42 protein-coding genes and 1 tRNA gene are annotated in these 44367 nt (G+C 41.5%); 19 read left to right on the plus strand and 24 right to left on the minus strand.

The genetic code is table 11. The features are described from left to right. Positions 1 to 175: 175 nt before the first annotated feature. The 5 genes from IQ264_RS14355 (at position 176) to IQ264_RS14375 (ending at position 7144) form a co-directional block, all read left to right on the plus strand. Complete coding sequence (locus tag IQ264_RS14355) at positions 176 to 1084, plus strand: TIGR02587 family membrane protein (RefSeq protein ID WP_193981472.1); 909 nt, start codon at positions 176 to 178, stop codon at positions 1082 to 1084. Continuing rightward, positions 1081 to 1467: a hypothetical protein gene (locus tag IQ264_RS14360; protein ID WP_193981473.1), complete on the plus strand. Its 387-nt coding sequence runs from the start codon at positions 1081 to 1083 to the stop codon at positions 1465 to 1467. Before IQ264_RS14355 ends, IQ264_RS14360 begins: the two co-directional genes overlap by 4 nt. Before the next feature lie 909 nt (positions 1468 to 2376). Next, complete coding sequence (locus IQ264_RS14365) at positions 2377 to 5235, plus strand: Calx-beta domain-containing protein (RefSeq protein ID WP_193981474.1); 2859 nt, start codon at positions 2377 to 2379, stop codon at positions 5233 to 5235. 130 nt (positions 5236 to 5365) lie between these two features. After that, on the plus strand, positions 5366 to 5965 hold the full coding sequence (locus tag IQ264_RS14370) for a DJ-1/PfpI family protein (RefSeq protein WP_193981475.1): 600 nt from the start codon (positions 5366 to 5368) through the stop codon (positions 5963 to 5965). Positions 5966 to 6103: 138 nt separating this feature from the next. After that, a complete protein-coding gene (locus IQ264_RS14375) occupies positions 6104 to 7144 on the plus strand; it encodes a DUF3616 domain-containing protein (protein WP_193981476.1) in 1041 nt (346 codons plus the stop codon). 7 nt (positions 7145 to 7151) lie between these two features. Here the strand turns inward: IQ264_RS14375 and IQ264_RS14380 are convergent, their stop codons facing one another. Continuing rightward, a complete protein-coding gene (locus tag IQ264_RS14380) occupies positions 7152 to 7556 on the minus strand; it encodes an NIL domain-containing protein (protein ID WP_193981477.1) in 405 nt (134 codons plus the stop codon). A 67-nt stretch (positions 7557 to 7623) separates the two neighbouring features. On the opposite strand from IQ264_RS14380, the gene IQ264_RS14385 reads away from it, so the two are divergent. Then, a complete protein-coding gene (locus IQ264_RS14385) occupies positions 7624 to 8226 on the plus strand; it encodes a thioredoxin family protein (RefSeq protein ID WP_193981478.1) in 603 nt (200 codons plus the stop codon). Between the two features lie 70 nt (positions 8227 to 8296). On the opposite strand, the gene IQ264_RS14390 is transcribed toward IQ264_RS14385, so the two are convergent. The 7 genes from IQ264_RS14390 to murG form a co-directional block, all read right to left on the minus strand. Next, positions 8297 to 12085, minus strand: a complete 3789-nt coding sequence (locus tag IQ264_RS14390; protein WP_193981479.1) for a CHAT domain-containing protein — start codon at positions 12083 to 12085, stop codon at positions 8297 to 8299. 136 nt (positions 12086 to 12221) lie between these two features. Then, entirely contained in the window at positions 12222 to 13430 is a 1209-nt protein-coding gene (locus IQ264_RS14395; RefSeq protein WP_193981480.1) for a tetratricopeptide repeat protein, read from the minus strand. A 73-nt stretch (positions 13431 to 13503) separates the two neighbouring features. After that, positions 13504 to 13701: an HNH endonuclease gene (locus IQ264_RS14400; protein ID WP_228061538.1), complete on the minus strand. Its 198-nt coding sequence runs from the start codon at positions 13699 to 13701 to the stop codon at positions 13504 to 13506. After that, positions 13698 to 13937 carry a hypothetical protein gene (locus tag IQ264_RS14405; RefSeq protein WP_193981481.1) on the minus strand — a complete coding sequence of 80 codons (240 nt, stop codon included), beginning with the start codon at positions 13935 to 13937 and terminating at the stop codon, positions 13698 to 13700. Before IQ264_RS14405 ends, IQ264_RS14400 begins: the two co-directional genes overlap by 4 nt. Positions 13938 to 13939: 2 nt before the next feature. After that, complete coding sequence (locus tag IQ264_RS14410) at positions 13940 to 14527, minus strand: Uma2 family endonuclease (protein ID WP_193981482.1); 588 nt, start codon at positions 14525 to 14527, stop codon at positions 13940 to 13942. A gap of 14 nt (positions 14528 to 14541) precedes the next feature. Continuing rightward, positions 14542 to 15156 (minus strand): Uma2 family endonuclease, encoded by a 615-nt coding sequence (locus IQ264_RS14415; protein WP_193981483.1) that lies wholly within the window; start codon positions 15154 to 15156, stop codon positions 14542 to 14544. Positions 15157 to 15367: 211 nt separating this feature from the next. Continuing rightward, positions 15368 to 16480 carry an undecaprenyldiphospho-muramoylpentapeptide beta-N-acetylglucosaminyltransferase gene (gene murG / locus IQ264_RS14420; protein ID WP_193981484.1) on the minus strand — a complete coding sequence of 371 codons (1113 nt, stop codon included), beginning with the start codon at positions 16478 to 16480 and terminating at the stop codon, positions 15368 to 15370. A 45-nt stretch (positions 16481 to 16525) separates the two neighbouring features. Between murG and IQ264_RS14425 the strand changes: the two genes are divergently transcribed. Both IQ264_RS14425 and IQ264_RS14430 read left to right on the plus strand, forming a co-directional pair. Continuing rightward, positions 16526 to 17392 (plus strand): nuclear transport factor 2 family protein, encoded by an 867-nt coding sequence (locus IQ264_RS14425; protein ID WP_193981485.1) that lies wholly within the window; start codon positions 16526 to 16528, stop codon positions 17390 to 17392. 150 nt (positions 17393 to 17542) lie between these two features. Further along, positions 17543 to 18316: an SDR family oxidoreductase gene (locus IQ264_RS14430; protein ID WP_193981486.1), complete on the plus strand. Its 774-nt coding sequence runs from the start codon at positions 17543 to 17545 to the stop codon at positions 18314 to 18316. 60 nt (positions 18317 to 18376) lie between these two features. Here IQ264_RS14430 and IQ264_RS14435 read toward each other — a convergent pair whose 3' ends face one another. The 4 genes from IQ264_RS14435 to IQ264_RS14450 form a co-directional block, all read right to left on the minus strand. Beyond that, positions 18377 to 18757: a hypothetical protein gene (locus tag IQ264_RS14435; RefSeq protein ID WP_228061541.1), complete on the minus strand. Its 381-nt coding sequence runs from the start codon at positions 18755 to 18757 to the stop codon at positions 18377 to 18379. Positions 18758 to 19221: 464 nt separating this feature from the next. After that, entirely contained in the window at positions 19222 to 20364 is a 1143-nt protein-coding gene (locus IQ264_RS14440; RefSeq protein ID WP_228061539.1) for a glycosyltransferase, read from the minus strand. 210 nt (positions 20365 to 20574) lie between these two features. Then, positions 20575 to 21564, minus strand: coding sequence for a GDP-mannose 4,6-dehydratase (locus IQ264_RS14445; RefSeq protein WP_193981489.1), 990 nt, complete (start codon positions 21562 to 21564; stop codon positions 20575 to 20577). Between the two features lie 122 nt (positions 21565 to 21686). Further along, positions 21687 to 23318 carry a serine/threonine-protein kinase gene (locus IQ264_RS14450; protein WP_193981490.1) on the minus strand — a complete coding sequence of 544 codons (1632 nt, stop codon included), beginning with the start codon at positions 23316 to 23318 and terminating at the stop codon, positions 21687 to 21689. Positions 23319 to 23778: 460 nt separating this feature from the next. On the opposite strand from IQ264_RS14450, the gene IQ264_RS14455 reads away from it, so the two are divergent. The 3 genes from IQ264_RS14455 (at position 23779) to IQ264_RS14465 (ending at position 26885) form a co-directional block, all read left to right on the plus strand. Continuing rightward, positions 23779 to 23934 (plus strand): hypothetical protein, encoded by a 156-nt coding sequence (locus tag IQ264_RS14455; protein WP_193981491.1) that lies wholly within the window; start codon positions 23779 to 23781, stop codon positions 23932 to 23934. Positions 23935 to 24065: 131 nt separating this feature from the next. Continuing rightward, positions 24066 to 26507, plus strand: a complete 2442-nt coding sequence (gene pheT / locus IQ264_RS14460; RefSeq protein ID WP_193981492.1) for a phenylalanine--tRNA ligase subunit beta — start codon at positions 24066 to 24068, stop codon at positions 26505 to 26507. A gap of 108 nt (positions 26508 to 26615) precedes the next feature. Further along, entirely contained in the window at positions 26616 to 26885 is a 270-nt protein-coding gene (locus IQ264_RS14465) for a YciI family protein (RefSeq protein WP_193981493.1), read from the plus strand. A gap of 116 nt (positions 26886 to 27001) precedes the next feature. Here the strand turns inward: IQ264_RS14465 and IQ264_RS14470 are convergent, their stop codons facing one another. Together IQ264_RS14470 and IQ264_RS14475 are read right to left on the minus strand one after the other, a co-directional pair. After that, a complete protein-coding gene (locus IQ264_RS14470; protein WP_193981494.1) occupies positions 27002 to 27556 on the minus strand; it encodes a single-stranded DNA-binding protein in 555 nt (184 codons plus the stop codon). A gap of 125 nt (positions 27557 to 27681) precedes the next feature. Continuing rightward, a complete protein-coding gene (locus tag IQ264_RS14475) occupies positions 27682 to 30246 on the minus strand; it encodes a mannose-1-phosphate guanyltransferase (protein WP_193981495.1) in 2565 nt (854 codons plus the stop codon). A 910-nt stretch (positions 30247 to 31156) separates the two neighbouring features. On the opposite strand from IQ264_RS14475, the gene IQ264_RS14480 reads away from it, so the two are divergent. The 3 genes from IQ264_RS14480 to IQ264_RS14490 are packed head-to-tail and all read left to right on the plus strand — an operon-like array spanning position 31157 to position 32613. Then, on the plus strand, positions 31157 to 31345 hold the full coding sequence (locus IQ264_RS14480; RefSeq protein WP_193981496.1) for a hypothetical protein: 189 nt from the start codon (positions 31157 to 31159) through the stop codon (positions 31343 to 31345). A gap of 14 nt (positions 31346 to 31359) precedes the next feature. Further along, positions 31360 to 32178 carry a cobalt-precorrin-6A reductase gene (locus IQ264_RS14485; protein WP_228061540.1) on the plus strand — a complete coding sequence of 273 codons (819 nt, stop codon included), beginning with the start codon at positions 31360 to 31362 and terminating at the stop codon, positions 32176 to 32178. A gap of 12 nt (positions 32179 to 32190) precedes the next feature. Further along, positions 32191 to 32613 (plus strand): DUF29 family protein, encoded by a 423-nt coding sequence (locus tag IQ264_RS14490; RefSeq protein ID WP_193981497.1) that lies wholly within the window; start codon positions 32191 to 32193, stop codon positions 32611 to 32613. 257 nt (positions 32614 to 32870) lie between these two features. On the opposite strand, the gene IQ264_RS14495 is transcribed toward IQ264_RS14490, so the two are convergent. Together IQ264_RS14495 and IQ264_RS14500 are read right to left on the minus strand one after the other, a co-directional pair. Then, positions 32871 to 34415 (minus strand): gamma-glutamyltransferase family protein, encoded by a 1545-nt coding sequence (locus IQ264_RS14495; protein ID WP_193981498.1) that lies wholly within the window; start codon positions 34413 to 34415, stop codon positions 32871 to 32873. Positions 34416 to 34603: 188 nt separating this feature from the next. Beyond that, a complete protein-coding gene (locus IQ264_RS14500) occupies positions 34604 to 34909 on the minus strand; it encodes a DUF4090 family protein (RefSeq protein WP_193981499.1) in 306 nt (101 codons plus the stop codon). 125 nt (positions 34910 to 35034) lie between these two features. Here IQ264_RS14500 and IQ264_RS14505 point away from each other — a divergent pair, with 125 nt between their 5' ends. The 4 genes from IQ264_RS14505 to uvsE are packed head-to-tail and all read left to right on the plus strand — an operon-like array spanning position 35035 to position 36908. Then, positions 35035 to 35250: a DUF2945 domain-containing protein gene (locus IQ264_RS14505; RefSeq protein ID WP_193981500.1), complete on the plus strand. Its 216-nt coding sequence runs from the start codon at positions 35035 to 35037 to the stop codon at positions 35248 to 35250. A 2-nt stretch (positions 35251 to 35252) separates the two neighbouring features. Continuing rightward, on the plus strand, positions 35253 to 35582 hold the full coding sequence (locus tag IQ264_RS14510) for a DUF3140 domain-containing protein (RefSeq protein WP_193981501.1): 330 nt from the start codon (positions 35253 to 35255) through the stop codon (positions 35580 to 35582). Positions 35583 to 35601: 19 nt separating this feature from the next. Beyond that, positions 35602 to 35988 (plus strand): nuclear transport factor 2 family protein, encoded by a 387-nt coding sequence (locus IQ264_RS14515; RefSeq protein WP_193981502.1) that lies wholly within the window; start codon positions 35602 to 35604, stop codon positions 35986 to 35988. After that, positions 35985 to 36908 carry a UV DNA damage repair endonuclease UvsE gene (uvsE, locus tag IQ264_RS14520; RefSeq protein ID WP_193981503.1) on the plus strand — a complete coding sequence of 308 codons (924 nt, stop codon included), beginning with the start codon at positions 35985 to 35987 and terminating at the stop codon, positions 36906 to 36908. Before IQ264_RS14515 ends, uvsE begins: the two co-directional genes overlap by 4 nt. A gap of 134 nt (positions 36909 to 37042) precedes the next feature. Here uvsE and IQ264_RS14525 read toward each other — a convergent pair whose 3' ends face one another. Both IQ264_RS14525 and IQ264_RS14530 read right to left on the minus strand, forming a co-directional pair. After that, on the minus strand, positions 37043 to 37822 hold the full coding sequence (locus IQ264_RS14525; protein ID WP_193981504.1) for a class II glutamine amidotransferase: 780 nt from the start codon (positions 37820 to 37822) through the stop codon (positions 37043 to 37045). 175 nt (positions 37823 to 37997) lie between these two features. Beyond that, on the minus strand, positions 37998 to 39227 hold the full coding sequence (locus IQ264_RS14530) for an aminotransferase class I/II-fold pyridoxal phosphate-dependent enzyme (RefSeq protein ID WP_193981505.1): 1230 nt from the start codon (positions 39225 to 39227) through the stop codon (positions 37998 to 38000). 80 nt (positions 39228 to 39307) lie between these two features. On the opposite strand from IQ264_RS14530, the gene IQ264_RS14535 reads away from it, so the two are divergent. Continuing rightward, on the plus strand, positions 39308 to 40120 hold the full coding sequence (locus IQ264_RS14535; protein ID WP_193981506.1) for an acyl-CoA desaturase: 813 nt from the start codon (positions 39308 to 39310) through the stop codon (positions 40118 to 40120). Positions 40121 to 40230: 110 nt separating this feature from the next. Here the strand turns inward: IQ264_RS14535 and IQ264_RS14540 are convergent, their stop codons facing one another. The 6 genes from IQ264_RS14540 to psbZ all read right to left on the minus strand — a co-directional run bounded on the left by IQ264_RS14540 (position 40231) and on the right by psbZ (position 44218). After that, positions 40231 to 41502: a glutamate-5-semialdehyde dehydrogenase gene (locus IQ264_RS14540; RefSeq protein ID WP_193981507.1), complete on the minus strand. Its 1272-nt coding sequence runs from the start codon at positions 41500 to 41502 to the stop codon at positions 40231 to 40233. A 4-nt stretch (positions 41503 to 41506) separates the two neighbouring features. After that, complete coding sequence (locus IQ264_RS14545; protein ID WP_193981508.1) at positions 41507 to 41917, minus strand: hypothetical protein; 411 nt, start codon at positions 41915 to 41917, stop codon at positions 41507 to 41509. 296 nt (positions 41918 to 42213) lie between these two features. Then, positions 42214 to 43017 carry a thioesterase II family protein gene (locus IQ264_RS14550; RefSeq protein ID WP_193981509.1) on the minus strand — a complete coding sequence of 268 codons (804 nt, stop codon included), beginning with the start codon at positions 43015 to 43017 and terminating at the stop codon, positions 42214 to 42216. 150 nt (positions 43018 to 43167) lie between these two features. Beyond that, a tRNA-Gly gene (locus tag IQ264_RS14555) sits at positions 43168 to 43239 on the minus strand. Between the two features lie 86 nt (positions 43240 to 43325). Continuing rightward, complete coding sequence (ribH, locus tag IQ264_RS14560; RefSeq protein WP_193981510.1) at positions 43326 to 43916, minus strand: 6,7-dimethyl-8-ribityllumazine synthase; 591 nt, start codon at positions 43914 to 43916, stop codon at positions 43326 to 43328. 113 nt (positions 43917 to 44029) lie between these two features. Then, entirely contained in the window at positions 44030 to 44218 is a 189-nt protein-coding gene (gene psbZ / locus IQ264_RS14565) for a photosystem II reaction center protein PsbZ (RefSeq protein WP_193981511.1), read from the minus strand. Positions 44219 to 44367: the final 149 nt, after the last annotated feature.

Consider the following 44367-nt stretch of genomic DNA (forward strand, 5'->3'; position numbering starts at 1 on the left):
GATGGGGAGGTGGGGGAAAGAGATTTTTTGTAACCAGGTTCTACCTCCCCTGCTGCAAGATCTGAGTTTTAGAAATTGTTGGGATCTTCTCCTAACGTTACTTCGATATGTAGAGGCAAAGTCAAAGCAAAATTAGTTACCATAACTTACTACAATCTACGATTTTACTTAGAGAATGAGTTCGGAAGCCAATAAAAATCGTCACAAAACTCAACAGGAGATGGTGCGATCGCTCACCAAATCTTCTCAACAATACTTCCGGGGCGTAGTAGGTGGCGTAATGTTTAGTTTACCTCTGCTTTACACAATGGAAGTCTGGTGGGCGGGTTTTTCTATCGATCCATTGCGGATGTTTCTTTATGTCCTCGCCACATTTTCCTTATTACTTGGGTATAATCGCTACGCAGGTTTAAGAAGAGATGCCAGCCCATTAGAAGTAGTAATTGATTCTGTGGAAGAAATGGGATTAGGAATCATTGTTGCAGCTGCTTTCTTGTGGTTATTAGGACGCATTACCGCAGAAATGACGTTTAATGAAATTGCTGGAAAAGTAATTGTTGAAGCCATGACGGTTGCGATCGGAGTTGCTGTGGGAACTGCACAACTTGGAGATAACAACAACAGTCAACCTGATACAGGAATGCACGGCGATCAAAACAATCCAGGTATCCCTAGTCCCGCAGAAAAACATATTGATTTTTGGGGACAAGTTGTAATTGCTTTATGCGGTGCAGTGTTATTCGCCGCTAACGTTGCACCCACAGAAGAAGTAATTGTCATCGCCACACAGATTACTTCGGAAAGATTGCTGGCTTTAGCATTAGTCTCAATCATATTTGGGGCTGTAATTCTGTTTTATAGTAACTTCATGGATGCGGAAAAGTTTACTCGTTCTTATAGCTTATTTACTATAGTTTCAGGTACTATTGTTACTTACGCAATAGCCTTAGTTGCTTCCGCATCAATTCTCTGGTTTTTTGGGCGCTTTGATGGACTTTCACCAATTATCAATTTAGCAGAAACAGTAGTTTTGGCATTACCAGCTACATTGGGCGCTTCGGCGGGGAGGATATTACTACAATGAGTAAATTAGAAAAAAATTGGTTAGAATGGGTAATTTTTGCACTGGGTTTACTTTTGGTTGTCAGTATTTTAGGATATTTAATTTATGATGCTACAACTAGCAGTGAAGCGCCGCCGAATATTGAAATTCAACTAGGAAAAATTCAACCCCAAGGACAAAATTTTTTAGTTCCTGTTATAGCGACAAATAAGGGAGAACAAACAGCTGAAACAGTGCAAATAGAAGTTGTATTGGAAAAGGATGGGAAAGAAGAAGAAAGCGCCGAGTTGCAAATTCAATTTTTACCCAGAGGTGCAAAGCGATCGGGTTGGGTTACATTTGAAACAGATCCCCGCACAGTGGAAAAAATTAAAACTCGTGCTGTAGGATTTGAAAAACCGTGATTTCTTGACAGGTGATCCGAAAATTCGGACTAGGGAAATTCTCGATCGCTTGGAACAAGAAGCAAGCGGAGTTGATTCCGGTGCGATCGGCTTTTTAGCATAAAAGTTTTAAGTCCCTTGTCAAAGAGGGAACAAAACTGTATTTTAAGTCCCCCTTTTTAAGGGGGATAATGGGGCATCTCCAAATCAAAGTTGATCCCCCCTAACCCCCCTTACCAAGGGGGGAACAAGACTTGGCAAAAGAGAGAAAAAATCTGAATTTTAAGTCCCCCTTACTAAGGGGGATAATGGGGGATCTCCTCAAGTCACCTAATTTCATTAGCTAAATCATTAGCAAATACGTCACCAAACGACTAGTTGAACAAATTTTTAGATAAACAACCGGAAAATGTAAAAACAACGTCTCTACAGTAAAATTAATTGTTTAGGTGTTTTTACAGATTCGCGACCGCCTAAATCTTCTAATACTGTAATTTTACATAATACCTGATTATTCTTACTAGTAATTACTCGGAAAACAGCAACTCCGCATCCCTGAATTTTACAATTTATTTCGGGGTGCTATAAAAAATCAATGTTGGGGTACTTTTTCCCGCAGATAATTAATAGGAAATTTCTCAGAAAAGTTTCCGGATCAGATATTACCCATAAGAAAAATATGTGTAGATCACATTTATTGATTCTGCACTGGTTTAAGAATTAAAAATTGGACAAAAAATATGAATAGCTAAAAGCACAAATCTAACTCAAAGCTCCACCATCTCCTATTAACTGACTAATTTAGCAGCGACCTATTCATTGCTGAAGAATTACTTTGCAGAAATTACCTGCTTACCATCAAGGACTAAAGAAAAAATCCTTTTGTTCTGAACTCCAATCATTTTACACTCGCTCATCGGAGGAAAATATATGGCTCTTATTAATCTTAATGGCGTACTAGGACAAGCGACTAATTATACCAACGACGCAACAGGTTTAACTGAATTTCAAAACGAATGGTTAACAGCTGCTGATAACCAAGGTATTACAATTAACGGAACTAGTACCGCAACATTTAATAGCACTGGTTCCGCCGATCTTTCATTATTAAATTACTCAACAAATCCAGACCTAAACCTCTCCAATTTAAATTTCGCTATTACTGGTCAAGCAGGTAACGACACTTTTGGTAATATTGCTGGCATTGGTGTTGCCGACTCTTACGATGGTTGGTGGAACGACGCGACTAAAGTTCGAGCCGAAATTAACTATAACCCAAATAACGGCGAATCTCAGGTGCTAACCTTTAAATGGGGGCCCAATCAAAGCGTTACAAGCGCCTTAATTGACCTGAGTTTATTTGCACCTAAATCTGGTGAAAAATATGGCGATGAAGTTGGTTTCCTGCAAGCATTTAAAGATGGGAAACTTGTAGATATCAATGCGACTCGCGTAGGTGGTGGACTGGCATCTTCGATCGACAATTCCGGCATCGGCGTAAAATTTACAGCTGATGATGCCACAAATTACGATTACAAATTTCAAATTTCCAACGCTGACTTTGACGAACTGAGATTCACCGCCAGACCCTACGCCAACCCAACTGGTACTGTACCAGTCGTCAACGGAATCATCACCGACAGTTCCGATTACCTAGTGCAGAAAATCGACTATACAAGCACAGTAAATCAACCTGTTATTCAGTTTAGTGCTCCTCAATTCTCTGTTCGTGAAGATGGCACACCAATCTTAGCAGTGACAGTAGTTCGTAGTGGTGGCTTAGAAGGGCCAGCTTCCGCTACCATTAACCTCACTAATGGAACAGCCGTTGCACCAGGCGACTACAATAATACCCCCATCACCGTTAACTTTGCTGATGGACAAACTTCCCAAGTAATTACTGTTCCTGTAGTTAACGACGGAATACCAGAACCAACAGAAACCGTCAATTTATCCTTAGTTAACCCTTCCCCAGGTGCAGTAATCGGGCCACAAGGTAACGCAGTCCTAAATATTATTGACCCACCGACTCTTCAGTTTAGCAACCCACAATACGTTGTTAACGAAGATGGCACGCCTATTTTAGCCGTTACCGTTGTTCGGAGTGGTGACACTTCCGGGGCAGTTTCCGCCACCGTTAACCTCAGCAATGGTACTGCCACCACCCCAGCAGACTACAACAACACCCCCATCACAGTTAACTTTGCGCCAGGGGTAACTTCACAAGTGGTCAATGTTCCGATTGTTGACGATACCTTAGTAGAACCAACAGAAACCGTCAACTTAGCCTTAGTTAACCCCACAGGCGGCGCAATCGTTGGCACACAAAATACCGCAGTTCTAAACATCTTAGATAACGACGTTCCGCCACCCGCAAAACCAGTCGTTTTCGTTGCCGCCCTTGACCCAACTGCTGGAGAACCTGGTCTTAGCGAAGGAAACGGTACATTTCAGTTTGTTCGTACCGGAGGCGACATCACCCAACCTCTGACTATCCAGTATACCACCACAGGTACAGCAACCCCCGGCGCAGACTATGGGGCTTTAACTGGCACTGTCACCATTGCAGCTGGTCAGTCTGTTTCCGCCCCCGTAACCGTTACTCCTGTTACTGATGGCATTAATGAACCTGGAGAAACGGTGACAGTGAAGATATTAGAAGACCTACCTTACCAAGTAGGTTCAGCTGACACCGCTACAGTCCAGATATTGAACAACGACCCATTGACGGGTACACCTGCAAATAATGGGCGCGTTCTACGGTATAACTCGTCGGGAGTGTTTCAGCAAAGCTACAACACGATTACTGATGCAGTGGTTGGCGCTACTGCCAATGATATCATCGTGCCACAAGCCGGATTTTACGCGGAAATTAACACTATTACGATCGACAAACCTTTAACCATCAGGGGAACGAATGCAGGTGTAAGTCCAGGTACTGGTTCCAGTGTTTCGCAAACTGTACTTTCGACTGCACCCGGTCTTCCTGTTTTCACAGTCCTTCCAGGTGTTAATAACGTCACAATTGAAGGAATGACAATTCAATTGGGTGGTGAAAACGGTATTCGACTGCAAGGTGTAAGTAATAATTTGGTGATTAGACAAAACGTATTCAATGGTTTAGGGCCAGCCAACGGCGGTGTTATTTTCTTGGATACTGGTGTTGGTGGTGGAAGCATGAATGTGATCGATAACTTAATCCGTGACGTATCCACAACTGCTGGTAGTACTACCAGTGGCTTGCAAGCTTTCAGATTCGACACCGCTAGAATCACAGATAACGTAATTGCCAACCTAACTGGCCCAGGTATTGCAGCTGATGCTATCACTAACCCCGCCAGCATCATTACTAACAATAAAGTTACTAATGCCGGAGAACAGGGAATTCAATTCGCGGGTGGTAATGCCACAATTGAAAATAACCAAATTGCTGATACTAATATTAGCCAAGGTATAGATAGGGCTGGTATTCGCTTGCGGGATTCTGGCTTTGGCACAACTCTGCTAGGGACAGTAAATGTCCGTGGCAACCTGATTACTAACTCCTACAATGGTGTGGCAATTCGTAACGGTACAAATATCCCCAATACAGTTACGCTCAATTACAATAACTTAATTGGCAACACCAATGCTGCTTTGTATCATGGCGGGACAGGAAATCTCGATGCCACTAATAACTGGTGGGACGATATTACTGGGCCAGTTGTTGGCGGTACGGGCAGAAATGCCATCATTCTCGCAAGTACTGGTACGGTCACTTCCAGCCCATTCTCTACTACCGTTTTCTAAAAATAGCAAGACTTGTAAATAGTTAATTCCTACTCCCACCACTTAATCAAGTGGTGGGTTTTGTCTATTTATTCTCAAATTTGTTACAAAATAGATTAAGCAAAGAACTAAAAAGATTAGGAACTGAAATATGGCTGCCAAAAAAATTTTAATGCTGGTGGGTGACTACGTGGAAGACTATGAAGTAATGGTACCTTTCCAAGCATTACAAATGGTCGGACATACTGTACACGCTGTTTGTCCAGATAAAACAGCTGGCGAAAAGGTAAGAACTGGAGTGCATGACTTTGAAGGCGACCAAACTTATACAGAAAAACCAGGTCATAATTTTACTTTAAATGCTAATTTTGCCGAAGTAGATCCAACAACTTACGATGCTTTGGTTGTTCCTGGGGGTAGAGCACCGGAATACATTCGGTTAAATCAAAGGGTATTAGAAATTACTCGCCATTTTGCGGAAAAAAATAAACCCATTGCTGCTATTTGTCACGGTTTACAACTTTTAGCAGCTGCGGGAGTTTTAGAAGGAAAAAGTTGTACTGCTTACCCTGCTTGTGGCCCAGATGTTACCTTAGCTGGTGGACTTTATGTGCATATTCCGGTTGATGAAGCAATGGTTGATGCTAATTTGGTAACTGCACCTGCTTGGCCTGCACATCCCCGTTGGTTAGCTGAATTTCTCAAGCTTTTAGGTACTCGAATTGAGCATAAAGAAATGGTCAATGTTTAGTTTTTTTGCTTAATTGGCCATAATATGCCACTGGATATATTGCCAGTGGCTTTTCTATTGTTATTAATAGATTAGGGTGAGCATTTGCTGATAGATTTACTTGCCTTGGAAAATTGCTGAAAATATTGAAGTGTCAAAATGGAAAAGATTTTACTGTGCTTTGAAGCTAAATTAGCTGGATGTCGAAAAGATTTGTCAGCAATGGCAATGACTCCTGGGGAAGTTTTATGGTTAGGATGTGATGAAAATACTAATCTTGAAAGGCTGACTAAAACTGATGACAAAACTTTTGCAGCTCATCAAACATTTAATTTGAAAGATTTTATTGATTTACCAAATAAGTCTGATGAAGAAATAGATATTGAGAGCATGGATTATGCTAACAATTATATATGGTTAGTTGGTTCTCATAGCTTGAAACGTTCTAAGCCGAAGTCGAAGCGATCGGATTTAGAAAATATTCAAAAAATGCAAAATATTAAACGGGAAGAAAACCGTTATTTATTGGCAAGAATACCAGTAAAAGGTAATAATTTATGTAAATCTTATGAACATCCAGACAATCCAGATGTTCAGTTGACAGCAGCTAAATTGGAAAATACTAAAAATGGCAATTTACTGATAGATGCTTTGCTAGACGATCCGCATTTAGCGCCTTTTTTAGCTAGTCAAATTCCTTCTAAAGAAAACGGTTTTGATATTGAAGGTTTAGCAGTTTATCAAGATAAAATTTTTCTGGGGTTACGTGGGCCTGTTTTACGGGGATGGGCGATTATTTTAGAAATTTCTGTGGAGGAAAGCAGCCCCAATACTTTAAAATTAAAAAGCTTGGGAGACAAACTTTATAAAAAACATTTTGTTTATCTTTCTGGGTTGGGAATTCGAGAACTTGCGATCGATGGAGAAGATTTGTTAGTATTAGCGGGGCCAACGATGGATTTAGACGGCCCTGTGAGACTTTATCGCATCGAAAATGGGATAAATTTGCCAGAAGAATCTTTGTTAAAACCTTCTCTAATTTTAGATATTCCATTCGGTGAAGGAGTCGATCATGCCGAAGGATTAGCTTTTTGGCGCAATGAAGGAAATCAAAAGTTGCTGTTAGTAACCTATGATTCTCCGGCGCAGGAAAGACTGCAAGGAGATGATGGAATTTGGGCCGATCTTTTCCCACTTTAAAGGCAATCTATAAGTTAGTAGAAATTGCTTGCACCGGACAAGTAGGAATACATTGTTCGCAAACAATACAACGCGATCGCACAAATGTCAGTTTAAATGTTTCCGGTTCTAATGATAATGCTTCTGAGGGACAAACGCCAGTGCATAAACCACAATTGACGCACACATCTTCGTCAATTAATATTTCTCGACTGGCGAGGGAAATGCCAATATCTTGCGATCGCATCCAGTCTATTGCTGCTTCTAAAGCATCAATATCCCCCGATAATTCTACCACCAATTTACCAATTTGATTCGGCGCAACTTGGGCGCGGATAATATTAGCAGCGACGTTAAAATCTTTTGCCAGCCGATAAGTTACTGGCATTTGTACAGAACGTTTGGGGAAAGTTAGGGTAACTCGTTTTTTCATAAAGGCGATCGGTTTTAGCAACTTCAGTTAAATTAAAGGTAGTGCGTAATCTTTTTTCAACTATCCGATGATTAAAAATTCACCTAAATCTACTGTAGAGTCTCCCGAAAAGTCAGCTTCAACTGTAGGCGCAAGAGTCAGAAATTTATTAATTGTTTTAGCAGCAATTGCCCTTTCAGTTGCGTTGGTTTTAGGGCTGCGAACTGAAACAAGTACTGCTACCTTAACCACCTTAGCAGAAAACTCCATGCCTTTAGACATAGCCATGAGCAATGGAAAACCAACATTAGTAGAGTTTTATGCTAATTGGTGTACAACTTGTCAGGCGATGGCGAGTGATATGAATGAATTAGAACAGCAATATACTGACAAGGTGAATTTTGTCATGCTCAATGTGGATAATAACAAATGGTTGCCCGAAATTGAGCGTTATCGAGTGGATGGTATTCCCCATTTTGTATTTTTTGGAAAAGATGGAGATGCGATCGCGCAAACTATAGGCGAACAACCTAAAACCATTATGGCAGCAAATTTAACAGCTTTAGTTGCAGGTGAATCTTTACCTTACGCTAAAACTACCGGACAAGTTTCCAAATTTACCCCACCTGTCACCACAAACAAGAATAATTCTGATGATCCAAGATTGCATGGTAGCCAAGTAAAAAGTTAAAAGATTATAGCAAAACAATAATGTAGAGACGTTATATATAACGTCTCTACATTATTGTTTTGAATTCCAACTAATTCCATTCACCTTGCACCACAAACGCCGCCCAATAATAAGGAGATTTCCATTGTTCAGACTTGATCATTTCTAATTGTGCTGCCCTCATTGCCGCCACAGGAGTTAACCCTTTTTCTAACATTTGATGATAAAACTTCTTCATCAATTCCGATGTTCCCGCATCCTGAACACTCCACAAACTTACCACCACATCTTTTGCACCAGCATACATAAAACCTCTAGTTAATCCTACCAAACCTTCTCCTTTCATTTCTTTTCCCAGCCCAGTTTGACAAGCACTAAGAACCACAAGTTCAGCCGGAAGATTCAAGTTAAAAATATCATTAAGACGCAAAAAACCATCTTCATCTATGCCCTTATCATTTACCAAAGATAGGACAACACCGGATAATTCTGGATTAATACTATTAATTAAACCGTGAGTGGCGAAGTGAACAATGCGATATTGAGCTAAGTTAGGATTAGTTGCAGTGACGCGAGAAGCGGCGAAGTCAAAAGCAGAAGTGCGGAGATTTTCAGGAACAAGAGTGAGAATAGCTTCAGCTTCTTTGCGAGTGAAAGGGAGACGTTGGAGAGTGACACCCACATCAATTAGAGATCTTGTTAATGCAGTAGAATCTGTAGAGTTGCTTTGCCCAGAAGGAGATTTTTGCAAACGTTCATCATTAATATTAAAAACTGGATCTGCAATTACAGCGAGGGTTTTTGGTGCCGGAGTGCGGTTTTTTAGTTGATTGCGTGAAATGGCTATGGTAGAAGCAGAAGGTAGAGTAACAATTTCGTTTTGAACTATTAACGGCGTGGGAGAACTAGCGGAAACAGGAATCGGTAATGCTGCAAAGGGAATAGATTGCAAAGCACCATCCCCAACAATAATTAATCTTTTATTCCCCAGTTGATTTGCCACAGGCGCGAGTACCATTTGACTCAATTTCATTCCCACTTCTGGGCTACCTATTTCCGAGGATTTCAGTTGTGCATAAAAAGCTTGAGCAGCTGCTTCAATGTCGGCGCGTTTGGGTAGTTCGTAGCTGGTGATTTCTGTTTTGCTGACTAACCAAAGATAGCTGCGTTTTTCGCCTAAAGAGTATTCTAAAAGAATCGTGTTGTCGTCGAGTACCTGTTGTTGAATTTCTGGCAAAGTGAGAGGTTGGGGATATTTTAATGCAGCATATTGAGGACTTTTAACTCGGATTTCCCCTTCTAATTGCTGAAGTTGGGTGATCAGATTTTCGATTTGTTGTTTAAGATTGTCTAATTCTTTATCTGTATATTGACCTTGCAAAAGTTTAACTCGGTTTTGTTCGGCAGCGTTGAGTTGTTGTTGCAAGTTGCGTTCTTGTTCTAGTAATTTAGGGTCTACACCTTGACGAATGTTGGCATTTGCTTCAGTGAGAAGTTCTAACAAAGAGCGTGCTTTTGAGCGTTCGGAAGCGTGCAGTGCTTTAGCATCATAACCTTGGGAAGGGTTGGTTTTGTGCAACCGCATTAATAGGTTGATGTAGAATTCGTAATAATCTTGGACTGTGGCAAAGTAAGAAGCGCGGAGTTGTTGGCTGCCAATTTTGAGGCGGAGTTCTTCGATAATTTTGATGGCAAATTCAATATTAGTAAGAGCTTGGTTGAGATTGCCTTTGTCGCGTTCAAGGACGGCGAAACTATAAAGGATAAGAGCCTCCTGTGCTTTATCTCCCACTTGCCGCGATAGGGGTAAGGATTGGCTGTAGAAATCTAGTGCCTTTTGCTTTTTTCCTAAAAGATGGTAGACAATACCAATCCCATTGAGGGTAGCAGCTTCCTGTGCTTTATCTCCCACTTGTCGGGATAGAGATAAGGATTGGTTGAAGTAATCAAGTGCCTTTTGCTTTTTTCTTAAAGCTAAGTAGAAACCGCCAATGTTGTGGAGGGTAGCAGCTTCTCCTTGTTTATCTCTCACTTGTCGCTTTAGGAGTAAGGATTGGTTGTAGAACTCCAGTGCCTTTTGCTTTTCTCCTAAAGCTGAGTAGACAGCACCAATGTTGTTTAAGGTAGTAGCTTCCCCGGCTTTATCTCCTAATTGTCGCTGTAGGGGTAGGGATTGGTTGTAGAACTCCAGTGCCTTTTGCTTTTCTCCTAAATTTGAGTAGACAGGGCCAATGGTACTGAGGGTAGTAGCTTCCTGTGCTTTATCTCCGACTTGTTGGGATAGGGGTAAGGATTGATTGTAATAATCGAGTGCTTTTTGCTTTTCTCCTAAAGCTGAGTAGACAACGCCAATGTTGTTTAAGGTAGTAGCTTCCCCGGCTTTATCTCCTACTTGTCGCCGTAGGGGTAGGGATTGGTTGAAGTAATCGAGTGCTTTTTGCTTTCCTCCTAAATCTGAGTAGACAACACCAATGTTATTGAGGGTAACAGCTTCCCCATCTTTATCTCCTACTTGTCGCCGTAGGGGTAGGGATTGGTTGAAGTAATCGAGTGCTTTTTGCTTTTCTCCTAAATCATCGTAGACAAGACCAATGTTATTGAGGGTAACAGCTTCTCCTTTTTTATCTCCTACTTGTCGTCTGAGGCACAAGGATTGGTTGAAGTAATCGAGTGCTTTTTGCTTTTCTCCTAAATCATCGTAGACAAGACCAATGTTATTGAAGGTAACAGCTTCTAGAGCTTTATTTTTTAACTGTCGAGATAGTGCTAAGGATTGGTTGAAGTAATCAAGTGCCTTTTGTTTTTCTCCTAAATCATCGTAGACTCTGCCAATAACCAGGAGGGTCGCAGCTTCCCCTAAGTTTTCGCTAACCACCCGAAAGAGTGAAAGTGCTTCTTCAAATTTCGCTATTGCCTGTCTCTTAGATTCTGCTGTTCCTTGCTGAAATAGCTGTAATCCCTCCTGCAAAACTCTTTTGGCAGCAGCCCTACTTCGTTCTTGCTCACTACTTATTGGCTGTTGGGCAGCATTGTAGACAGTCCTAATATTGTCAAGAGTACGAGCTTCCTGTGCTTTATCTCCCACTTGTCGCGATAGAGATAAGGATTGGTTGAAGTATTCTAGTGCTTTTTGCTTTTCTCCTAAAGCTGAGTAGACAAGGCCAATATTGTTGAGGGTACGAGCTTCCCCGGATTTATCTCCCACTTCTCGTCTTAGGGGCAAAGATTGGTTGTAGAACTCCAATGCTCTTTGCTTTTCTCCTAAAGCTGAGTAGACACCACCAATGTTGTTTAGAGTAGTAGCTTCCCCTTTTTTATTCCCTACTTGTCGCATGATGGACAAGGATTGGTTGTAGTATTCCAGTGCCTTTTGCTTTTCTCCTAAAGCTGAGTAGACAAGGCCAATGTTGTTTAGAGTAGTAGCTTCCCCTTTTTTATTCCCTACTTGTCGCATGATGGACAAGGATTGGTTGTAGTATTCCAGTGCCTTTTGCTTTTCTCCCAAAGCTGAGTAGACTTTGCCAATACCCAAAAGGGTAACAGCTTCCCATGCCTTTTCACCCATTGCCCGAAAAAGTGGAAGAGCTTCTTCAAATTTGGTAATTGCCTGTCGCAGAGATTCTAACGTTCCTTGCCGATATAGTCGCAATCCTTGCCGATACGCTCTTCTGGCAGCAGCCTTACTTTTCTGTTCCCCATTCCCTGCTGACTGTTGGGCAATCTGCGATGATTCCCAGCCAAAAAGAAGAGATTGTCTTGGTGCAGCAACAACTGACTCGGACAACAATAAAATACCAATGAATACTGCTAAACTCTGATGCCCTATCCCCAACAAGGGCGATTTCTTTGATATTTTGTCTGTTTGAGTCTGTTTAGCCATCCCTACACCTGAGCTTTGTTAAATTTGTATCCTTATATATCTGGGATAGTCAAGGGTATGCAGTGATGAGGTACAAAGAAACCCGGTTTCTTGAAGAAACCGGGTTTCTGGATTGGTTGAAGTAATCGCTGCCAAATTAAGGTGATAATCGCTTAATGTTGCTGAGGATAGCAGCTACTCTGGGTTTATCGTTTAGTTGTTGAAATAGGGGAAGGGATTGGTTGAAGTAATCAAGTGCTTTCTGCTTTTCTCCTAAATTATCGTAGATGTTGCCAATAACCCAAAGGGTAGCAGCTTCGCCTGGTTTATATCCCGCTTGTTGGAATAAGGGTAAACATTGGTTGAAGTAATCAAGTGCTTTTTGCTTTTCTCCTGAATCATTGTAGACATTGCCAATGCCTAAGAGGGCAGCGCCTTCTCCAACTTTACTTCTCAGCTGTCGCCATAAAGGGAGAGATTGGTTCAAGTAATCGAGTGCTTTTTGCTTTTCTTTCAAGTCTGAGTAGACAAGACCAATGTAACTGAGGGTAGTAGCTTCGTCTGCTTTATTTCCTACTTCTTGGAATAGGGGCAAAGATTGGTTGAAGTAAGCGAGTGCTTTCTGTTTTTCTCCTTGGCGATCGTAGATTCTGCCCATCTCCAAAAGGATAGCAGCTTCTGTAGCTTTTTCACCCGCTGCACGGCTTAAGGGCAAGGATTGATTGTAGTACTCTAGTGCTTGTTGCTGTTCTCCCAAAGTATTGTAAACTCGACCAATAGCCCAGAGGTTGGCAGCTTCAAATGCTTTGTCACCCAGCGCACGGAATAAGGGTAAGGATTGATTGAAGTACTCCAGCGCCTTTTGGTTTTCTCTTAAAGCATAGTAGGTATGACCAAGATTGATCAGGTTCTTAGCTTCCCATTCTTTGTTCTCTACTGTACGGAATAAGGGCAGAGATTGGTTAAAGTACGAGAGTGCTTTCTGCGATTCTCCTAAGTCGAAGTAGGTACGACCAATGCCAAAGAGGATAACACCTTCTCCTGCCTTTTCACCTACTGCGCGATAAAGTGAAAGTGCTTCTTCCCATTTTGCGATCGCTTGTCTCTTAGATTCTACTGTTCCTTGTTTATATAGTTCTAATCCTTCCTGCATGAATCTTACAGCAGCGGCTTTAGTCTTCTCTTGTTCGCTACCTTGGGCAATCTGCGAGGATTTATCCTGAAAATCAGGTGATAATTGTCTCGGTGCGGCAACTACTGATTCCGATAACAATAAAATACAAGTGAATATTGCTAAACTGTGATAGCCTAACCCGAATAAAGGCGATTTCTGGGAGATTTTGTCTGTTTGATTCTGTTTAGCCATCTCTGCACCTACTTTTTGTTCACTTTGTATGCTTATATGTCTGGGATGCAGGAGGTTATGCAGTATTTACTAGCTAGTGTGAAAAATATCCATTACAACGCTGACAGGCTAAGGCTAAATTACTAAATTGGTCTGAACCACCGAGAGACTGAGGTAAGATACGATCGATCGCAAACTGCGCCGCACTTGCTTCTTCTAAAGAATGGCAATATTCGCAGAGATAATTTGCCCTTTCTCGAACTAACTGCCGCGTGTTATTACTAATTGTCATGATTCGGCAATAATTCTGGCATTTATTAAGGTAAAAATCCTGTCTAATTCTAAAATTCCAGTTAATCCAGCTTCTTCTTCTGAATTTAACAATCCATTTTTGTTTTTCTCTGCTAGTTCATCTAAACGAGATTGAAGTTCATCCGTAAACTTAAATAAATTTAGGTTTCTCACTTGACTGATTTTAATCCCCGATTCTACCCAGAAGGAAGGTTGAACCATTAGTTTAGTAATCATTTTCACTTTCCCGCTTGTAATACCTGCTTTGCACTCAAGTTTAATTCGGGAAAACTCCCAGAAATAACCCGTTCTTGACCGCGAAAGAAAACTGCATCATAAAAACCTTCGATTAAAGAACATACTATTACTACTTCATCTATTGGGTCAACAATCCAATATTCGGAAATACCCAATACAGCATATTCAGAACGTTTAGCACGATAATCAGTAGTTTTAGTAGATTCGCTAACTACTTCTACTACTAAAATCGGTGGAGGTTCATCTAATTCAATTACTGCTTCCCGATTAGCAAGTGATTCCCATTGTTCTATAGTTAATACTGTAATATCTGGAATCCGCGAAGTATCCCAACGTCCTCCACGAGGCGATCGCACACCAATCCGCATATCTTTTGAAGTCCAAGGTTTTCCTTCTTTCTTAGCTTCTTCCTTAAAACAGTCGTTGACAAATTCTATAATCGCCCCATGTTTCCCAGTTCCTAAACTCATTGGGATTAACTCTCCATTGACTAATTCATACTTCCTATCAGTGCCATCATTATACTTGACATATTCGGCAAAACTTACTTTTTTTGTGGTTGTAATCATTGCGATCGCTCTCCTTATTCCCCAATTTTAAAAATTTTTTCTGCTGTTAAATTCAACTCTGAAAAAATGGCTGATTGAATGCTATCGTTCCCTCTAAACTGACTAACCATATACTCGCCTTCAACCATTTGGTAAACCGAAATTGTCGGTTGTTTCGGATCTCCAATATAGCGTCTACCACCCAAACCTAAATAATCAACAATCCAATATTCAGGAATACCCAATTTTTCGTATTCTGCTAACTTAACTAAATAATCATCCTGCCAATTAGTGCTAACTACTTCGATAACTAATCGCACTGTTTCACCTTTGGTAATTAGCGATCGCTTTTTCCACATAGGTTCATTTTCCAGCGCCTTCCAATCCAAAACAGCTACATCTGGAATATAACCTGACTTATCAGAATTAATAGGCTTAATTATACATTGTCGAGGAATGAAATACGGAAGTTTTAAGCGACGAATTTCGATCGCTAACTCACTACCAAATTCTCCTGCTACCTGTTCATGTGTTCCAGTTGGTTGCATTTCGACAACTACTCCATCATATAATTCAAAACAACCGTAACCATCTGGATACCAGTCCAAGAATTCCTCCAGATTCATTGTTTTTGATTCTGTTTGCAGCATGGCAATTTTTCCTCGGCAATCCTGACTTAATTTTAGCAAGGTGCGATCGATCCTATCGCTGGTTCGGTAAATTGAGATATGGTTTTTTTGGAACGCAGATGAAAACAGATGTTAGCTTTATCTTTTCTGTTGGGTGCAAAGATAAAAGTAGATAGATATCGTTTTTTAACAGATATCTAAATACTCTTCTCCAGTCCCTAGTCCCCCAAATTTACTCCAAAAATTGCCGCACTAATTTAGCTAATCTTTCTGCACTATCTTTTACTGCTAAACTAAAAGCAACTTCAGACATTTGCTGCAACTTATCCGGTGATTCTAATAAAGTTAAAACTTGGTTTCTTAAAATTTCCGGCGTTAATTCTGATTGCTTAAACACTAAAGCCGCGCCAGCATCAGCAAAAATTTTTGCATTGTATGTTTGATGATCTTCGGCGGCAAAAGGATAGGGAATTAAAATTGCAGGTTTCCCCATTACTGCTAATTCCGTTAAAGAACCCGCACCCGCACGACTAATTACTAAATTCGCTCTTTGTAAGAGTCCTGCCATATTGTTATAAAATGGCAATGGATAATAGTAAGGATGTTGTAAATTTGCCACATCAGGATCGTTTTCCCCGGTTTGATGCACAACCCAAGCGCATTTTTCAAACCAACTTTTTGCACTTTGGCGCACAAGTTTATTGACTGCTACCGCACCTTGACTACCACCAATTACTGCTATTAAAGGTACATCATCGGGAATCGGTAAATCGTGTTTTTCGGGGGCAAGAAATTGCGATCGCACAGGCGTACTAGTATAAACTGTCTTACAACCAGTCAAAAACTTCTCCGCAGGTGCAAACCCCACCGCTACAGTCTGACACCAAGGGCCGAAAAATCTTGTTACTTTACCCGGAATCGCATTTGCTTCATGTAGAATAACAGGTAAACCGAGCGATCGCGCCGCAATAATCGCAGGTGCCGCAATATAACCCCCAGTAGTGAATACCCCGTTAAACTTTCCCCGTTTCAGCAACTCTCGACAACTGCGAATCGCCGTCGCAAACTTACCGACAATTTTCAGTGAACCCAAACCCAAACGCTGTTGAAAACCTTCCACTGCGATCGTATTTAAGCGATACTTAGCTGGAACCAAATCTTTTTCTAGGCGATTTGGGACACCCAGCCACTCAATTTGGTAATCTGGCAATTGTTCCGCCAAAGCTAGCGCCGGAAACAAATGTCCCCCAGTACCACTAGCCGCAATTAACAGTCGTCGTGGTGCTGAAGCATTACCTTCTAGGGAAGCAGCTTGGCGATCGAATTTCTGTTTCTCAGTTAACATCTAAACAAATCTGGTGTTTTAGGCTGATTCTCAAAATATCAAAATATGCCACATCCTCTGAAATTTCGACCCACCACCTTACCCGTAGCTTTCCTGTTAACATTGGGGTTATCCGCAGGGTGGACAACTGCCAAAGCTGCTACTCCTGACTCCGCACCACCGGAATTGAAAAATACTTTAGCGCAAATCGATGCCGCAGCGAATACTCGCAACGTTCCAGCAGTAATGCAATTTTACGGTGCTAATTTTAGCAATAGCGACGGCTTAAATCGCGCAGGTATGGAAAAAACCCTCACCCAACTTTGGCAACTTTATCCTCAGTTGAAATACCGCACAGAATTAAAATCTTGGCAAAATCAAGGAAATGGCATAGTTGCTGAAACAGTCACAAATATCACAGGAACTCAGCCAGTAGATGGCAGAAATTGGGGTTTCAACGCCACCATTCGTTCTAAACAACGCTTTGAAAATCAAAAAATTGTTAACCAAGAGATTTTGAGCGAAAAAACTCAATTAACTTCTGGCGAAAAACCGCCTTCAGTTGATTTTAAATTACCCGAACAAGTCCGCACAGGTCAAGAATTTAATTTCGATGTAGTAGTTAAAGAACCGCTAAAAGATAACTTGTTAGTCGGTACAGCTTTACTCGAACAAATCAGCCCCGATAAATATCTTAATTCACCAAAAGTTCAATTGGAACCACTAAATGCTGGCGGCATTTTTAAAGTTGGTCGTGCCCCAAATGAAGCTGGTAAATATTGGATTTCTGCAATCTTAGTTCGCTCAGATGGTATTACTATTGTCTCCCAAAGATTACCAGTAATTGCTGGTGGGAGAAACAATCCAACACCTAACCGTTCTAGTTCTCCTTCTCCAGCACGTCCCTCTCGTCCTAGCAGAACTTCCGGTTAAGGAACTTGCATTAACCTTGACAGGCAAGATGCCTGTCCTACTCCCTGTCCCAAATCTCGTTCCCAGGTTCAACCTGGGAACTAAAATAGAGGCTCTGCCTTTTTTAATTGCTGAAAAAAAGCTAAATTTACATCTAAAATTGATTAAATTATGATTTCAATCCAAAACGAAATTGTTCTAATTACTGGTGCAAGCAGTGGAATTGGTGCATCCTGCGCTAAAGTATTTGCTCAGGCTGGCGCAAAGCTAATTTTAGCAGCAAGACGTAAAGAAAAACTGCAAGAAATTGCAGATAAACTCAGTAAAGAGTTTGCTACTCCAGTTTATTTGATAGAGTTAGATGTGCGCGATCGCCAAGCCGTAGAAACAGCCTTAAACTCTCTCCCAGAACCTTGGCAAAACATCGACATTTTAATTAACAATGCAGGCTTAAGTCGCGGTTTAAGTAAACTCCACGAAGGCGACTTTCAAGATTGGGAAGAAATGATTGATACCAACGTCAAAGGTTTACTTTATCTTACCCGTTATGTTGTTCCCGGAATGGTCAGTAGAAGTAAAGGTCATGTGGTAAATATTGGCTCGATCGCAGGTCGGCAAACATACCCAAGTGGTAATGTTTATTGTGGTTCCAAAGCAGCAGTTAGAGCAATTTCTGAAGGCTTAAAACAAGACCTTTTAGGAACACCAATTCGTGTTAGTTGCATCGATCCAGGTTTAGTGGAAACCGAATTTAGTCAAGTACGATTTCATGGTGATACTGAACGCGCCGAAAAAGTTTACCAGGGACTCACACCTTTAACTGGAGATGATGTTGCAGATGTGGTTTTTTTCTGCGTCACTCGCCCAAATCACGTTAATATTAGCGAAATTTTACTAGTACCAGTAGACCAAGCAACCACCACCCTCGTTCACCGTCATAATTAAGGTTCGTTGTAGGGACTTCAGTCCTAATCATAACGACTGAAGTCGTTACAACAAACTTAGTTATTCCTCTATTTGTTTAGCCGAAACTTCTACTGCTTGGACATCAATTGTTCCTGGTGGTGTTACTCGTTGAAAATGACCTTGCTCAATCAACAGAGGTTCGCTACAACTAGGACAGCGCATTTGAGTTTGATTCAAACCAGTGAATTCATAACCGCAAACGGGACATTTATCTTCAACCAAATTGCGCTTTAACCACCAGCGAAACACAAAAAATGCGATCGCAGGTAGCGTCACCAAACACACCATTAGAATTAACACAGAATTCGCCAGCCAGCCAAGTCCGATCGTACTTAGCAGCCAAAACGACAAGAAAACAGTGAGGGCGCAGGTTAAACCTGAAAAATTAAATTGAAAATTTTTGATGCTCATTTCCTGCATCTCAATCTTGGTCTGCATCTAGCATAGCGAGTTCAGGGCGAGGATAGGGGACTGGAGACAGGGGATTGGGGGACAAGGGGACAAGGGGAATATTGAACTCAAAGCTTTTTTCTTAACTCAAAACTCTCTCCAGGGCGGGCTTCCGTGAGCGTCAGCCGAACGGTTTTGCGGTTCAATTTACTGTTACGACACAGATATAGCAACCGCCAAGGCGATTAAGGCAAGATGAAAAGTCATAACCCTTGTTTTATAAGGTTTTTCCTTCTGCATAAAAGCCTTCTGCCTTCTGCCTTCTGCTATATCTTACTAAACCCGCCCCTACAACTCAAAACTCGATCGGGATTGACAAGATTTCAGGATGGAGAGAATTTACAGATTGACTAATCCCGTTCATCCTGTAAATCAAATAATCTTGGTCAAACTTTCCCCATCCCCAGTACCTAGTCACCTAGTCCCTTTGTCTCTTATCTTGGTAAAGCAACACGGTCTGTCGCACTTAACAATTCTTGCAGCTTTTGGCGAAAAGCATCTCTACCAAATTGGGCTAAAGACTCTTGTCGTAACCATTTCCCGTCACAACGTTGATCTTCGCCTTGAAGAATTTCCATACAAGCTTTTGTCACCGCTTCTGGGTTACGATGGGGAACTCGCCAACCCAAACGCCCATCTTGTAAAGGGTCAGCTGAACCGTCAGCGTCACCAGACAACACCGGAACACCGCAAGCCATCGCTTCTAAGTAAACAATACCAAATCCTTCTTGAGAAGGCATGATATAAGCATCAGCAAGACGGTAATGTTCGACTAATTGTTCTGTGGGTACAAAACCTGCAAAAACAACTCTGTCAGCAACACCTAAATCTTTTGCTAACTGCGCTAATCTTGGTTGGTCGTCACCACGACCGATGACTAAGTATTTTACATTGGGGAAGGCTTGCGCGATCGCAGGTAGCGCCCGAATCGTCACATCTACACCTTTATAAATATCCCCAGACCACAATCTTGCCACAGTCATCAACACTCTAGCACCCGCCAAATTATACTTTTCCACTAAAGCCGAATTCTTCTCTCCCGGAGTAAACACCTCACCATCTACACAACAAGGAAGAAACTCCACAAACTTAGGATTAATTTGATTAGCTTGACAAAGTTGGTCGCGACTATAACGGCTAATTGTCCAAATTGCCGACGCTTGTTGCAAAGCTTTTTGATCTTTTGGCAGCAACGGTTCCCAAACTTCTTTACCATAAGTCAAAACCGTATAAGGTATTCCCATGCTTTGGCAAAGTGTTTGAATTAAAGGCCCTAAATTAATGTGACCGCAAAAAACATGATGGGGACGATATTGCCAAAGATAAATCGCTAAAGCAGCAATCATCCAAACTCGCCCTAACATTGGATTTACAGTTTTGAAATAATGAAATCTCAGCTTTTCGGTGGCAAAAGGATTGTTCTTTACAGCTGCATCCCGGAGCAAAAATACATCCGCCATCGGTGGTTCGGATAATCCTAAATAAGCTCGCCAAATATCCTTAATATAGGATTGAATCCCACCTTCAACACCAACAATTTCTAAGAAAACAAATAAGTAACGCTTGTCACTGTTCATTTTCATTCTTATCCTTAAATTTATATTTATATAATTCCCAAATCTCAAACTAAAAATTAACTCTTGTACTTGTGGTGGAAAACAAGAGTGCAAGGAGACAAGGAGACAAGGGGACAAGGGGACAAGATGGACAAGGGGAATTAAATTTTAGCTTTCCCCTCTGCCCCTCTGCTCCTCTGCTCCTCTGCTCCTCTGCCCCTGCCCGCCTAACTAAGCTCTAGCACTTGGTACGATTGTGCCATTCTGCAATCGCTCTAAATCTTTGCGTACCATTTTTTCTATCAATTCTTGAAAGTTAACTTGAGGTTGCCATTTCAGTTTTTGTTTTGCTTTTGTGGAGTTAGCTACTAATACAAAACCTTCGTCAGGTTGGACTAAATTGGGATTCACTACCAGATAGCGAGTCCAATCTAATCCCACACATTCAAACGCGGTAGCTACTAATTCCTTGACACTGTGCAGTTTTCCTGTCCCAACTACGTAATCTTCAGGTTGGTTTTGTTGCAACATTCGCCACATTGCTTCGACGTAATCTCCGGCATAACCCCAATCGTATATAGCTTCCAAATTGCCCATTTCTAAGCGATCGCTAATTCCCAATTTAATTGCTGCTGCTGTCAAACACACTTTCCGAGTCACAAACTGTGACGATCTGCGGGGCGATTCATGATTGTATAAAATACCACTGCAAGCAAACAAATCATAACGCTGACGATAATGCGCCATTGTCCAATGAGCGTGTAATTTTGCCGCTGCGTAGGGATTCATTGGTCGAAAAGGCGTATTTTCATCTTGAGGCGAAGAGTCTACTTGCCCAAACATTTCCGAACTGCTAGCTTGATAAAATCGAGTTGCCAAACCTGCTTGACGAACGGCCATTAACAATCGAGTTGCCGTTGCAGCGACTAAATCTAAGGTTTCCAGTGGGTCATTCCAAGAATCGGGAACAAAACTAGGAGCAGCTAAATTATAAATTTCTTGAGGTTTTACTTGTTCGAGCAAACCAGAAATCACTGCACTATCAATCATATCAACAGCATAAATCTCTAGTTTGTTAACTAAAGAACCCAACTTAGCGAGACTACTTTGCCGTTGAGGTAATACCAAGCCCACCACTCGATAACCCTTTTGCAATAGTAATCGACTTAAGTAATAACCGTCTTGACCTGTAACCCCTGTAATTAGTGCTGTCTTAGTCATTAGTCTTTAGTCATTAGTCTTTAGTCATTGGTCATTGGGAAATTTTCGATTTTCGTTCGCGTAGCGTGTGCGTTAGCACGTATTGAATCTTCCCTAGTTCCCTAGTCCTCTAGTCCCCAAACTTACCAAATCCCGCGTTTTCCCGAAGGGCGTACAGTCATCCAGTTAGTTTTAGCCATAGCTAATTGCTCTTCTGTGATTCTGGCACCAGTGAGGTTAGCACCACAGAGATTTGCCCCTCGCAAATTGGCATTCATCAGATGGGCATAACTCAAATCTGCCCCTCGCAAATCCGCACCTTCTAAATCAGCATAACTTAGATATGCTCTACCTAAATTAGCATCCCGGAGAATTGCTTGATTTAAACTGGCTCTGCCAAAATCGGCGTGAAATAGATTTGCGCCTTGAAGATTGGTTCTATTTAATCTAGCTTGATGAAAAATAGCTTCTGATAAGTCAACTTTTTGTAAATTTAGTAAGCTGAGATTTTGTTGGGCAAAATCTCTTCTACCTTTACTGTAGGATGTTTGTACTTCTTGCGCGTCTAATTTGCGCTTAATATTTTTAGCCTTACTTCCGGTAAAATTATCACTACTAGGTACATTTCCGACATTTCTGTTAGTATTAGCTCGATAGCCACTGATTCCTGAATGAATGTCAGTTCCTTCTAGCCTAGTGCGTCTGGCACGAATTGCCATTGCTGCTTTAACTACAGAATTGGAGGATACAGATCCTCCTTTAGAAGCACTTCCAGAATTTAGGGAATTAGGGCCAAACCTGCTAGCTGGTGATGGTGAAGATCCCGGTGGTAGGCCAGCAATCATGCCTTGAGCTAAACTATCCAGGTATGGTTCTAGGTCTAAAGCTCTGAGAACATCGTTGGCGGATTGGAAGCGATCGCGCACTGATACTTCTAACATTTTCCGCAGCACATTGGCAAAATGGTCACTCAAATTGTTGACCATGCGGACGTGCTTTTCCCACAGCATTTCCCCAGTTGAGGGATTGTAATCCAAATCTTTAGGAGATTTGCCACTCAGTAAATAAATACAAGTGACTCCCAAAGCATAAATATCACTAGCATAAACTGGGCGCATTGCCATTTGTTCTGGGGGTGCGAACCCAGGTGTACCAATAGCATAAGCTGTTAAAGCTGTTTGGTCTGAGTTATTTGTTGCTGGGTTAACTTGGTTTTTCACCGCCCCGAAGTCGATTAACACTAGTTTTCGGTCTTGGTTGCGACGAATCAAGTTTGCTGGTTTAATATCTCGGTGAATTACCTTTTGGCTGTGGATATATTGTAGTACTGGCAGCATCTCGCTCAAGAATTGTTTGACACCTTCTTCGCTAAAGGGGCCATTTTGTTTCACCTCTCTTTGTAGAGTATCCCCGGACACATACTCCTGCACCAAATAAAATTGCTGATGGTCTTCAAAGTAGTCCAGCAATAGTGGAATCTGGGGATGATTGCCAATTTGTCCTAATGTTTTTGCCTCGCGTTCAAATAACTCTCGCGCCATTTGAAAAACGTGAGGTGCGGTTGCCGTTGGACGGAGTTGCTTAATGACGCAACAGGGTTCTCCCGGCAATTTTTGGTCTTTAGCTAAAAATGTAGCTCCGAAGCCACCCTGACCCAGAGGTTTGACCACACGAAATTTACCTCGCAGCAAAAGTTGTGAACCACAAGCTTGGCAAATTTCTTCGTGGTCTGGGTTTTCTGGATTAGGACAGGCTGGATTTAAGCAATAGCTCATTCAGCGTCACTCGCGCATAGGATCATTTACTATTCTTTGAGCGCCCTATATTTTATTATCCGGGCTAAAACCAATAATTACAGTACTATGTATGCAATCAATCATTTCACAGAGTTGATTAATCAACCTCTAAATCTGTGAAGTATTCTTCAATTCTTCTACATTCACCCCCGTTTAAATTACATAAAATCTAACCTATCCATAGTTAGATTACCCATTGTCAGTGGGAAACTAACAAATAAATATAGTTAACGATCGATAATAAAGCTAAAAATGATACTTCCATCTTAACTAAAATGGATTAATGCTTGGTATAGCGTTCAATCTGAGCTTATCACATCCAGTGGTAGTATCATGGTGGCAAAGACAGATTAAATCCGAGAAAGTGCTAATGATAAGTATTGCCGATATACTTTTGGTAATTCCTTATCTACTTACGTAGTTCTACGCAATATTTTAGATGAAACCTGAAACGATTATTCTGTTTTTGCGATTCAATGACACTAGTGCAAGAAGGCAGAAGGCAGAAGGCAGAAGGGAAGAAGGTTTTTATATTCAGCTTTTAAGAAGTTTTCAACTGCTCAATCATTTCTGCCGTGCTGCACTAGCAACTTGAGTTAATACCGCAAGGTAGGGGTACACAGGAAATTAAAAGTCTTTAGCCTTCTGCTTTGGAGCCAATATTTCCTTGATTGTTGATACTTTAGGTAAAATAGACAGTCTGACATCGGTAAAGGCATTTTAGCAATGCGTATCTCTCTCAACTGGTTGCGGGAACTGGTAGATTTCACCATTACCCCGGAAGATTTAGCCCATAAGCTGACTATGGCTGGGTTTGAAGTAGAAGAAATTGAAGACCGTCGCACTTGGGCTGATGGTGTGGTCGTGGGTAAGGTGCTGAGTTGTCAACCTCACCCTAACGCCGATAAGCTGAGAGTTTGCGAGGTAGATATTGGCTCCGGCACTCCTTTAAATATTGTCTGTGGAGCGGCTAATGTCAAGGCGGATTTATATGTGCCAGTTGCGACTATTGGTACATACTTGCCGAAAGTTGATTTGAAATTGCGATCGACTAAATTGCGCGGTGTGCGATCGGAAGGGATGATTTGCTCTTTGGCAGAATTAGGGCTAGAAAAGGAATCATCGGGAATTCATAGTTTTGCCCCAGAAAACATCAAATTAGGCAGCGATGTTCGCCCACTTTTAGGTTTAGATGATGTGATTCTGGACTTGACAGCAACGGCTAATCGTGCTGATGCTTTAAGTATGATTGGGATAGCACGAGAAGTGGCGGCTTTAACTGGGGCAACTTTGAAATTACCAGAAGTTCCCGAAGTTAAAATTTCTGGGGGAAACAAAGAGGTTTTAAGTTTAAAAATTGAAGAACCCCAAGCTTGTCCGGCTTATATTGGTACGGTAATTGAAAATATCAAAATTGATTCTTCCCCTGAGTGGTTACAACAAAGATTGCAAGGGGCGGGAATTAGACCGATTAATAATGTGGTAGATATTACCAATTACGTGCTTTTAGAATGGGGACAACCGTTACACGCTTTCGATCGGCAAAGTTTACAGTCAGTCACAGGCAAAGATTCTCTAAGTGTTGGTGTTCGTTTAGCTAAAACTAGCGAATCTCTAAAAACATTAGATGGGCAAACAAGGAATTTACCATCCCAAGCTTTGTTAATTACTGCTAACGATCGACCAGTAGCTTTAGCTGGAGTAATGGGTGGAGAAGAAACCGAAGTTTCCGATCGAACTCAAAGTTTATTGCTGGAAGCAGCATTATTTGATCCTACAGCAATTCGCCGTTCTGCACGCAGTTTGGGAATGCGAACTGAGGCTTCGGGACGTTATGAAAGGGGTGTGAATCAAGCAGAATTAGAATTAGCTTGTCGCCGTGCGATCGCGCTAATTTCTGAATTAGCTGGCGGCGTTCCAGTAACACAGGAAATTGCTGATAATCGACCAAATCAATCTGCTTGGACAAGATCGATCGAACTACGGATCGATCGAGTAAATCAAGTATTAGGCCCAATAGATTTAGGCGAAGAACTTGGCGAATTACAACCAGAAGATATTCGTCCAATTCTCACATCTTTGGGATGTGAAATTAAACCCACTGAAGATGAAGGAGTTTGGTTAGTAACAGTACCACCTTACCGTTATCGAGATTTAGAACGGGAAATTGATTTAATTGAAGAAATTGCCCGTCTTTATGGTTACGATAATTTCTGTGTCGAACTACCAGAAGAAACCGAAGCAGGGTATCTTTCTATTGACCAATTGTTAACTCGAAAATTGCGCGAAGCTTTACGAGGTGCAGGGTTAACAGAATTAGTCCATTACTCTTTGGGTAAACCGGAAGGAGAAGCACAAATCAAACTGCGTAACCCAATGTTTAGCGAATATTCGGCTTTACGCACTGATTTAATTGCGGGATTAATCGACAGTTTCCAATATAACTTAGAGCAAGGAAATGGCGCTTTAAATGGTTATGAAATCGGGCGCATTTTCTGGAGTGAAGAAGATGGTTTAATGGAGGCTGATTCTTTAGCGGGAATTATCGGTGGCGATCCTACAGTAGGTCGTTGGGTAAATTCTGGAAGGGAAAAACCAATGACTTGGTATGAGGCTAAAGGTATTTTAGAAAGTGTGTTTCAACAGTTAAGAATTACTGTTGAATATCAACCAGATTGTCGTGATTCTCGCTTACATCCGGGACGAACTGCTTCTTTGTGGGTACAAGGCGATCGCTTAGGAACATTCGGGCAACTTCATCCGCAGTTACGTCAAGAACGAGGTCTTCCTGATGCAGTTTATGTGTTTGAAATAGACCTGGATGTGTTACTAGATCAAATGAATCAAGATGAAATTTCGACTCCAGTTTTAAAACCCTATTCTAGTTATCCAGCATCCGATCGCGATATTGCTTTCTTTGCCTCCACTAAAGTTTCTGTCGCAGAAATTGAACGGATAATGGCAAAAGCTGCTGGTACTTTATTAGAATCAGTGGAATTGTTCGATCAATATTTGGGCGAAAATGTCCCCCAAGGACAACGGAGTTTAGCATTTCGGTTAATTTATCGGGCGGGCGATCGAACTCTCACAGAAGATGACATCGAATCTGTACATCAACAAGTTAGAGAAGCTTTAACCGAAAAATTCCATGTAACTCTCAGAAGTTAGTGCTTTTGTGTAGTTGGTAGAAGGTAGTTTTCTTCACTACCTTCTACTTTCTATAGCTATAAGATTTTTTGAACCGCAAAGGACACAAAGGACGCGAAGGTTTACATTATGCCAAAATACGTGATGTGGGGAAGTTATTGTGAGGATGTTCTGGAAAAAAGAGCACCATTACGACAAGCGCATTTAGATGGTTTAGCAGCACAAAAAGAGTCTGGTGTTTTAATTACGATCGGCCCAACTCAAGACTTAACAAAAGTGTTTGCCATTTACGAAGCAGCAGACGAAGCAACCGTTCGCCAGTTAGTTGAAGCCGATCCTTACTGGCAAAACGGTATTTGGACAGAATACGAAGTTAAGGAGTGGATTCAGGCAATTTAGTTATTTATCATTAGAGGAAACAGATTAAGTTTGTTGTAGCGACTTTAGTCGTATATTTCTCCCATTTGAACACTAAAGTGCTCACAACAAACTGTCTGCGGGCATTATGCGATCGCTTAAAAAGGAATATCATCCACATCTGGTGGATTTACAGGAGTCGTTGGTTTTGGTTTAGTTGTGGTAGTGACAGATGGAAGAGGTTCATCATCTACTTCGGGAATAGTGGCAGTATTTGTCGCAGAAGCAGTGGCAAAAGATCTGCCACTTGTAGTTGCTACATTGTCGGAATGATAAGAGTCTTGATTACTATTTGTCGCTTGGCTTCTGGCAGAGGTTGTTCCTGTTGTCGCCGCAGCAAAACTATCACTAGCACCTAAATAATGAACTTTTTGGGCTGTTAATTCTGCACGTTTTTCTTTGAATCCTTCTGGTTTACGTTCAAAGGTGTTCATTCCTAAACGACCTTCAATAACTATGTGTAAACCTCGGTGACAACGTTCGTGAATTTCTGTGGCTAGATTCCCCCATCCGATTACTTTTAAGTTAGCTGGAGGATCGTCAGGTTTGATACCGGGAAACTGGACTAACATCTCAGCAACGGCGAGGTTATCAGGTGTATATCGCAGTTGAGGATCTTGTACGACCTCGGCCATTAAAATGCAGCTGTTCATAAATAAGTTTTGAGTGATGATTGTTGTATTTGCTTGGCATTATTTCTATTTTACAACTTTTTTGGTTGATGGGATTGGTAATTGTTAATTCCCACGAACTTTTCAACAATTACCAATTATCCAATTTATTGAACTGCTTGTTCTCGTTGTTCTTGGTCAACAAAGTTTTGCACTTTAAAGCGGTATTCTTTTAAAGTACGATCGACCCAAGTGCGATCGCTACTGTTCACGAAAATATGCACTAATGGTTCGCCAGCATCGGGCAAAAGTAACACCCAACTATCATCAATTAATGAGCAAATTTTTACCCCATCTATTAATTCTAAAGAGTCGGCAGGATGAGTTTCTACTAAATAGCGCATTAATGCTCCTTTAACTGTCCAAGGGCAACGCACTGTTTGGTATTTATGGTAAACTAGCGGCAATTCTTCCCGAATTGTGCCGAGCGATCGCTCTTGAATTGTTAACATTTCAATTAATTTAGCAATGCAGAACATCGCATCAAATCCCGGATGCAATTGGGGGAAAATAAATCCCATTTCTGCTGAACCACCTAACACTACATGAGCATTAGTTTGGCAAGCTTCCATTAATGCACTCGGATTAGCTTTCGTCCGAATTACTTTACCATCATGTCGTCGCGCAATTTGTTCTACAGCACTGGAAGTATCAACCGGAACTACTACTGTTCCTCGCGGATTAGCTGTCAAAATCATATCTACCATTAACGCGGTTAGCATTTCCCCGCGAATTGGTGCACCAGTTTCATCAACTAAAATTAACTGTTCGCCATTTCCAGATACTTGTACCCCAAAATTGGCTTTTAATGCTTCTACCACATGACCAAGTTGATGTAACAATGCTTCTCTTTCTACTGCGGAAACAGCTGTTTGATTCAGAGAAGCATTTAATACCACTGCATCACAACCAAACTTCGCTAATAATTGGGGCAATACTGCTCCTGAAACCGCATAAACATAGTCAATGACTACTTTGGAATTACTATGGCGAATTGCTTGGGTTGTCAGGTGTTTTTCAAAACAAGTAATGTAAAGATCCATCACCTGACTTGGATAAGCCATATTGCCAATTTCATCAATTTGGGCACGGCGTAAATCTTCCTTAAAATACGCTCCTTCAATTTTCTTTTCTTGGGCTTTGGAAATGTTAATTCCTTTCAAATCTAAAAACTCAATCAAAATATGATCGGGCCGTTCGGGATGGATTCTAATATGAATACCGCCGACTACTGACAAAGTAGAAATTACTGTGCGAGTAATCGGAATAGCTGTAGCTTCCAAGTTCTGCACATGAACACCAACTGACATTAAACCCGCAATAAAGGAACGAGAAACCATGCGGGAGATGGTACGTTGATCGCGGGAAACGGCTACTTGTGACCCAGGTTTTAAGGTGGAACCGTAAGCTGCACCTAATTTGACGGCAAATTCTGGGGTAATATCAATGTTGGCTAATCCTGAAACGCCTCTTTGAGCGAATAGATTCCGGGTGGCTCTTTGACCCCAAATTAAGTTTATATTCAAGGTTGCGCCGGATTCAATTTGTTTGCTGGGCCAAACCCGAACACCTGGGTTAACTAAGCTTTCTTCTCCTACTGTGGACAGGGAACCAACCACTGCGCCTTCTAAAACTTGGGCGCGACGATCGACTCTCGTACCTCTAGCAAGTACGCAAGCACTCAGTTGCGCTTCTTCGCCGACTATTGCCCCATTCCAAATGATTGGGCGTTTTAAGTTGGCTTCTGCACCAATGGTTACTTTGTCACCAATGACGGTTCCGGCTTCTATTTGTACTCTTGGCCCAATGCGGCAGTTGTCTCCAATTAAGACTGGTGCTTCAATTTCGGCGGTGGGGTCAATGTAGGTATTTTGTCCAATCCAAATTCCTGATTCTCCCACGTAAGGCGTTCTCGGTACTGTGGCGGAGAAGTATCGCTCCTCGTAAGCTTTTTCTAATTTAACTTTGCCACATAGTCCATCGTATTGTGCTTCGCGATAAGCGTCTAAATGACCAACATCGCACCAGTAACCTTCGGCAATATAGCCATACATTGGTATTCCTTTATCCAGTAACAAGGGAAATAAATCTTTGGAAAAGTCGCTTTCTTGGTTAGCTGGCAAAAATTCTAAAACTTCTGGTTCTAGAATATAGATGCCTGTGTTGACTGTATCGGAAAAGATTTCACTGGTAGAGGGTTTTTCTAAAAATCGTTTTATATGTCCATCTTCGTCTGTAATTACTACACCAAATTCGATCGGATTAGGCACGCGAGTTAGGACTATAGTAGCTTTTGATTGATGCCTTTTATGGAAGTGAATGGCGGCGGTTAAGTCGAAGTCGGTAATACAATCACCGCTGATTACTAAAAATGTTCTGTCCAAAAGTTCGGCAATATTTTTGACGCATCCTGCGGTTCCTAATGGTTGCTCTTCTTCCACAGCGTAGGTCATTTGTACGCCAAAATCACTACCATCATGAAAGTAATCGCGGATGACATCTGGTAAATAATGTAATGTGGCAATTACTTCGGTGATGCGATGTTTTTTTAATAAGTTGATGATGTGTTCTGCGATCGGTCTATTGAGTATAGGAACCATTGGTTTGGGGAGATCGCAAGTTAGCGGTCTTAATCTTGTTCCCGATCCTCCAGCCATCAGCACTGCCCGCATAAGTCCTCCTATTTTATCTTCTTAATTATTTGTTACAAATTAGGGCGGGTTGAGTGATAGTTAGGTTTCCCCACTAAAACTTTGATTCACTTTGCCCCTGATATTTCGTCTTTTGGTTATAGCGCGGTTAACCACTAGCTAAAGTAGTTATTTGTAATTGTACAATTTTCCTGGTGACAGCTAATACCTGAGACTGCGATACCTATTTTTATTAAACAGGTAATACATAATTTTATTTACCTATCTTGGGATGTTGATTACTAACTCTTAAGATACATTTAATGAGACTGGGGTATCAGCAAACCAATCTTAAATTTGTTCAGTAATTACATTTGGACTGTTAGATAAGCTTAAGTACTTTTGTCGGAGTTGGTTCAACTACGCTCAAGTATTTTTGCTCATGACTAACAAATTATGAAAATCACCTCTCTGTCTAGTTCTCAATTTTGGGCAGATACCTTTTTATAATCTTTCAACACAAATATCACTAAATTTTAGGTTAGATGCTGAGCTTGGCTTGGCATTTCTAACTAAAAGAAGTTTTCCGTTGCAATTCTAAGTTACAGCTACGTCGCAATCTTTATTATCTCTCTGATTTTTGGACAAAGAGTTTTTGTTAAACATTTTTTAGCAAATTAGTTAATTCACCACAATTCTCATTTAATAATTGATTGATTATGCTGTCTTCAAAAACAAAATTTAGAGTTATCCTAAATATACTTGCTGTACATCTGCCAAAAATTTGGGAGAGAGTGCAGCAAAAATTTATTTAATTAGCTACATTTTATTTAAAGGCTGTGTTCTGATTATATCAAATTCGTCAGCCAAATATTTTATCTGCTATTCTGGGTAAAGAATGCTACTTTCAGATGCAGAAATTAAGATATAAGTAGGGACGTTAGGAGATTTTATGAGTAATTTAATTGTTGTAGTATTGTTGGTGGCTTACGTTGGAGGCGTTTGGAAGTTCTGGACTGGTTTTGAGAAGACTAACTTCCAACGCAGTTTGCCGACTCGCATCTCTTTAGCCTTATTATGGCCTGTGTTAATGGTGAATAAATCTTTTCGCCGCAATTTTACGAAAGCCCTTAAAGGTTAATAGAGAGTTAGCTGTTGCAGAAGGAAACAGAAATTCAGAAACGGATCTGGTTAATTGGCGGCACTGGAGAAAGTGCTAAGTTAGCAATAGCATTACTCCAAGTTGGGTTGCCTTTGGTAATTTCTGTAACTACTGAAAGTGCGCGATCGCTCTATCCAAATTCCCCTTTATTGCAAGTTTGGGTAGGGCGTTTCAATTTATACCAGATCGAGCAATTTTTAACTCAACAAAATATCATTGCAGTTTTGGATGCTTCTCATCCTTATGCAGTAGAAATTTCCCAAAATGCGATCGCAGTTTGCTTGCAAAAAAATGTTCATTATTTGCGTTTTGAACGACCCAGATCGGAGGTGGGGAGATGGGGAGATGGGGAGATGGGGGGAGAATTGATTTATTTGGATAGTTTTGAGAGGTTAGTATGTGGTGATTATTTAGTAGGAGAAAGGGTACTTTTTACTGTTGGTTATAAGGTTTTGCCTTTGTTTAGAGATTGGCATGGGCGATCGACTTTATTTGCCAGAGTTTTACCTGCTACTACTTCTATTGCAGCAGCATTATCAGCTGGTTTTACTCAAGATAAATTATTTGCCATGCGTCCCCCAATTCCGATTAATTTAGAAAGGGAACTTTGGCAACATTGGCAAATTTCAATGGTAGTCACAAAAGCTTCCGGTGCGCCTGGTGGAGAGGATATTAAACGCCAATTAGCAGCAGAATTAGGAGTTAATTTGGTGATAATTGAACCACCTATTATCCCATATCCTCGCGTTACTAATGATTTGGGAGAAGCGATCGCATTTTGTCAGCAACACTTTGGAACTCAAAATGTTTAGGATTCACAAGCAATGGAAGAGTTACTCACATTAAAAGAATTGTTGTATCAGGGCAAAATATCCGAAGCTCTGCTAATAGTGGAAGAATTAGAGGAAATGAGTAAATCTGATAAACTCAACAAAATTTTTAGCTTTGGTATTATTTTATTGTTACATTTAATTAAACAATCTGCGGAGAATCGTACTACTAAATCTTGGGATACTTCGATACTTAATTCAGTTAAGCAAATTCAACGTACTAATAAGCGACATAAAGCAAAAGGCAATTATTTGACGGAAGAAGAGTTATTAGAAACACTACAAGATGCTTATGATTCAGCTTTAAGAGATGCAGCACTAGAAGCTTTTGAAGGACGTTATGAAGCTGAAGCAATTGGGGAAATGGTGAATCGAGAAGAGATTATTAAAAAGGCGATGGATTTGATTTTAGGGTGATTAATAAGATTTTTTTGAACCACGTTCGCGTAGCGTGTGCGTAGCACGTAAGACACGAAGAACACGAAGGAAGAAGAAGATAATGAGGGTACTTAACCCGAATTTACTATAGTAATCCTAAATGATTTATGAAATAATTTTTATTTTTTTCCTTCCTTCGTTTCCTTCGTGTCTTACGTGCTACGCACACGCTACGCGAACGTGGTTCAAAAAATCTATTTCTTATTTTAAATAATAACCATTTTATTCTATTTTCTCTAAAGTGCGATCGCCATTCCATCAGCGCGAGGTTCAGAACCAGCAATAAATACATCGTTTTCGCGCAAGATAATTTGACCTTTACCAAACAAAGATGTATTTGCAGTTACCCGCACTTCATGACCTTTTACTAACAGCAATTCGCCTATTTTTGGCGAAACACTTTCTTCTAATAATACTCTATTTCCAGCTACAAAAAACCAGCGCGGTGCATCTAAAGCTGCTTGGGGATTCATGCCATAATCCACCATATTTAATACTACTTGTAAATGCCCTTGGGGTTGCATTGGCCCTCCCATAACGCCAAATGGCCCTAAAGGTCGATCGTCTTTAGTTAAAAATCCCGGAATAATGGTATGAAAAGGGCGTTTTTCTGGGGCAATTTGGTTAGGATGTCCAGCTTCTAAGGTAAAACCTAATCCGCGATTATGCAAAGCAATTCCGGTTTCATGAACTAATATTCCACTACCAAAACCTTCAAAATTAGATTGAATAAAGGAAACCATTAATTCCCCATCTGCTGCTGCTAAATAAACAGTTCCACCTTTAGGAAGTCCAGGTTCAGCAAGGAAAATTGGCTTATCATTAATTAAATTTCGGCGTTCAGCAGCATAATTTTTATCTAACAAATGTTCTGCTGCAACTGTCATAAATTTGATATCAGCAACGTGACGATGAACGTCAGCAAATGCCAATTTCATCGCTTCAATTTGGAGATGATAACTCTCGACAGATTCACGGGGATATTGAGCAATATCAAAACCTTCTAAAATATTTAATGCTATTAAAGTGGCAATTCCTTGTCCGTTGGGGGGAATTTCCCAAACAGTTAAACCCCGATAATCTGTAGAAATTGGTTCTACCCAATCTGCTAGATGACTCGCTAAATCTTCTGTGGTTAAAAACCCGCCTGTATCCGCCGCAAAATTAGCAATTTTTTGGGCTATTTCTCCATTATAAAAGCTTTCGCCGCCAGAAGTTGCGATCGTTCTCAACGTCTTTCCATGCGCCTCACTTCCCCAAATTTCCCCTGCTTTGGGTGCGCGGTTTTTGGGAAAAAAGACTTGTTTAAAATGTTCAAATTCAGGACGATTTAAAGGTAAAAATATTCTTTCTGCACGTTGCCAAGCTTGTGCAGTTACCGGAGAGACAGGAAAACCATTTTCAGCATAGCGAATAGCGGGAGAAAATAACTGTTCAAAGGGCAATTTTCCCCAACGTTCCCATAAGTTTCGCCAAGCAGAAACCGCACCGGGAACTGTTACAGGCAACCATCCATTTGAGGGAATTTCTGTTAGGTTTGTAAATGCTGCTAAAGGTAGAGATTTGGCGCTTCTTCCTGAAGCATTTAAACCGTGTAATTTGCCATCCCAAACTATAGCAAAAGCATCGGAACCTATGCCATTAGATGTGGGTTCAACTACGGTAAGTGCGATCGCCATTGCTACAGCTGCATCTACCGCATTTCCCCCAGCTAATAACATTTCTATTCCTGCTAAAGCTGCGAGGTTTTGACTTGTCGCCACTGCACCTCGCTTTCCCATTATCACTTTTCTTTGTGATGGGTAAGGGTAGTTTGTTAAGGGTAATTCCTTGTTCATAGTTGAGGATTTATGAGATTTTTTGAACCACAGAGACGCAGAGAACGCAGAGGATAGAAATGGAGGAGTTCACGATTCATTTAGGATTGTTAGGGTAATTAATTGTCAACTATGAACAAGAAGTTTTGGTGTTATTTACCGCTATAAAAGAAGGCTATTTCTTTGTCTTTTAAAGGCGCAAAACCTGCGTCAATTAGCTTTTGATTGAGTTCTTCTTGAGGAATGTGTTTTGCACCAATTCGCACAATTCGCGATCGCATTGTATTGCTAACTCCGCTACGTTGTCTACCCGCCTCCAAGGCCATAACTTGATTATAAAGATCTAATTTTTCGGCAGGAATGGGAGAACCATCAAAATCTATTCCTTTAGCAATAGCTTCATCAATTGCATCTGCACCTGTGGTGGTTTGTAGTTCTGGGGTGGTTTCTGGAGACATGAGAAAGTAGCAATTAACAACAGGAATATTTTACCAGAATGGCGATCTCTATATTTAGGTTGATGTTTAATTTGTCTTTGTTAACACAATGTAACAAATAGAGGGTTCACCATAGGAGCAAAATTTTGGCAGACGAATTCAAAAAAGGCGACAAGGTAGAATGGAAGACTTCCCAAGGAAAAACTCAAGGCGAAGTAAAAGAAAAATTGACTTCACCGACAGATATTAAAAGTCATCATGTTGCTGCTTCAGAAGATAACCCAGAATACTTGGTAGAAACTGATAAATTAGGGAAAGAAGCTGCACATAAACCAGAATCTTTGCAGAAAATTGAGGAATAAAAATGAGTAAGGACTCGCAAGCTGTCATAGAAGAATTTCAGCAAAATGTCAATATGACGGCAAAAGAAATTGAAAGTTGGCTGAAAACAGATGAGTCAAAATCAGTTGGTAAAAAAGAAGGTAATCAAGAGTCAATTGGTCATGAGTCTGGTAGACATATTGTAGAGATTTTGCAGAAAAAAGAGGGAAATTATACAGAAGATGACCTTTCCCAAATGCAGCGAGTTGTTAGTTATATAAAACGTCATTCCGCGCAAAAACCATCAAGTGACATTGAAGATTCTCGCTGGCGATATTCGCTGATGAATTGGGGACACGATCCGTTAAAATAAGTAAGGAAATTGAACAAAAATGGCAAGCGAAACTGCTGAAAAATTTATGCAAACGCTTCAGCAAATAGAGAGCAACAAGAATGTTGAACCTTTGGTTTCACTGTTTACTGAAGATGCCCAATTAAGTAATTTAGCAACTCCATCACCGCTACAAGGAAAAGATGGTGCTAGGCAATTTTGGCAAAAATATTTGTCAGTTTTTCAGCAAATTAATTCTAAATTTACCAATGTGGTAGAAAGCAATGGTTCTGCTGTGTTAGAGTGGATTTCTGAAGGTACTTTAACATCAGGTGAACCGCTAAAATATCAAGGTGTGAGTATCATAGAAACAGTAGATGGAAAGGTACAGCGTTTTCGTACCTATTATGATTCAGCTGCTTTTTTACCTCAAGGCGCGAAACAATGAATTTAATCACAGAAAGCGATCGCACAACCACCCCCATTATCACTTCACCTCACTTAGGTTTAGTCTGCATTACCGCATCCGATAAAGTGCGTTATCGCACGATTACTCGCAAAAGATTATTACAATTAATACCCACAGAACAAATCAGGGTGTTAAGAGAATTATATGCAGAAAACTTGCGGCGATTGAATAGTGCGATCGCTTTTTGTGCAGCTAACAACATTAAATTATATCGTATTCCTTCTTCATTATTTCCCTTTTCTGATGATTCCATTGGCGAAGATGTATTAACAGAATTTGCAGAAAATCTGCGGGAAATAGGCGGACGCGCACAAAATTTAGGGATGAGAATTGTCATTCATCCCGATCAATTTGTCGTCTTAAGTTCCGACAAACCAGAAGTAATTGAAAACAGCATTAAAATTCTCAATAATCATGGGAGAGTTTTAGATTTATTAGGTTTACCGCGTTCCCCTTGGACAGTAATGGAAATACATGGGGGAAAAAGCGATCGCGCCGAAAGACTAATTAATGTAATTGCCAATTTACCAGAAACAATTCGTTCCAGAATCGCCTTAGAAAATGACGAATATGCCTACAGCGCCTCCGAAATTTTCGACATTTGTCGCACCGCAAATATTCCAATGGTTTTTGATGCTCATCATCATATAATCCACGAAAAAGTTGATAGTTACGACCATCCTAGTGTAGCTGAAATGTTAGCCAAAGCCCAGACAACTTGGCCTAAACCAGAATGGCAATTAGTTCATATTTCTAACGGCAAAGAATCTTTCAACGATCAACAACACAGCGATTTAATCACAGTAATGCCAACTGCTTATAAATCAGCACCTTGGATCGAAGTAGAAGCAAAACTCAAAGAACAAGCGATCGAAAAATTACGCCAAGAATGGTTATAGTTATTTAGTCCGTTGTAACGACTTCAGTCGTTGTCCGTTGTGGCGACTAGCGCTAACGCGCCGCTATCGCTAACAGTCGTCTCCTTTCTAAATAAGAACACTGAAGTGTTTACAACCTAAGAACACTGAAGTGTTCACAACAGACCGATTTCTTTTAGCATACCATCCTGAAAAACTAACAATTCTCCCGGTTTAAGTTGCGTCCAAACCTCATTATCAGTCAAAGGAGTAGTCGCAATAATTGCCACTCGATCGTTCGGAGTCGTCAACTTTTGAAAATCCACCGTCACATCTTGATCGATTAAATGAGCAGCAGCAAAAGGCGCTTTACGTACAATGTACCAAAGATTAGTCGAACAATGAGCAAAAAAATCGAAACCATCAGAAAGTAAATAATTAAAAGTTCCCTTTTGGGCCAAACTTGCCGTCACTTCCTTTAAAACCGGATAAAGTTCTGCCAGAGGTGGTTTAACTTTCGGAAAATGCGATCGCAACCTATTCAAAATCAAACAAAAAGCTTTCTCACTATCAGTCTGTCCAACTGCACGATAAAACCCTTCATTTTCGGGATCAAAATCTGGTAAATTCCCATTATGAGCAAACACCCAATATCTCCCCCAAAGTTCCCGTCGGAAAGGATGACAATTTTCTAATGCAACTTCCCCTTGCGTCGCTTTCCGAATATGAGCAATTACATGAGTAGAACGGATAGGATAACACCTTACCACATCAGCAATTGGCGAAGCGATCGCAGGTTTAGCATCTAAAAAAATGCGACATCCCAAACTTTCAAAAAAAGCAATTCCCCAACCATCTTGGTGAGTATCTGTTCTCCCCCCTCTTGCAGAAAACCCTTCAAAGGAAAAACAGATATCAGTCGGTACATTGCAATTCATTCCCAAGAGTTGACACATAGTAACTGGTGATTGGGGACTTGGTACTGGGTTCTGGGTAAAATTTTACCCTGTTCCTTTTACCTAATATTTACTTTTTCTTTCCTTAAACATTTTTTACCTTCTGCCTATCTTCCCTCCTGCCTTCTGTCCTTCTGTCCTTCTGTCCTTCTGCCTTCTGCCTTCTGCCTTCCCTTTAAGCAGGTCCGATCGCATCAATCGCCGCCTCAAGTGCGATCGCCACATGAGTCCAATGTGTCCCACCCTGACAATAAACAATGTAAGGTTCTCTTAATGGCCCATCTGCGGAAAATTCCAAAGTACTACCTTCGATAAACGTACCACCAGCCATGACCACCTGACTTTCATAACCGGGCATATCCCAAGGTACAGGTTCCACATAAGAATCGATCGGGGAATATTGCTGAATCACCTTACAAAAAGCAATCAACTTTTGGGCCGAACCCAATTTAATCGCTTGAATCACATCCCGTCTAGGTGCTAAAGCAGGAGGATTCACCGGATAACCCAACTTGTCAAACACATAACCAGTCAAATAAGTTCCCTTCATCGCCTCCCCAACCATTTGGGGTGCTAAAAACAAACCTTGAAACAGCAAACGGTTTTGGTCAAAAGTTGCACCCCCCGCACTGCCAATTCCGGGGGCTGTGAGGCGACAAGCCGCCGCTTCCACCAAATCAGCCCGACCAGCGACGTAACCCCCCGCCGTGACCACTGTACCCCCCGGATTTTTAATCAGTGACCCGGCTATTAAGTCAGCACCCACATGACTAGGTTCTTGGGTTTCGATAAACTCGCCGTAACAGTTATCGACAAAGCAAACTGTGTTGGGGTTTTGCTGCTTCACAAGATAGATAATCTTCTCAATTTCCTCAATAGAGAGGCTAGAACGCCAAGAATAGCCACAAGATCGCTGGATCAAGACCAGGCGCGTTTTTTCACCTACCGCACGGGAGAGAGCTTCCCAATCCACATTTCCTTCTTTTGTCAGAGGTAATTCTCGGTATTTAATGCCAAATTCAATAAGTGATCCTTGACCCTCACCGCGCAAGCCAATTACTTCTTCGAGAGTGTCGTAGGGAGAACCGACGACAGCCAGCATTTCGTCACCGGGACGCAGGACACCGAACAAGGCACAAGCGATCGCATGAGTACCGGAAACAAACTGCACTCTTACCGCCGCAGCTTGGGCACCCATGACATCCGCGAACACCTTGTCTAAGATTTCCCGCCCCAAATCATCATGTCCATAGCCGGAAACACCTGCAAAGTGATGGGCTCCGACGCGATGACGACGAAAGGCTGCTAAGACTCTTTTGAGATTTTGCTTGACCTGAGCGTCAATTCCAGAAAAAATCGGAAATAGTGCCTGTTCTGCTTCAAGCAGCTTAAGAGAGCTGTTCATTAATTCCTCATTCACGATATAGGTATGCGGATTTTAAGACCGCGCAGATTGGGTTAGACAATTCGTTTTAAGGTTCCTGCATGACAATTGCAAGCTCAACTCAACTTCGTCCCAATACTTCCCATGCAATTGGTTTATTGGTGGTTCACTTTGGAGCATTATTTGCTCTACTTCCCAGTAATTTCAGTTGGGCTGCTATCGGCTTGGCTGTCTTCCTACACTGGGTTACAGGAGGCTTGGGCATTACTCTAGGCTGGCATCGTTTATTGTCCCACCGGAGTTTTCAAACTCCAAAGTGGTTGGAGTACTTTTTAGCTTTCTGCGGAGTACTTGCCTGCCAAGGAGGAATAATCGATTGGGTTGGTTTACACCGCCTGCATCATCTCCATTCCGATCAAGAACCCGATCCTCATGATTCAAATCGAGGTTTTTGGTGGAGTCATATCGGCTGGATGTTATTTGATAGTCCAGCTAACGCCGATATACCTAGATTTACGAAAGATCTTGCCGAAGACCCAGTTTATCAGTTTTTCCAAAAATACTTTGTGTTGTTACAGGTAATACTGGGAATTGGTCTCTACCTTTTAGGTGGCTGGCCTTTTGTAGTTTGGGGCGTTTTTGTCCGGTTGATGGCAGTATTTCATTGTACTTGGTTTGTCAATAGTGCTACTCACAAGTTTGGGTATCGTACTTATGAATCTGGCGATCGCTCAACCAACTGCTGGTGGGTAGCATTAGTCACCTACGGCGAAGGTTGGCACAACAATCACCATGCCTTTCAATATTCTGCCCGTCACGGTTTACAGTGGTGGGAATTCGACATGACATGGATGACTATTCAAGTCCTGCAATTCCTTGGTTTAGCCCAGAATGTCAAACTCGCGCAGAAGTAGGCAGAGGAGATGGGGAGATGGGAGGACAAGGGGACAAGGTGAATTTTTCTACTTCTGCCTTGGAGCCTTTCTTCCCTTCTGCCTTCTGCCTTCTGCCTTGGAGCCTTCTGCTAAAATCTGCCATTTCCCTGTACGATGTGTTTCAGCGTGGTCAGGGCTTCCATGCTAATTAAGCCTCGGCGCTGTCCTTTTTGGTTAGACATTCCGAGAAAGATAGCGTCTCCTCTTCCTGGATTGCGCGAAAATCTGGGACTAGCGTTAATGTAAGTTGAGGCACTGTTGACACCCAAGGCAAATTGGCGGCTTTCTTGGTACGATTCGGTAACTATACAGTCGGCATGACCGCTGCTGTATTGGTTAATCCAAGCGATCGCACCTTCCAAACTATCCACCAATTTAAAAGCTACTGTCTTAGTCAGGTAAGATTCACTCCATTCCGAATCATTGGTGCTTCTCAACTCAGGAAACTCTGCCACTAAATTGCTATCGCCTTTTAAAGTAAAGCCCTTTTCCTTCAAGCTATTAAATAGGGTGACTAAGGAAGAGGGTTTTTGATTGGGATGAATTAAAACTTTTTCGATCGCATTTACCGGATCGGGCTCACTTTGATGACTATCCATAATCATCCAACGAGCTACTTCCAAGCTACCCGAAGGCGACCAAAATAGATAACAATTACCCATTCCTGACTTTAAAACTGGTGCAGTTGATTGGCGTACTACCTGCTGCACTAAACTCGGACGACCGTAGGGGATAATTAAATTAATGTAGCGATCGAGAGTAATTAAATCTCGCAAAGAACCGCCTTGATCGGTAGGCAAAAGTTCCAAGCTGCCCTCTGGTATCCCCACTCCCTGCAATGCCGACTGCAAAGCTTGAGTAATGACACCATTGGAATGACTCGCCTCACTTCCACCCCGAAGAATTAAAGTATTTCCCGTTTTCATACATAAGCCAGCTGCGATCGCACCCAATTCGGGAAACGCCTCATAAACTAAAGCTATTACCCCCAAAGGCATCAACTGACAGTAAGTTTGGGAATGTTCCAACTGATAAGCCGCCGTCATTACCCGCCGCATCGGATCGGGTAATTCCCCTAACCTTTGCAGCATTTGGATCGTAGTTTGCAATCGTTCCGGTGTCAGTTTTAACCACTCTAAAATTAATTCTGGTATTGCCATTTCCCGACTTGCTTCCAAGTCTAAGGTATTGGCTTCCAAAATCTCGTCAGAGGAACTTTTTAGTGCTTGTGCCATTGCTTGCACGGCACGCGAGCGATCGACTCCTTTGATGGTACCCAGAGCCAAAGAAGCGTGATAGGCTCTCTGAACTGTCGCCATCAAATTTGGATTCACAGAAGCATCAAACGTTTCGGTGGTCATAAAGCTAACGTCTGTAAGCTAGCCAGTACATCAGGACTATCAACATCAACGCCACCACTGCTCCCATGATAAACCCAATGATGATGTGAGGTTCTTTTGGTAATTTGGGAGCCAAGAACAGTCCCACCACAAACACTACCACAATAATTAACAGCGCCACAGGTAGGTAACTGTCTCTGATCCGGGGATAGGCTTTACTCCACCTATTACCTGTCCAGTTCCAAGCTCTTTTGTAGGGATAGGTCGTCGAGAGTTGTTCGATCGCGTGACCATTATCCTCCACTACAAATATTTGCTGACATTTATTGCAGCCAAAGGCTTCTGTCAGGACGATGGGCATCAGTCGTCCCCTTCGTCCACAGGGACAGGGATAATCACTATTTAAATCTATCTTTTGGGCTTTTGGAGATGGCACAAGCGGTCTTATATCAAACCGAGTTTATCCAATGGTTACTATAAACATTCAAGTCACGAACAATTTATTATATGGTATTTTCACCATTTTTTAACTGCTCTTGATTTAATAAAGTTTAAAAGCTAATTACTGTCTTGAATTCTAGCACTCTTAACAGAATTGTTGCTTTCTTGTACTTATGGTGGTAAACAGGAGTGCAAGAGGATTTGCGATTGGGGATGGGGATTCCCGATCGAGCTTTTGAGGAATTAATCAGGTTTACCGAATACCATAAGTTATGAGAGAGCCAAGATTTATCAATGCAAAGGTTTGATTTCCTTAAGTAGCACCCCAGATGGAATCTGGACAATCTGACCCAGTAATTGAGAAAGGCGTTCCAACAGCAGAGATTGGGCGGAGTGCAAGAAGAAATGATCGCCAGGAAACATCTCCAGTGAGAAAGCAGAATTTGTTTGTTCTCGCCAAGGCTCTAGATCTAAGGCATTCGCTTTCCAATCCTCTAATCCACCAAAAGCCGTAATCGGACAATCTAGAGGTAATTCGGGAGTGTAGGAGTAAGTTTCCACTACTGAAAAATCGGCTCGGAGAGTAGGAAGTAACAGTTCCATCAATTCCGCATTTTCTAGTACGGCTTTCGGTGTACCGTTATAGCGTCGCAGTTCCTCCAGAAATTCCGAGTCTGGTAGAGCGCGAATAGGTGGATGGCGATCCCGAAGTTGCGGAGCACGCTGTCCCGAAACAAACAGGTGTAATGGGCTTTGGTTATAATCTTTGCGGAGTAGCCGCGCCAGTTCAAAGCTAACAAATGCGCCCATACTGTGTCCGAAGAAAGCGAAGGGTTTACTCAGGTTAGGCAAGATGGCTGGGGTGAGAGCCTGAATCAATGGTTCAATGTGAGTAAAGGGAGTTTCTCGCGGTCGAAAGCTACGTCCAGGAAGTTCGATCGCACAAAGCTCAACAGTTGATGGCAAATCATCCCACCAAGAACGAAAGCTCAAAGCCGCACCCCCGGCATAGTGGAAGCAGAATAGTCGTAATTTTGCCTCTGGATTAGGTTTGGGATATTTTACCCAGGAGTTAGCATTTGGGGGCTGATACATGGTTTCGTAGCTTTCACCTTGCAATTAAGTTTCTCGATTAGGGGATTTTAACCTGTTTTTTGCCACCCCCCTTGTCGTCAAATAACAATGGTATTTCTGCACTAAAACTTAGCTATACTTAAGATTGGTATTAAAATGACTTAATTTTTAAGCGGGCAACGCGATTCGAACGCGCGACATTCACCTTGGCAAGGTGACGCTCTACCGCTGAGCTATGCCCGCAACCTCTTGACTTTTACTAGTATGTCAGAAAAATCTAGGGTTGTCAACTAAAAATGGATAAAATTTTTAGCTGATGCTGAGATGAACTACTCTAGCTCTGCTGAGGAGTTGGGAACGATCGCATTTTTCAATGCCGCAGGTAACGGTTGGGTAGCGGCTGGCCCAACAACCTTACTGCTGTAGGCTTCCATATCCCCATTACCCTTAATTTGACGCATCAAACTAGCCATTTCCAAAGCATTCATTGCATAATTCCAGCCATGATTACTTTTAATTCCTGCCCGTTCTAGAGCTTGCTGCATATTGTCTGCTGTAATAATGCCAAAAATTACTGGTACTCCTGTTTGAAATCCAGCAGCAGCAATACCTTTCGCCACTTCAGCCGCTACATAATCAAAGTGAGGTGTTTGACCTCGAATCACAGCACCCAAGCAAATCACCGCATCATAGCGCCCGCTGAGTGCCATTTGGCGAGCTACCAAAGACACCTCGAAACAGCCTGGTACCCAAACGTAATCTACCTGAGTGCCATGAAGATCAGTATCGATGCCGTGACGTTTCAGACAATCTTGACATCCCTCCAAAAGCTTACCTGTCACTAAGTCATTAAAACGACCAATGACAATCCCAAACTTTAGGGTTTCTGTCTGAGTAAACGTTCCCTCAAAAACTGCCATGTCAATTTTTTCGTGTCATTTGTCAATTGTTCTTTGTCCATTCTCTCAAAGCCAATGACTTATGAACTACTGAGCAATGAATTTTTGACTTAATGACTAATTATTGACTCAGCTTAGACCACGAAGGAACTTAACGCAGCTACTACCAATACTAAAGCCACCCACAAACCTGAACCCAAAAACAGCAATCTTTTGGATTGATCCCAATTTTGGGGTGAGGCGTATGCCACTGGTACCCAAACTACTAATACGAAAGATAGTGCTACCAGAGCAAACAGCGCAAGTTGAAACAAGATTGTCATTTTTTGCTTCTCCCAAGACAGCAGACAGCTGATTAACTAATTAACCTTTTCACCCACAGGGGGCGAGATTTTAAATTCCTATCTTGCTAAACTACCATGAAGCGGTCATCTTTCAGCAAGAAAGGCAGAGGGTAGAGGGGCAGGGGAGC

The organism is [Phormidium] sp. LEGE 05292 (assembly GCF_015207735.1).
GTDB lineage: Bacteria > Cyanobacteriota > Cyanobacteriia > Cyanobacteriales > Aerosakkonemataceae > Floridanema.

What these genes read in the sequence shown, in the direction of transcription:
- IQ264_RS14445 (WP_193981489.1), bottom strand. Translation starts at nt 21,564, where the DNA reads ATGACTAAGACAGCACTAATTACAGGGGTTACAGGTCAAGACGGTTAT.
- IQ264_RS14355 (WP_193981472.1), top strand. Translation starts at nt 176, where the DNA reads ATGAGTTCGGAAGCCAATAAAAATCGTCACAAAACTCAACAGGAGATG.
- IQ264_RS14515 (WP_193981502.1), top strand. Translation starts at nt 35,602, where the DNA reads ATGGCAAGCGAAACTGCTGAAAAATTTATGCAAACGCTTCAGCAAATA.
- IQ264_RS14470 (WP_193981494.1), bottom strand. Translation starts at nt 27,556, where the DNA reads ATGAACAGCTGCATTTTAATGGCCGAGGTCGTACAAGATCCTCAACTG.
- IQ264_RS14465 (WP_193981493.1), top strand. Translation starts at nt 26,616, where the DNA reads ATGCCAAAATACGTGATGTGGGGAAGTTATTGTGAGGATGTTCTGGAA.
- IQ264_RS14495 (WP_193981498.1), bottom strand. Translation starts at nt 34,415, where the DNA reads ATGGGAAAGCGAGGTGCAGTGGCGACAAGTCAAAACCTCGCAGCTTTA.
- IQ264_RS14400 (WP_228061538.1), bottom strand. Translation starts at nt 13,701, where the DNA reads ATGACAATTAGTAATAACACGCGGCAGTTAGTTCGAGAAAGGGCAAAT.
- IQ264_RS14500 (WP_193981499.1), bottom strand. Translation starts at nt 34,909, where the DNA reads ATGTCTCCAGAAACCACCCCAGAACTACAAACCACCACAGGTGCAGAT.
- uvsE (WP_193981503.1), top strand. Translation starts at nt 35,985, where the DNA reads ATGAATTTAATCACAGAAAGCGATCGCACAACCACCCCCATTATCACT.
- ribH (WP_193981510.1), bottom strand. Translation starts at nt 43,916, where the DNA reads ATGGCAGTTTTTGAGGGAACGTTTACTCAGACAGAAACCCTAAAGTTT.
- IQ264_RS14380 (WP_193981477.1), bottom strand. Translation starts at nt 7,556, where the DNA reads ATGAAAAAACGAGTTACCCTAACTTTCCCCAAACGTTCTGTACAAATG.
- IQ264_RS14530 (WP_193981505.1), bottom strand. Translation starts at nt 39,227, where the DNA reads ATGAACAGCTCTCTTAAGCTGCTTGAAGCAGAACAGGCACTATTTCCG.
- pheT (WP_193981492.1), top strand. Translation starts at nt 24,066, where the DNA reads ATGCGTATCTCTCTCAACTGGTTGCGGGAACTGGTAGATTTCACCATT.
- IQ264_RS14480 (WP_193981496.1), top strand. Translation starts at nt 31,157, where the DNA reads ATGAGTAATTTAATTGTTGTAGTATTGTTGGTGGCTTACGTTGGAGGC.
- IQ264_RS14360 (WP_193981473.1), top strand. Translation starts at nt 1,081, where the DNA reads ATGAGTAAATTAGAAAAAAATTGGTTAGAATGGGTAATTTTTGCACTG.
- IQ264_RS14410 (WP_193981482.1), bottom strand. Translation starts at nt 14,527, where the DNA reads ATGATTACAACCACAAAAAAAGTAAGTTTTGCCGAATATGTCAAGTAT.
- IQ264_RS14415 (WP_193981483.1), bottom strand. Translation starts at nt 15,156, where the DNA reads ATGCTGCAAACAGAATCAAAAACAATGAATCTGGAGGAATTCTTGGAC.
- IQ264_RS14430 (WP_193981486.1), top strand. Translation starts at nt 17,543, where the DNA reads ATGATTTCAATCCAAAACGAAATTGTTCTAATTACTGGTGCAAGCAGT.
- IQ264_RS14490 (WP_193981497.1), top strand. Translation starts at nt 32,191, where the DNA reads ATGGAAGAGTTACTCACATTAAAAGAATTGTTGTATCAGGGCAAAATA.
- IQ264_RS14535 (WP_193981506.1), top strand. Translation starts at nt 39,308, where the DNA reads ATGACAATTGCAAGCTCAACTCAACTTCGTCCCAATACTTCCCATGCA.
- IQ264_RS14370 (WP_193981475.1), top strand. Translation starts at nt 5,366, where the DNA reads ATGGCTGCCAAAAAAATTTTAATGCTGGTGGGTGACTACGTGGAAGAC.
- IQ264_RS14425 (WP_193981485.1), top strand. Translation starts at nt 16,526, where the DNA reads ATGCCACATCCTCTGAAATTTCGACCCACCACCTTACCCGTAGCTTTC.
- IQ264_RS14440 (WP_228061539.1), bottom strand. Translation starts at nt 20,364, where the DNA reads ATGAACAGTGACAAGCGTTACTTATTTGTTTTCTTAGAAATTGTTGGT.
- IQ264_RS14375 (WP_193981476.1), top strand. Translation starts at nt 6,104, where the DNA reads ATGGAAAAGATTTTACTGTGCTTTGAAGCTAAATTAGCTGGATGTCGA.
- IQ264_RS14385 (WP_193981478.1), top strand. Translation starts at nt 7,624, where the DNA reads ATGATTAAAAATTCACCTAAATCTACTGTAGAGTCTCCCGAAAAGTCA.
- IQ264_RS14450 (WP_193981490.1), bottom strand. Translation starts at nt 23,318, where the DNA reads ATGAGCTATTGCTTAAATCCAGCCTGTCCTAATCCAGAAAACCCAGAC.
- IQ264_RS14510 (WP_193981501.1), top strand. Translation starts at nt 35,253, where the DNA reads ATGAGTAAGGACTCGCAAGCTGTCATAGAAGAATTTCAGCAAAATGTC.
- IQ264_RS14475 (WP_193981495.1), bottom strand. Translation starts at nt 30,246, where the DNA reads ATGCGGGCAGTGCTGATGGCTGGAGGATCGGGAACAAGATTAAGACCG.
- psbZ (WP_193981511.1), bottom strand. Translation starts at nt 44,218, where the DNA reads ATGACAATCTTGTTTCAACTTGCGCTGTTTGCTCTGGTAGCACTATCT.
- IQ264_RS14550 (WP_193981509.1), bottom strand. Translation starts at nt 43,017, where the DNA reads ATGTATCAGCCCCCAAATGCTAACTCCTGGGTAAAATATCCCAAACCT.
- IQ264_RS14455 (WP_193981491.1), top strand. Translation starts at nt 23,779, where the DNA reads ATGAAACCTGAAACGATTATTCTGTTTTTGCGATTCAATGACACTAGT.
- IQ264_RS14405 (WP_193981481.1), bottom strand. Translation starts at nt 13,937, where the DNA reads ATGATTACTAAACTAATGGTTCAACCTTCCTTCTGGGTAGAATCGGGG.
- IQ264_RS14540 (WP_193981507.1), bottom strand. Translation starts at nt 41,502, where the DNA reads ATGACCACCGAAACGTTTGATGCTTCTGTGAATCCAAATTTGATGGCG.
- IQ264_RS14390 (WP_193981479.1), bottom strand. Translation starts at nt 12,085, where the DNA reads ATGGCTAAACAGACTCAAACAGACAAAATATCAAAGAAATCGCCCTTG.
- IQ264_RS14365 (WP_193981474.1), top strand. Translation starts at nt 2,377, where the DNA reads ATGGCTCTTATTAATCTTAATGGCGTACTAGGACAAGCGACTAATTAT.
- murG (WP_193981484.1), bottom strand. Translation starts at nt 16,480, where the DNA reads ATGTTAACTGAGAAACAGAAATTCGATCGCCAAGCTGCTTCCCTAGAA.
- IQ264_RS14395 (WP_193981480.1), bottom strand. Translation starts at nt 13,430, where the DNA reads ATGGCTAAACAGAATCAAACAGACAAAATCTCCCAGAAATCGCCTTTA.
- IQ264_RS14525 (WP_193981504.1), bottom strand. Translation starts at nt 37,822, where the DNA reads ATGTGTCAACTCTTGGGAATGAATTGCAATGTACCGACTGATATCTGT.
- IQ264_RS14435 (WP_228061541.1), bottom strand. Translation starts at nt 18,757, where the DNA reads ATGCAGGAAATGAGCATCAAAAATTTTCAATTTAATTTTTCAGGTTTA.